Raw genomic sequence first — 53,227 nt, 5'->3', positions numbered from 1 at the left:
ATGATAAAGTATGGTGCAAATAAACGTAAAGATGAGCTTATAGAATCAGGTAAATCATTAATAGAATATATTGACAGCCATTCATTGGGTGAGGTTGCAGGAAATCTTTGGGATGGTATAGTAGACACCACAGAAGGTATTATAAAAAAACCAGTTGATTGGTATTCTCAGGATATACCCGCACAATCCTTGGAAAAATCATTACATAATATAGTAACGATGACGCCAGAAGATGTCGGTGGTAGTTTAGTTGACTCCAGCATAACATGGGGTACCGCTTATATTGGCGGTAAACTTATGCAATGGACGGGAGAAAAATGGATCCCTCTAAATAAGAATGAAGTAAAAGCTGGAAAGGGGGCGAGTGGACATTCAGCATTGACTCATTTTCCTGAAAATCCAAATGATTTAAGTAAAATATTAGGGGTAGAGCCTAAAGTTACAACTACACAACATGGAACCACTCGAATGGTTTGGGAACCAAATAGTAATACAAGAATTCGTTATGAAAGCCATCCTGGTGATAGTGGAACTTTCAATCCTCGCCATCATGGAGAGTATTATCATATAGAAATTAAGCCTGATAATTTAACTTGGAATCAAGCTAAGAGACAAAATGCGATTCAGAAAGTTAAACCTGAGGATTATCAAGTGGGCTATGGTACAGGTTTTCTTCCATGCGAAAAACATCCAGGACAATAAAATATGTTATTAAATGAACTAAATATATCAGATGGAAAGATAATAAATTTTAATTCAAGTTTACTTGAACTTAAGATCTTATTACAAGATTGGCAAGAACAAAGATGGTTGATCACTTTTAAAGATGTTCTATCAATTCAATCTATGAGTGTTGAATGTGAAGAACTTTCTCATGCGGAGATTCTTAAAGAAAATAATTTTAAAACATATACTTTAGAATATTTTTCTGATGAAAATTCAATTAATTATTTTTGTTATAATTTTTATGGTGCATGGTCTGATAGAGCATTATTAACTATAATTGCCACGAACAATTACAGTATAAGTAAATTAGATGACATTTAAATAAAATTAATTCTCATTTTAAGATAGGAGCTGATTTTTTAGTATAGTATAAAAATCTCTTTCTCCAACTTATGCTGTTCAATCTTAATAATAACAAGGCTGCCTGTATAAAACTTTATCTGCTCCAGCCACCTGTCTTCAATGGTAAGTTGCAGTTTGGAGTTGGGCTTTGTGCCTTGTGGCAGGTCGGTATAAAACCGCTAATTGAGTTGTGGAGCTGATGTTTTGCCTGTGGTTGATTTTAGCGTAGAATATATCTTAGCCATAGTTAACTTCTAATTAATTAGTTGTAGATATCAGACTGCAATTTCTTTAATCAATGACTATTTTTACTTTTCTTTTTTATCTAACCAGTTTTAACCAAACAACGTCTTAACCACCTAAAACTTCAACTTAAGTTATCCCAAATTAGAACACAATCTTGATAACTGTAATATAGAAATCAAGACTAGTGACATAATTTTAAACAGTATAGACTCCTCAATAATTTTTACAAAAAATAATGATGAAAATCACCAAATCAGTGCCCTCGCCCCTACCGCTGTTGCTGGAGGTAAAAATGCCGTTGAGAATAATTATTTAAGTGTCAAGGAAGCCTGGAGAAAAAAAGATTTATTATTAAAACTAAAAAATGAAAGTTTAACAGAACAAGAATTACTAGAATTAAAATCTCTTTATGAAATAGATAAAGCAAGAGATGAGGAGATTACACAAGCTTGCGCTGATTTAACAAACTATAACTGTTCTTATTTGCTTAACGAAGCAAGAAAAGAGCAAATAGAGTATGAGAAATGGCGAGGAGGTTCAGATAGATTTTATAGATATCTCCATTATTTACCAGATGATTATGAAAATATTAGTTCCGTTTTTGTAGGGAGAGAGCCTGAAGTCATTCAGTATGAACGTGCAATTAAAAATTTATTAAATCAGAATCCTAATATGTCTCGAGAAGATGCAGAATTAATTTTGTATGAAAAGGCTAAACGTGTTTATGATTCAATTAATAATCCTTTAGCTAAAACACAAGAAATAATAAATGGTCTTGCAGGGGCATATTGGGGAGTTTCTATTACAAATTCATCACAAAGGATAATCGAATTATATGAGTTAAAGAATATAAAGAATGTATCTGAAAATATTCCTAATATCAAAGGAACACAAGTAGGATTAAGAAACCCGGAACAAATAGATTCAATGAAATATGATATGATTAACGGAAAATATGATTTTAAAAAACCTGAAAATATCATAGCCGGATATGTTGATGCTAAAGAAAACTATTATATTACAGAAGGCCATCATAGAATGGCAGCTGCAATGGAAATTTATAAAAAAACTGGAGATGCCTCTTATATCAATAAATTATTATCAAATGGGAAATGGACAGAAACACAAAAACCTCCGATCGATTTATTTTATAAAATAGGGCATGAATAATGGATAAAACAACGGTAGCGGTATTTTTTTCTATTTATGGTGATAGTTTTGATTTAAATTATGTTACAAAAGTATTAGAGATAAATCCAACAGAAACAACTATTAAAGGTAATATTCCTGAAAACAAAACTCGTGCCAGTGTTGAAACAAGTTGGTCTATAGGTATTGAAGAAACAATATCATATGATATCAATGAACAACTAAGTACGCTGATCCATTTACTTAATAATAAAAAATCTGAGTTATTGATAATAAGAAAGAATTTCAATGTAAAAATTTCTTTTTTAATTCTAGTAAAGGTAAGAAATAATGAAACACCAGCAATGTATTTTGATGAAAATACATTGGAATTTATTAATTATATTAAAGCTACGATCGATATAGATCTTTATATTAGCTAAAATTAATAATCCCAGCCTAAAAACTGGGATTTTTATATCTGCAATCTATTTCGCAAGTTCAATAATCAACTTGCCCTGTTCAATCTTAATGATAACAAGGCAGCCTACATAAAAGTCTATCTGTTTAAGCCACCGACCTTTAATAGTAAGTTAAGGTCTGGGATTGGGTTTTATGCCTTGTGATACGTCAGTATAAAATTGCTCATTGGATTGAGATGCCGGTGCTTTGTCTGTGGTTGATTTTAGCGTAGAATATCTCTTAGCCATAGTTAACTTCTAATTAATTAGTTGTAGATAGCAGACTACAATTTCTTTAATCAACCAATTTCTTAACCACCTCAAACATCAATTTAAGTTATCCCAAAGTAGACCACAGCGTTGGTAGCTATAGCACAGAAATCAAGACTAATGACATAGCCTTATTACCAATGAATAACAACAATGAAGACTGTTAAATCTCAATAACTCATATAATATTAAACAGTATAGACTCCTCAATAATTTTTACAAAAGATAACGAAAAATATCAAAATGAAAAGCAACAAAAAGGATTTGATGAGTTAAAAGACATTTATAATAAAGATACAAAATGGTGGGAATCGTTACACTACTCGAATTTATGAAAGCCAAAATTTGTCAGATAAACTAATATATAATTATGCAGAGGAATTAGCTGGACAACCTTTGACGAAGATTAAAGATGGTATTTATACCGCACGTCTTCAAGATGGAACTCATATTACATTAAAACATGTACCGAATTCAAATACGGGCGTTTGTTGGACTATTGATATTAAAAATAACCCAACTTTGATAAATTTACATAGGGGATTAAGAACTGGGGCTGAAATTAAATTTAAATAGGAAAAAGTATGATAAACGAGAATGATTTTAGAACGGTTGTTGATTGATCAGAACTAAGAGCATTTAATGGGTTATGGAATTGTATTTCTCCAGAATTGGTTTTATCTTCAGAGTTTACTGGAAACGAGATTCCATTCCAAAAAAGAAAAGCGTTATTTTTTTATTTTGTTTATAGATTACTAAAAGAAGGTCGTCTTAATTTAGCAAAAAATGGACATCTTCTATCGGGTTCAATAGACGATCAAATAAAATTATTTTATGACGCTTTTCCAAAAACGGCGGATGGAATGTTTGATAAACAAAAATTAATGGATGATTATTGGTTTTTTGATGATTCTTGTCCGGCAGAAGCCGTCTGGGTTTTGGATGATGGTTCTTTAGAATGGACTTAGGTAGTGAGTTCACAATAAATTACCTTTTTATTAGGTAATCTACTTGTCAAGTTGGACAATTAATTTGCCGTTTTAACGGTGATAGTTATCGCTTGTCCGGTTTTAAATCCCATCGCCTCCAGCCAATTATCTTTTAAGTGTGAGGGTGTAGTTGGTGCGAGCCTGTGTGGATTCGAGTTTGTGGCGTACGTTGATGTAGCCAAAGGTGCAATGACGTTGCGAAGCTTCTCGCAGAGTTTTACTATAGAATGTGGGTTAATCATGATAACTATCTCTTAAGGAAATCATTATGATTATTGATTTTAAAATTAGAAAAACGAAAAATATTAGATGTGATAATGATGTTTTAAATTTTGATTATGTAAAAAAATTATCTAAAGATTTTCCAGCTATGAGTTTAGAAAAAAAATATCAAGATCGCGAACATGGTTATACTGATATTTTGTTAAAATTAATTGATGCATGTCATTTAGATATGAAAAATTATTATCTTGGATATTATAGTGAATTTGTACCATTACAGGACAATAGCAAAATATTAAAATATAAAGGTTATTGGTTTGTCAAAGATTCACAAAATGAAAAATACGCAAATTTATGGGGGAAACGTTATTCATTTTTGACTCATAAAAAAGAGTTCTTATTAGAAAAACAGGACAAATTGAAAATGAGTGGCATTGTTTTTTTAAATCTAAAAAATACTAATGAAATAGAAGAACTAATAAAAAGTGTTTCATATAATGTTGACAGAGGTTTCTTTTTTATAATACAAAAAAATTTTTTAGACGAATTTGAAGAAATTATTAAAAAATATGATTACTCTGATTACATCGACTTTGTTGTAAACAAACATGGATGTGTATTTATATTATTAGGAGATGAAGATAATAAATCTTCGGAAATAGTGGTTATTTCAAATGAAATAATAATCAATCGAATAATTCATAATATTGAAAATTTTTAAAAGCAATTTAGCCTAAAATAAATTTCAATAACTAATTTAATTTTAATAAGTTATTTTATCACAACTTTGACATTTTACATAAAGCGCTATTTCTTTGTTCAAGTTTACAATAGAATTTCTACTACTAACTTACCCTCCTTGATTTTAATGATAACAGATCAACCAACATAAAATTTGAGTTGCTTTAACCACCTATCTTTAATAATCACTTGTGCTCAGGTTTTGTGTCTTGTGGTACGTCGGTATAAAATTACTCTCTGGGTTGCGGTGTTGGTGCTGCGTCTGAGGTTAATTTTAGCTTAGAATAGGTCCTAACCATAGTTAACTTCTAATTAATTAGTTGTAGATATATAAAGACCACTAAATCTCAATAACTCACATAATGTTAAACAGCATAGACTCCTCAATATTTTTTACATAATAATGATGAAAAACAACAAATCAGTGCCCTCGCCCCTATTGCTCTTGCTGTCGGTAATGACGATACCTATGACATCAATTCCGCCGTCGCCGGTGGTAAAAATTCGCTTGAGAATAATTATTTAGGTTTAGCCTTTAGTAAGGCTGCAGAAGCACAATGTGATAAAGAAAATTTGGAGTGTCAATCTAAAGCTTTTAATGAAATGATTAAAGGTTATAATGAAATTATTGATAGGGGAGCAAAAGTTCAGGCAGCTGTTGTTGGTGGTGGTTTAACAGTCGGATGGTTAGTGCCTGAAGGAGCAGTTATTAGTGGCTTAATAAATGGAACTTTCGATGCATGGTCACAATATATAAAAATCCTAGATGGAAGTATTAATTGGAATAGGGTCACAATTCAAACTGGAACGGGTCTTTTGGGAACTATTGCTTGAAATTCAGTCGGTGGAGTCGCCTCAAACGCTGTAGAAGGTGAAGATCCATTAGATGGTGCCTAAGTTCTGCAATAACGACTGTTCCAGGTTATTTTTGTGAAAAATTTGTTCAAAGTTCATTAGGTAAATACTTTAATCCTGTATCCAAACAATATGAATGGATCCCAATAGGAAAATTGACGATTACTAAACCGGTTTCTAAGAGTTTGCCTCCAGCTTGGGGTGGAAGTCTCACTGATTCAATACTAAATAAATCTGCAAGTGATTTCTTTGATAATATGCGGAAGAAAAATAAAAATGAAAGCAAATAGAAAATATATGGCATTATTATTTTTAGTAATAGCAACACCTTTAATATTATTTTGTACTATTATTATATATGCTTTAATAGTATATATATTTTTTTATATTAAAAATGGTAATGTTATATTTGATATAAATGATTTATATTCAGGATTTAAGTTAATCCCCTTAGGTATCCCGGCTGGGATTGTCATCTGGTTTGCTGAATGTCGACGATACGGAATAAAGATCTTTGGCAAGTAAAGTTATATCTTTTTGTTTTACTCGATTCTGAGATCTCTATAGCAAAACTAAGGAAATTATTTATTAGTTATGCTATCTACTTCGCAAGTTTGCGAATTAACTTACCCTTTTTAGCGATAATGGTGACGAGTTGTCTAGAGGTGAATCCGAGTTCATTTAGCCTGTTGCCTTTAATCGTAAGCTAAAGTGAGGGTGTACCTTTACCAACGTTACGGCGATAGCAAATGGCGTAATAGTGTGGTTCATCTTTAATAGATCTGTTTTGGGCTTTGAATTTACTTGTATTTGTGACTAATATGGGGTTTAGAATAGACCTTAGTTAAAATAATTATCTTGGAAAAATGGCGGTACAATTATTGGTGCTGGTAAACCTGGATTTGAAGGGGGGACCAAAATACCTCCGACAAAATTAGAATTAGTTAGACCAGATAACTAAAAGGTAATTAATAGTATGTCTATAGAAGAAATAAATAAATTAGATATGGTTGGAATTCCTAAAAATAATAAAAATTTAGTTGAATTAGGATTAACTGATTATTTAACTTGGGATCCTCCTTACGAATCTCATCTATTTCAATTACAAGAAAAACTAAATGTTTATATCAATGTTATTGAAAGTAAAAATATATATAAATATTTCCCTGATGCTAAAGGAAGAGATAATTTTTTAATAAAAATATATTTTAAGTACCAAATACCAGATGAATGTATATGTTTTTTGGAAAAGATTAACGAAGTCATAAAACCAATTAATACTTCAATAGAGTATGAAATAGGTTGATTCTAAAGGTTATCCGGAATGTAGGTTGTTTATTTGTTAAAAGATAACAAGTTATTTTGTCCTCAATTTATCCTTTAAATCGAGCCATTATTTTTATTGATTCAGCCTACAAAGCAAGTCCTACTATCAACTTGCCCAGTTCCAGCCGCCTGCCCTTGATGGTCAGTTGTGGTTTGGGCTTTGTTCCTTGTGGCACATCGGTATAAACCGTTCGTTAGACTGTGAAGTAGGTGCTTTGTCTCTAGTTGATTTTAGCTTAGAATGGAATCCTAACCATAGTTAACTTCCATAAAACCCTATCCGCTCAAGCCACCAACCGCAAGACTCTTACTTTTAACGATTATGCTCAATTATTAGTGAAATTTGCTACAATGCAATTACTTTATGTTTTTTAGGAGGAAAAACGGATGAAGAAATTAATATTGATTATGTGCTTATTTCTTTTTGTTAATATGCCTTTCTTCGCTTATGGAAATCAAGAGTTGGATTATCAGAAAGAGTACAAAAAAGCAACAACCCAAAATGATGCAGAGGCGCAATTTCGTATAGGTTATATGTATGAAAAAGGCATTGAAGTTGAACAAAGTTATACCAAAGCTGTTCAATGGTATGAAAAAGCCGTAAAACAAAATAATGAAAATGCCTCAGTATACTTAGGTTCATTGTATTTAAATGGTTTAGGGGTAGATCAAGATTTAAATAAAGCCAAAAAACTGATTGAAAAAGGTGCATTGAACGGTAACAGCAGTGGCGAGTTTTATATGGGGCTTTTTTATGAAATAATGGCTCGAAATTCCCAAGTAAAAGGCATAGAAGCAAATTTAAATAATGACGAAATAAATAAGAATTATGTTATGGCTCGAAAGTGGTATGAGAAAGCCTTGAAACATGGTGAGCCTGCAGCAGCCGGAAATTTGGGCGTTTTCTATCAAGATGGAAAAGGTGTTAAACCAGACGAAGTCAAAGCCAGAAAATATTATGAACAAGGCGCAAAGGGAAATGCAATTGTGTCTAAAAATAATTTAGCTAATTTGTATTATCTGGGAAAAGGTGGTTTAAAACAAGATTATATAAAAGGTAGAAAATTAGATGAAGATGCGGCTAAGCAAGGGTACGTTTATTCGCAATTTAATTTAGGTTGGCTCTATTTTAACGGTAATGGCGTTAAACAAGATTATCAAGAAGCAAAAAAGTGGTTTGAGCTTGCTGCAGAGCAAAATAGTGGTGAAGCACAATATTATTTAGGTCTTATATATCAACAGGGGCTAGGGGTAGAAAAAGATATAAACACGGCTAAACATTACTTTAAGTTATCTTGCCAAAATATTGGTGATGAAGATGCTTGCCAATTACAATAATTTGCATCTTAAGTGATATAACCACCTTGATTATTTTGCTATCAAAAGTTATATAATTAAGGTGTGCTTCTTTTTTCTAAAAAGAATTTATGACCTGCCACAATTTAGCATTTTACGGCTTATTATTCGCATTAAATTAGGAATTATTGCATAATATATGGCGTATAAAATACCGAACTTAAGTTAGGAATAATTATGGAACTTCTTTGCCCCGCTGGCTCATTACCATCCCTAAAAGTGGCGATTGATAATGGAGCTGATGCTGTCTATATTGGTTTAAAAGATGATACCAATGCTCGCCATTTTGCTGGTTTAAATTTTAATGAAAAGCGACTTGTTGAAGCATCAGATTATGTTCACAAGCGCGGTAAAAAATTACATATAGCTATTAATACCTTTGCTCATCCTGAAAACTTTGAGAGATGGCAATATGCTGTTGATACTGCTGCTAACATTGGTGCTGATGCTTTAATCATTGCTGATTTAGCGATGCTTGATTATGCTGCTGAGAAGTATCCGAACCTTGAACGTCATGTCTCAGTGCAAGCCTCATCAACTAATGAGGAGTCAATTAAGTTTTATTATAATAACTTCCAGGTGCATCGTATTGTTTTACCTCGTGTGTTATCTATGCATCAAGTTAAACAGTTATCACAAGTATCACCCGTGCCTTTAGAGGTTTTTGCGTTTGGTAGTTTATGTATTATGGCGGAAGGTCGCTGTTATTTATCTTCATACCTAACAGGTGAATCGCCAAATACTGTTGGCGCTTGCTCTCCTGCAAAATTTGTCCGTTGGGAAGAGACCGATAAAGGGCTTGAATCAAGACTCAACAATGTTTTAATTGATTGTCATAAACAAGGTGAAAATGCTGGGTATCCTACACTTTGTAAGGGACGTTATTTTGTTGGAAATACACTTTATCATCCAATTGAAGAGCCAACCAGTTTAAATACAATTGAACTATTACCGGAGCTTTTTGCTGCAAATATCGCTTCCGTTAAAATTGAAGGAAGGCAACGCAGTCCAGCTTATGTAGAACAAGTCACAAAAGTATGGAGACAAGCTATTGATCGCTATAAAGCGAATCCACAAGCATTCCAAGCTGAAAAGAATTGGATGGATACCTTGGGCTCTGTTTCAGAAGGGACTCAAACAACTTTAGGTGCTTATCACCGTAAATGGCAATAATTGGTCAGCATTGATATTGAAATTTTAAAATAAAATAAACATATAATAATCTTAGTAGTTTTCAATATTAATGTGCTAGCCAATTGACTATTCAAGAATTTAAATATAGTGAGCAAAACTATGAAATATGCATTAGGACCAGTGCTTTATTATTGGCCTAAAATTGAAACTGAATCTTTTTATCAAGCCGCTAAAGATAGTGAAGCTGATATTATTTATATGGGCGAAACGGTATGCACCAAACGCCGTGAAATGAAAGTACCTAATTGGTTAGATTTAGCCAAAGAAATTGCTAAGTCTGGTAAACAAGTAGTACTCTCTACCCTTGCATTACTGGAAGCGCCATCAGAACTGAACGATTTAAGACAATTAGTAAATAATGGTGACTTTTTAGTTGAAGCTAATGATTTGGCTGCCATTAATATTGCCCACGATAATAAAGTACCTTTCGTCGCTGGCCCAGCGATTAACTGTTACAACGCATTTACGCTAAAATTATTACAAAAACAAGGTATGGTACGGTGGTGTATGCCCGTAGAACTATCTCGTGATTGGTTAAATAATGTTCTCAACCAATTTGATTCTTTAAAAATTGATCGTAAATTTGAGGTTGAAGTGTTTAGTTATGGTTATTTGCCATTAGCTTATTCTGCTCGTTGTTTTACAGCCAGATCAGAAGATAGACCAAAAGATAAATGTGAAACTTGCTGTATAAAATATCCTGTAGGACGAGAAGTCTTTTCTCAAGAACAACAAAAGGTGTTTGTACTAAATGGCATTCAAACTCAAAGTGGTTATTGTTACAATTTAGGTAATAATCTTAAAGATATGAAAGGGTTAGTCGATATTGTGCGTATTTCACCACTTGGTATTGAAACGCTTGATATAGTTAAACAATTTAAAGCCAATGAAGACGGCACAAACCCATTACATATTGAACATAAACGAGACTGTAATGGTTATTGGAATGGGATTGCTGGACTTGAACTTACACAATAAACTACCTGAAAAATTTAGAGCAGATTTCCCTGCTCTAAGTAACTCTGTTTATCTTGATTCGGCTGCTACTGCGTTAAAACCGCAAACTATGATTGATACAACGGTTGAATATTATGCACATAATACCGCAACCGCACAGCGCAGTTTACACCAAGATGCACTAAAAGTTACCACAGCTATTAGTGAAGCTCGGCAAAGTGTGGCTAAGTTTATTCATAGTCAATCAAGCCATCAAATTGTTTGGACTCGTGGAACCACCGAATCTATAAATATAATTGCGCAAAGTTATGCGAGACCTTTACTACAGGCCGATGATGAAATAATTGTCAGCGAATTAGAGCACCATAGCAACCTATTACCTTGGTTAATCGTAGCCAAACAAACTGGTGCAAAGGTAATTAAGTGGACTGCCGATGTTAATGAACTTTCATCATTACTATCACCCAAAACTAAAATTGTGGCCATAACCCAGATGTCTAATGTTACTGGCTTTTGCCCAGATTTAGTAAAAATTAGTCAATTAGTCCATCAGCATAATGCCATTTTAGTGGTAGATGGTGCACAAGGTGTTGTTCATCAGCCAATTGATGTTGAAAAGCTAGATATCGATTTTTACGCTTTTTCTGCCCATAAGTTATATGGCCCAACAGGGCTTGGCGTTCTATATGGAAAACAACATTTATTAGAACAGATGGACGTTTGGCAAGGTGGCGGTAAAATGTTGAAAAATACAACATTTTCAGATTTTGAAGTCGAAGATTTGCCTTATAAATTCGAAGCTGGTACCCAAAATATTGCAGGAATACTTGGTTTTAAAGCAACATTAGATTGGCTAAAAAAATGGGATGAAGCACAATTAAATTGTTATATAACACAATTGGCAAATTACGCTGAATCAAAATTAAGTGAATTGAACCATATCCAATTCTACAGTGTTAAGAATAGTCCAATAATTAGCTTTAATATGCATAACATTCATCATAATGATATCGCTATTTTATTAAGTGAACAAAACATAGCAATTCGAACAGGTGGATTATGTGCAAAGCCGTTGATGGATAAACTTGGCTGTCATGGGGTTATTCGCATTTCAATAATGCCATATAATAATCAGCAAGACATTGATAGTTTTGTTACAGCACTGAAAAATGCTATTGAGGTATTAACTTAGGATTTTAAGCTAATCGCTTATCTTTTATCTCTAATTACTAACTGGTTTTATTATGTTATCACCACTATTTGAACTATTTTCTAAGCAACATAATTGGCAAGATCGTTATCGGCAATTAATTGCTTTATCAAAGCAATTACCAGCGTTTCCTGATGACCAAAAAACTGAGTCTAATCAGATTGATGGCTGTGAAAACCGAGTATGGTTAACAGTCAAAAAACAACCTGATGATTCATTTATTTTTCAAGGTGACAGCGAAGGTCGAATTGTTAAAGGATTACTCGCCGTTTTAATTACGATTGCCAATAATAAAAATGCAGAACAAATTAAGGCTCTTGATTTTCACGCGATATTAAATCAGTTAAAAATTATTGATGAATTGAGTCAATCCAGGCAGCAAGGACTAGATAAAATAATTGAACGAATTAAATTGTTAACTAATGATGTAAAAAAAGGAGAATAAACTCTCCTTTTTTTAACTATTTATGATTAGCGTTGGGTGAATAATGTAACAACTTTCTTCACGCCAGCAACTTTACTTGCAACATTAGCGGCTTCTTGCCCTTCTTCACTGGTAACAATGCCAATTAAAAACACTTCACCATTTTCAGTCACCACTTTGATATTACGTGCTTTTGTTTTGGAATTTATGACAAGTTGCGATTTAACTTTTGTTGTTATCCACATATCATTACTGATAGTTCCAGCACCGACAGGCTCTCCTGAACGAATTTGGTTGTAAACTTTCTTCACACCTTCAACTTGATATGCAAGACGTTCAGCCTTTTCAATTTGTTCTGCATTCGCTTGGCCAGTTAAAATAATATTGCCATCATAGGTACTTGAGGAAATACGAGAGCCTATAAAGAAAGGACCATTTTCGCTTAGCTTATTATTCATTCTGGTATTGAGCGTTGTATCATCAACTTGCGTTCCAGTAGTACGTGGATCGGTTGCAACTTTTGCTGTAGCGCCAGCGCCGACACCAATAACAGCCGCTACACAACCTTGTAGCATTAAAGCACCCGATACTAATACAGCAACTAAGACAATTTTTTTCATTATTACTCCTTTTATTTACAGCTCAGTAAAATTCAAATACTGATAAATTCTTTTTATTATGCCTTGTAGATAATGATTTGCAAAATAATTTTATTATTCTGAAATGTAAAAGTTATTTGATTATTTTTAATTAACATATCTCAAGAAAGCAATTACTCTACTTGTTAAAACAAACATTTATTTTTCTATAAAATCTGCTATCTTTTTACACAGATTAATAATAAACATTAACAGAGTTAAGCTATGCATCAAGATTGTATCGATTGGTTATTTGGATTATCTGCACCAATGGTTGCATTAAATAAAGAAGAAGGCGCAAGTTATACCTCACCTTATTTTTATCCAGAACGAAATTATACTGATATGAAAAAAGATTGGGGCATTGACTCTCGAGAAAGCCTATTATCAATGATTTTTGATATGGTTGATGATGGTCATGCGCCGGCTTTATCTAAACACTATTTTATGTACCCAAGATTAACCGCTCCTCATTGGCTTAAATATATTGAAAAACACTGCGATTACGATAAAGTCTTAATTGAATATGTAGAAAAAACCTATTCCGAGTGTGGTGTTGGTGGCATACGTAGCTTTGATTATGCAAGAATGGGCTATCTATTACGCAATGGCACCAGCAATATGTTTATTACCGAAGATGAAGCACTATGGATTTTTTATAGAATAGCGCTACGTGCTCAACACTATTATTCATCTTGGCAAAGTTATTTTTCAGGATGGTTTATTGGGTATCAATATTGGGAATCATTATCCAATAAAGAAGATTTAGAGCAGCTACGTTGCGAATTATGTCGCTCATCGCGTAATTGGACTATGTCCAAGTTATATTCCAATGAAGACTCCCCCTATCATCACTTACCTTGGTATATCGAACTTGAAGAAATAGAAAAACCACAATCTTTAATGGAGTATGCTTGGTCATGAATAATAATTTTTGGCAATTATTGGGTATTGATAAAACCATTGATATAACAGAAATTCGTAATGCTTATCGAGCAAAACTTCCTCAATATCACCCCGAAACAGATCCAGTAGGCTTTAAAGCTTTACGGGAAGCTTATGAATTGGCGTTGCAATACGCAAAGTCACCAGAAGAAACAGATGAACAGTCCAATCAAGAGCAAGAGGAAGTAAGCATTACCGAAGAAGAACGCCAAGTCAAAGAGATCTGTGATAATTATCAAGCATTACTCGATGATCCTGCTCGCTGCAATGATGTTGATGAATGGCAAAAGTTTATTGCCTCCTTTTTTGATTACCCAATGTCTGTATTAGATATTGCTAAATGGAAAATGTTAGATATCAGTTATGATACATTAACCATATCACTTACTTGCTTAAAAATATTGGCAGAAAATTTACGTTGGCGCCAACAAGTGATGGATCACTATCCTGATAAGATTGAAATGTACGAGAATTTTTTCGATCACATTGAACGGGGTGATTTGTTTGACTATAACTGCCTGCCTAAAAATAATAAAGCAGTACAAAATGAAACTATCAATTATGTGCGTAATGCGCAATGGATTTTTTGGGATAAACCTTATAAGGAATTAAATAAGTATTTTTCTATTCATACTGTGATTTACTTACCCAATAACCAGGAATTGATGGAAGATTTAGCTCATTGGCATAGCTTTGCTAAAATGAAAAATAAAAGTTTATTAGAATATGCTTTAACTCGCATCGCTAATTCCAACCAAGATGAAGCTAATCAATGGAAAGTTGTTGCAGCAATACAATACTCTTTACTTGAAGATGAAGAAAATGCCTTTCAATTCTGGGTAGAGTTATATCATTTACCACAATATCAAGAGCAAGCTGCTATTTGGTTAATTAAGTGGTGTACCAAAAACCATCACAATTATTTACCTTTACTGCTCCTTGCACTTAATCAATCATATTGTTTACCTGCTGAAACTGATAATAAATATTTATATGCAATACCCCAACTCACTACAACTACAAACTCACGATTGTTCAAATTAAAAATAGAAGATTACCCAGAAGAAATTTCTAGTGTTATTAGATGGGCAACGGATATTAATTGGAATTATCGCCAAGTGTTATATACATTATTACATGATGATGGAACCAGTAGCTTTTATCGCTTATATCGTCATGCAATTATGTTACGACACGGTAATGAAACATTATTACATGCAATCTTAAATGATCACTTTGAAGATCAATTTGAACAATTTATCTTACAAAATCTACAACGCCAGGCTAAACAGCACCTTGAATGGCTAACAAAACTTTCACCAGTCCAAGAATTTAAAGCTTGGTTATATTATGATGATACTATTATTCCAACTCAGTTTGACCCTGACGAAAATGGTGAATATGTTTTATTTGGTCGTTTATGGCTAGATAGATTCGATGATATTCCAGACACAGCTAAACTAAATTTATATAGAAATATTAGCTATCGCAATATGGAGATGTTTGACTGGCCAATATATTTTCATTTCAGAGGGCGAGATAATTTACCCAAATTACCAGTCGAGTTAATTACTGATAATAAAGATGCATATTGGCAATGGTATCGTCATTGTCTATTGGTCGTGACTATTGGTAATTCGCCGTTTAAAGCTGCAAATTTCATTAGGAAAAATAATCAGTTATTTCATTTGCCTGATGATGATCAACTCACACCACTATTAAATACTTTTAAGTCTAATGAATGGCAAAATGAAGTTGAGTTATATAATCTGATCGATTGTAATAACAAGGTAACTAGTAGTATGTTATGTAATTACCCTAATGCCATTGAATATTTTATTGATATACCTGAGGATGTTAATTTTACCGATATCAAACAAAATATAGATCAATTATGGCAAGCTAAATTAGCTAACCACTCACCAGCATATTTAATGCTACTCCATACAATAATCTTAAATAAACTGAATCAAAAAGAGGAGTTACATCAGGTCTTACAAAAATTAGCTGGTGATGATGAAGCATTGCAACAATTAGCTAAAGCATTTGAGAACAAACTATCAATCTCCTCCTCATTTAGGAAAAAAAATCGTGATATTTATGAATCATTAAAACAATTGAAAGCCCTTAATGAAAATTTATCTGACGATAATATGATTTTCAATGATGATAAAATTAATAAATTGGAGAATATTAAAGGTGATACGGATAATGATTTAATATTACGTTTATGCTCGACACTGCTTCTAGCAAAAAATATTGAAAATCAAAAGAACCTTGAAGCAAAATCACTACCTAAAAATAAATCGAATCAAATATGGCGTTGGAATGGTCGAACCAATGGCAAAGGTTTTTATAATCAAATATGTTGCGTCACCGCGATATTAAGTTTTTTGATAATAAAGTTAAGTGGGGTGAAATCATCTCATCATATGATTTACTATATATTATTTGCATTAATTATAATTAATATTATTTTTGCAATTAGGCGACGTTCAAATGATGCATATAGTAGCGGAAAATATCGTCTATCTATTTTCTCTCCCTCAATTAATCAAACTAATCGCTATGGACCACCATTAGATAGCTAAGCAAAGATACGGCTTATACTATTTCCGTTGTGTACTATCCCCTTTGTATACTATCCCCTTTGAAAAGATATTTAATTATGACCAAAGGGGATTTTTTAAATCTATCTAATTATCGATTAAGATCGTTAAGATTCGATTCAATTTCGCTTCGAACCTGTTCTATCTCTTCAAGATTTTGCTGATTTAAGACTTCCATAAAAGCTTCGATATAAGAGCCAATGAGTAGTCGTTCATCACCCAATGATTGTGCCCATGCTCGCTCTAACCTTGCTAATAAAGTACGATTTAACATTTCATCACGAGGATGAATTTTAAGTGCCGCTAATCGGTCATGGCTTTCTTGTTTTTGTTTATCGGTTAATCCAATCGGACTGTGATCAATCACTTTACCATGCAATGCCCCTGTTTCAAGTAATACCACATCGACTTCAAGCAAACCATTTAAATCATAACTAAAGCGAACATCAATACCTTGTATTTTTTCCATAGGTGTGACTGGCACTTCAAATTCATCAATTAAAACGTTATTTTCAACCTTTGGATTCTCACCTTGATAAACAGAAAGCATAATACTTTTTTGTTGAGGGTATGAAGTGTAAAACGTTTTTACCTTTGAAGTTGGAACTATCGTATTACGCTCAATAATTGGCGAAAATAACCCTTTAATATTACCCGAAGAAATTTCAATACCAAGTGTATATGGGCAAACATCGGTTAGAATAACCTCTTCAACATCGGCATTTCGCAAACGACATGCCGCCTGAACAGCTGCACCTTGTGCAACAATAGCAGTTGGATTGATATGACGATAAGGCAGTTTACCAAATAACTTTGTCACTAATTCACGAACCACACCTAATTGCGATGAACCACCAACTAAAACAATATGTTCGAGTTCATTAGCCTTTAAGCGAGCATCACTTAATGCTTGTTCAACTGGCGCTCGTAATCGATTGAGTAATGGCAACCAAATTGACTTAGCTCTTACTTCATTTAATGAAAATTGCCATTGCTTATCTTGCCAAAACCATGTCAAATTATGCATTTGCTCACCACTTAGCTTACATTTTAATTGTTCAGCTAAATCCAATAAACGCGCATAATCATCGACAGGAATATCTTCTTGCTTAAGTTCCCATTCACTCAAACATGCTTTAACTATTTCATGGGTAAAATCTTCACCGCCTAAGTAGTTATCGCCTGCTGATGCATGAACCTCAATGATAGGCATTGCATATTCCAATACTGTCACATCAAATGTGCCACCACCTAAGTCAAAAACCAGCGTATTTCCTGATTGTTCTTCATGTAATCCATACGCCATTGAAGCAGCGGTGGGCTCATTGATTAGACGGACTGCGTTTAATCCTGCAAGCTCAGCAGCAAAGCGAGTTTGTTTACGCTGTTCGTCATTGAAATAAGCGGGAACGGAAATCACGACATCACGAATTTCATGTTTCAAGAAAGCTTCAGCATCCGCTTTTAATGATTTTAAAACTAATGCTGAAAGTTCTGTTGGGGTAAATTTTTGATCACCCAACTGAAAAACTTTACTTGAACCTAAAAACCGTTTGAATGCTGCTGCACTACGGCTAGGATGGGTAGTTAAACGAGATAAAGCAGCATGACCAACCAAAATGGAATTATCTTCATCAATGCTGACAGCTGAAGGAGTAACAACTTCACCTATTGAATTGGGAATGAGTGTCGGCTGACCGTTTTGCCAAACACAAATTAAACTATTGGTAGTACCTAAATCAATACCGATTGGAGGATGTATAACCACTTTATTCTCTTAGTATTTTCCAACATGTCAGATATTATATCCTTAATACTATTTGAGGTACAATTTTATCCAATGTGTTGAGTTAAACATTATTGAAAAAAGAGCAGTTTTACTGATTTTTTTTATCTATCTCAACAATTTGGCTGATTAATTTACCTGTTTTAAGCTGGGTTAAAATAAAGTCACCAATCGACACTTGTTCAACCGTTCTTATCACTTGTTGTTGCTGGTTCGTCGTTACTGAATAACCACGATCTAAAGTAGCAAGTGGACTAACACTATTAAGCTGAGATGTTTTTAATACAAATTCATGCTTAGCATCCGTTAACCTTTTTTGAACCAGATTAATCAGTTGCTGCTGTTTTCTCTCTAGGTTTTGACCATAATAGAGCACTTTATGTTGTGGTGAAACACGTAACAAATATTTATCCAACACATTATGACGATAGGATTGTTTAGATAAATAGTGCTGCATATTTTCAAATAAAGCGTGACGACTGGTTAATAGACGATTTAATTGCTTAGATAATTTAGTTTGAGGATGCTGTGATTGCAATCGTTGATAACGCTTATTTAATAATTCTCGTCGACGTACCAAATAGTAATCAATCGCCATACATAAGTATTGTTCTTGAACTTGTAAACTTTTAATCTGCTCTAGCTTATCCCGGCTAACCAACTCAGCTGCTGCCGATGGGGTAGCTGCGCGCACATCAGCAACAAAGTCAGCAATGGTGAAATCAACTTCATGACCAACAGCACTAATAATAGGTAATTGACTAGCAAAAATAGCTCTAGCTAAAAGCTCCTCATTAAATGACCAAAGATCTTCAAGCGATCCCCCTCCTCGCCCAACAATTAAAACATCACATTCTTGGCGAATATTCGCGATTTGAATCATTCTGGCAATTTGTGCCGCTGCTTCAGTACCTTGTACCGACGTTGGGTAAATAATCAAATTCAAACTTGGATCGCGCCGGTTTAATATCTGACAAATATCATGTAGAGCTGCACCTGTTGACGAAGTAATAATTCCAACCGTACGAATATTATCAGGTAACGACTTTTTATAAATCGGATCAAACAATCCTTCTTCTGACAGTTTTTGCTTTAGTTGCTCAAACTTTTGTTGTAACAAACCAGCACCAGCTGGTTGCAATTGATTAATAACCAATTGATAATCACCACGTGCTTCATAAAGAGTTACCGAGGCATTAACTAAAACTTGTTGACCATTTTGAGGGGTAAATCCCGTACGATAATTATTATTACGAAACATGGCACAACGCACTTGCGCAATATCATCTTTCAATGTGAAATACCAATGACCTGAAGCTGGGCGAGAAAAATTGGAAATTTCACCAACTAACCAAACTTGCCCAATAGCATCAGAAAGCAAATCTCTAACTATTTGATTAAGATCTTTTACCGATAAAATCGAACTATTGTGCATACTATTATCCTAACAAGTTTAATCTAAATCAAAGTCGGCCCAAATTGGCGCATGATCGGAAGGTTTTTCCATACCACGAATATCGTAATCAATACCGGTTTCACCACAATACTGCATAAGTTTTTCACTGGCTAAAATAAGATCGATTCTTAATCCGGTTTTTACACTAAAACCTCTGGAACGATAATCAAACCAAGAAAATCTCTGTGTATCTGGATTGGCATGACGGTAAGTATCAGTATAACCTGCTGCCATTAAATTATTTATCCATTCACGCTCTTCAGGTAAAAAAGAGCATTTACCCGCACTTAACCACCGTTTGCGGTTATTTTCATTAATCCCAATATCTAAATCAGTTGGACAAATATTCATATCACCCATAATGAGTGATAATTGGCTATTCAGCTGTCGATCCTGTATATATTCAATTAAATCTTGATAAAATTTACGCTTAGCTGGATATTTAATTTCATTATGCAAACTTTCACCTTGCGGGAAATAACCATTAATGACGGTTAAATTACCTTTGCTAGTAGGAAACTCAGCTACCATTAATCGACATTGTGCACCATCTTCATCGGTCGGAAACCCACACTCGACCGATAACGGTTTTTGCTTAGTCAATAAAGCTACACCGTAATAACCTTTTTGACCGTGATAATATAAATGGTAGCCAAATTGCTTAAGTTCCTCGATTGGAAATTGGTCATTATGAACTTTAGTCTCTTGTAAACCAATGATATCGGGCTGATGTCTTTCAATAATCGCAGCTAATTGATGGATTCTAATACGAATACTATTAATATTAAAAGATAAAACTTTAATCATAAATTTATTGTATTTGATTTAATTTTGCAATTGACCCATGCTACCAAAAATACGTTATACTGTTAAGCAATTACAGCGAAAGCTATAACCAGTGATTAAAGGATCAACAATATGTCTAAGGAATTACTTTCATTGCGTCATAAAATTGATGAAGTCGACAAATCAATTTTAGCTTTAATTAGTCAACGACTAGCATTAGTTGCTGAAGTTGGTGAGGTAAAAAGCGAGCATGGAATTCCGATTTATGATCCTAAACGTGAAGCCGATATGTTAGCTAAACGTAAACAAGAAGCTGAAAACTTAGGCATATCACCCGCCTTAATTGAAGATATTTTACGCCGATTAATGCGTGAGTCCTATATAAGTGAAAACGACAAAGGTTTTAAAAAAGTTTACAACGGCAAAGGCTCGATTGTCATCATTGGCGGTAATGGACAAATGGGTAGACTATTTGCCAAACTATTTACCCTATCAGGTTATGAAGTTAAAACCTTAGGTTCCAAAACCATGCATCAAGCAGCCGAAGTTGTCGCTGATGCCGCTGCCGTTATTGTTACAGTACCTATCAACAAAACATGCGAAATCATTGAACAATTACCACCGTTACCTAAAGATTGCATTTTAACCGATTTCACATCAATCAAAGTCAAACCTTTACAAGCCATGCTAGCCAAACACGCGGGGCCTGTGGTTGGATTGCATCCAATGTTTGGTCCTGACGTGCCAAATTTAGCCAAACAAGTCATTGTCTACTGCCAAGGTCGATATCCTGAGCAATATCAATGGTTAATTGAACAGATGCGAATTTGGGGAGCCAATTTGTGCGCGATTGATGCCAAAGAGCATGACAAATGTATGTCGTTTATTCAAGCATTACGCCATTTTACTTCGTTCTCATACGGTGTAAATTTACAACGAGAACACGCTGATTTAGAACAATTAATTACCTTATCATCACCTATTTATCGCTTGGAGTTAATGATGGTTGGTCGCTTATTTGCTCAAGATCCCGTTCTTTATGCCGATATCATCATGGCGTCAGATGAAAATATTGAGTTAATCAAACGCTATTATGAATGTTTTGGGCAAATGGTTAAATTAATTGAACAACGAGATAAAACTAAATTCATTGAAAATTTTAATGAAGTAACTAAATGGTTTGGCAGTTATGCTGAACGTTTTATAAAAGAGAGCCAAGTATTATTAAAATTTGCTAATGACAATCGAGAATAATTTTACTTCGCTTCCTTTTATAGGATAAAAAACGACTTATAAGAAAGGCAATTGGTCAAATAAAAAACTTTAGTATGAGGAAATAACATGTCTAATCGGAAATATTTTGGGACAGATGGTATTCGTGGAAAAGTTGGAGAATATCCTATCACGCCTGATTTCGCCCTCAAGTTAGGCTGGGCAGCAGGACGAGTACTGGCTAAAGATGGTGTTAAAAAAGTCCTCATCGGTAAAGATACTCGTATTTCAGGTTATATGCTTGAATCGGCTTTAGAAGCAGGATTTGCCTCCGCGGGCGTCGCTGCTGCTTTTACTGGACCAATGCCAACACCTGCCATTGCTTATCTAACTCGCACATTTCGGGCTGATGCGGGTGTAGTCATATCGGCCTCCCATAACCCATTTTATGATAACGGTATTAAATTTTTCTCAACTGAAGGGCGAAAACTCGATGACGCCATTGAATTAGAAATCGAAGCCGAGCTTGAAAAACAGATCGACTGTGTTGAATCAAAACAACTTGGCCGAGCAAGCCGAATAACCGATGCAGCTGGCCGATATATCGAATTTTGTAAAAGCACCTTTGATCACGACTTAAGTCTATCAGGACTAAAAGTTGTTGTGGATTGTGCCAATGGAGCCACTTACCACATTGCCCCAAAAGTACTTCGAGAACTTGGTGCTAAAGTAATAAAAATTGGTTGTGAACCGGATGGAGTCAATATTAATGAAAACTGTGGTGCTACTGATGTAAAAGCATTAACTAAAACTGTCCTTGAAGAAAAAGCTGACTTGGGCTTTGCTCTTGATGGTGATGGTGACCGCATCATTATGGTCGATCATAAAGGCAATAGAATTGATGGTGATTTAATTATTTACATTATTGCTCGTGAAGCCTTAAGGCAAGGTCAACTTAAAGGTGGCGTTGTTGGAACCTTGATGAGCAACATGGGACTTGAAATCGCCCTTAAAAATCTTGGCATCCCATTTGTACGAGCAAAAGTGGGGGACCGTTATGTGCTTGAAATGCTGGTTGAAAAAAATTGGCGATTAGGCGCAGAAAATTCAGGCCATGTCCTTTTACTTGATAAAACCACAACTGGCGATGGTATTGTTGCAGGCTTACAAGTTCTGGCAGCAATGATAAGAAATAACATGTCACTCGCTGAATTATGTCAAGGCATGACCATGCTACCACAAATATTAATTAACGTTCGTTATACAGGAAACCCATTAGCCAATGCTGCGGTCAAATCTGCAATTGAAGAGGCAGAAACGCAACTTGGCAATGAAGGTCGGGTATTGATACGCAAATCAGGCACCGAGCCGCTTATCCGCGTAATGGTAGAAGGTAGTAATCACTCTCAAGTGCAAAAACTAGCGGAACAAATTGCCAATGCAGTTAAAGCATCAAATTAGCCTGTTTTTTCATCATTAATTAAGCTATTGATGAACAATATTTCTAATAAAGTGAGCGGTAAAGCTGTTATTCTTTACACAAAATTAGTAAAAAGTGTCTAAATTCTTTATTTTTTTAATCAGTTGTTGACTTATTATAGGGAATTAGGTTTAAAATAATAGCTTCGGTTATTGCAGTGATTGTTTATACCTTTTAAGGCAAAAACAAACTGTAGTTTTTATTTTTAAAATAGGTAAGAGGGTTATATGGCAGTTTCCTCTCCAGCTTCACCGCAAGCTTATATAAAACACCATCTGGAGAACTTACAAGTTGGTTCTGGTTTTTGGACCTTTAATCTTGATTCCTTGTTCTTCTCAATTGTACTTGGTGTGCTTTTCTTATGGATTTTCCATCGTGTAGCAAGGAAAGCGACGAGTGGCGTACCAGGTAAACTTCAATGTGCGGTAGAGATGATCTTTGAATTTGTAAATAATACGGTCAAAGACATGTTCACAGGTCAAAATAAACTCATTGCCCCTTTAGCACTTACTGTGTTTATCTGGGTATTTTTAATGAACTTAATGGATCTAATTCCTGTTGATTTCCTACCTTATGCGGGACAATATTTAGGTCTATCTCATTTAAGAGTCGTACCGACAGCTGACGTGAGTATCACAATGTCAATGTCACTCGGTGTCTTTGCACTTATCATCATTTATTCAATCAAATATAAAGGGATTTCAGGGTTTATTAAAGAATACACCTTGCATCCATTTAATCATTGGGCATTTGCACCAATCAATTTAGTCCTTGAACTTGTTAGCTTATTAGCTAAACCTGTTTCTTTAGGATTACGACTCTTCGGTAACATGTATGCTGGTGAACTTATCTTCATCTTAATAGCAGCATTATTACCTTGGTGGTCACAATGGGTATTATCACTACCATGGGCTATCTTCCATATTTTGATAATCACCTTACAAGCATTTATTTTTATGGTGTTGACTATCGTCTATTTAGCGATGGCCTCAACAACAGAAGATCATTAATTTTAACTTTTTTTAGATAATAAACTGGAGTATATAATGGATAGTATGAGTATGTTATTTGTAGCCGCTGGCATAATGATGGGATTAGCTGCAATCGGTGGTGCAGTTGGTATCGGTCTATTAGGTGGTAAATTCTTAGAAGGTGCTGCTCGTCAACCAGAATTAATGCCTATGTTACGTACACAATTCTTTATCGTTATGGGCTTAGTTGATGCGATTCCTATGATTTGTGTGGGTATTGCGCTATATGTTATTTTTGCTGTTGCTGGTTAATAATAATTTAAGAGGAATTGTCTCATGAATATGAACGCAACTCTCCTCGGCCAAGCAATTACATTTGTATTGTTTGTTTGGTTCTGTATGAAGTTTGTTTGGCCTCCGGTTATCCGAGCGATTGAAAAACGCCAAAAAGAGATAGCGGAAGGATTAGCTTCAGCAGAAACAGCAAAAAAAGATTTGGAATTAGCCAAAGCAAATACATCTGACATAATGCAACAGGCTAAGGTTGAGGCTAATGCAATTATTGAGCAAGCGAATAAACGCAAAGCAGCCATTCTAGAAGAAGCTAAACAAGAAGCTACTCGTGAAAAAGAAAGGATTGTTGCTCAAGGACTTGCTGAAGTTGAGGCTGAGCGTAAACGCGCTCGTGAAGAGCTTAAACAACAAGTCGCTACACTCGCTATTGCCGGTGCAGAAAAAATTATTGAACGTTCTGTTAATGAAGCCGCTAACAGCGACATCATTGATAAACTCGTAGCTGAACTATAAGGAGAATAGAGCAATGGCTGACTTAATTACGATTGCTCGCCCTTATGCTAAAGCCGCTTTCGACTTTGCTGTTGAAAAAAATAGCATCGAATCATGGCACAAAATGTTAGTGTTAACTGCTGAAGTGAGCAAAGATGCTCAAATAAAAAGCATTTTAACATCTGACATGAAAACCGATTCAGTGGCTAACTTACTCATCAACATCTGTAAAGATGTGCTTGATGAGTTTAGCACTAATTTTATTAAAGTGATGGCTGAAAACAAACGCTTATCCCTTCTTCCTGAAGTGTTAACATTGTTTGAGCAATACTGTTTAGAAAGAGAAGCCCAAGCAGACGTTGATGTAATTTCTGCCAATGAGCTTACTAGTGAACAACTTGATAAAATTTCTGTCGCTGTCGAAAAACGTTTATCACGAAAAGTAAAACTAAAATGTCATATTGATAAATCGCTCATTTCTGGTTTTATTATTCGTACGGGCGATATGGTTATTGATAGTAGTATCAGAGGACGTCTAAATCGACTAAATGACGTTCTACAGTCTTAAGGGGACTGATAATGCAGCTAAATTCAACTGAAATAAGTGAACTAATTAAAGAGCGGATAGCTCAGTTCAATATTGTGAGTGATGCTCACAATGAAGGAACGATCATCTCAGTAAGTGATGGTATCCTTCGAATCCACGGATTAACTGATGTCATGCAAGGCGAAATGATTGCATTGCCAGGTAACCGATATGCAATGGCATTAAACCTTGAAAGAGATTCTGTTGGTGCGGTGGTCATGGGACCATACGAAGACTTATCTGAAGGGATGAAAGTACAATGTACTGGCCGTATTTTACAGGTACCAGTAGGTGATGGTTTATTAGGCCGTGTTATCAACACACTTGGTGAACCAATTGATGGTAAAGGTTCGATTCAACATGACGGCTTCTCACCTGTAGAAGTTGTTGCGCCAGGCGTTATCGATCGTCAATCTGTTGACCAAGCGTTACAAACTGGTTATAAAGCAGTTGACTCAATGATTCCAATTGGTCGTGGTCAACGTGAACTTATCATCGGTGACCGTCAAACCGGTAAAACCGCATTAGCCATCGACGCCATTATTAATCAACGTGATTCTGGTGTTAAATGTATCTATGTCGCAATCGGTCAAAAACAATCAACTATTGCTAACGTAGTGCGTAAACTTGAAGAGCACGGTGCACTTAAAAATACCATTGTGGTTGTTGCATCAGCATCTGAATCAGCAGCATTACAATACTTAGCACCTTACGCGGGTTGTGCTATGGGAGAATACTTCCGTGACCGCGGACAAGATGCACTAATTGTTTATGATGATTTATCGAAACAAGCCGTTGCTTATCGTCAAATTTCATTACTACTTCGTCGTCCACCTGGGCGTGAAGCTTATCCTGGTGACGTGTTCTATCTTCACTCACGTTTACTTGAACGTGCAGCTCGTGTTAACGAAGCTTATGTTGAAGAGTTCACTAAAGGCGAAGTAAAAGGTAAAACCGGTTCATTAACTGCGTTACCAATTATCGAAACTCAAGCGGGTGACGTTTCTGCATTCGTACCAACTAACGTAATTTCGATTACAGATGGTCAGATCTTCCTTGAAACCAGCTTATTCAACTCGGGTATCCGTCCTGCGGTAAACCCAGGTATTTCGGTTTCTCGTGTGGGTGGTGCTGCTCAAACTAAGATAATGAAAAAATTATCAGGCGGTATTCGTACAGCACTTGCACAATATCGTGAATTAGCCGCTTTCTCACAATTTGCATCTGACTTAGACGAAGCAACAAGAAACCAATTAAGCCACGGTGAAAAAGTAACTGAATTACTCAAACAAAAGCAATATTCACCAATGACTGTTGCAGAGCAATCAATTGTACTTTATGCCGCTGAGCGTGGTTATCTAGAAGATGTTGAACTTGCTAAAGTATTATCATTTGAAACAGCACTTCTATCTTATGCCCATAGTCAATATGCCGATTTTGTAAAACAGATCGACGAGACAGGCAATTACAACGATGAGATTGAAAGTAAGTTAAAAGCATTGCTTGAAAGCTTTAAATCAACTCAAACTTGGTAAGGGTGAGGTAACAAATGGCTAATGCAAAAGAGATTAGAACAAAAATTGCCAGTATCCAAAGTACGCAAAAGATCACCAAAGCGATGGAAATGGTAGCCAACTCTAAAATGCGTAAAACGCAGGACAGAATGGCTGCTAGTCGTCCATATGCTGAAATGATTCGCGAAGTAATTGGACATTTAGCGTTAGCTCAAATAGGCGCCAAACATCCCTATTTAGAAGAAAGAGATGTAAAGCGAGTTGGCTATCTTATCATATCAACCGATCGTGGTTTATGTGGTGGATTAAATATCAATCTTTTCAAAACTGTTATCGCTGATATGTCAGCATGGCAAGAGAAAGGTGTTGAAGCAGATGTGGCTTTAATTGGTTCACGTGGGGTATCGTTTTTCTCTTCAGTAAAAACGAATATTTTAACCCAAGTAACTAATTTAGGTGACGAACCCACTTTATCTGATTTAATTGGTCCGGTAAAAACAATGCTTGAGGCATATGACAACGGTAAAATTGATAAATTATATATAGTAACCAATAAATTTATTAATACCATGTCCCAAAAGCCGACAATACAGCAATTATTACCATTACCACATTCAGAAGATAAAGAGCTAAAAGCTTCATCATGGGATTATATTTATGAGCCAGATGCAAAATCATTATTAGATGTGATTTTACGTCGTTATATTGAATCACAAGTCTATCAAGCGGTGGTTGACAATTTAGCGAGTGAACAAGCAGCAAGAATGGTGGCCATGAAAGCAGCAACCGATAACGGTGCAAATTTAATTAATGAATTACAAATTGTGTATAACAAAGCACGTCAAGGTGCGATTACCAACGAATTAATTGATATTGTATCGGGTGCAGCTGCTGTTTCAGGTTAGTGCTAAATATTGGCTTATAGTTAAGAAAAAGACGTAGAGGAATAAAAATGGCTACTGGAAAGATTGTCCAGATCATCGGTGCGGTGGTTGATGTCGAATTCCCAGAAGATGCAGTACCAAAGGTATATGATGCATTAGAAGTGGAAACTGGCACTGAAAAATTAGTTCTGGAAGTTCAGCAACAATTAGGTGGTGGCGTTGTATGTTGTATTGCAATGGGCTCATCTGATGGTTTAAGACGTGGACTTAAAGTAGTAAATACAGGTCACGGCATAGAAGTTCCTGTGGGAACAAAAACACTTGGCCGAATTATGAACGTACTTGGTGATCCTGTTGATAAAGCAGGTCCTATTGGTGAAGAAGAGCGTTGGGCAATTCACCGTGCAGCACCAACATACGAAGAGTTGGCTAACTCAACAGAATTACTTGAAACCGGTATCAAAGTTATCGACTTAATTTGTCCATTTGCAAAAGGTGGTAAAGTTGGTCTATTTGGTGGTGCGGGTGTAGGTAAAACCGTTAACATGATGGAATTAATTCGTAACATCGCGATCGAGCACTCAGGTTACTCAGTATTTACTGGTGTGGGTGAACGTACTCGTGAAGGTAACGACTTCTATCATGAAATGAAAGAATCAAACGTACTTGATAAAGTATCGTTAGTTTATGGTCAGATGAATGAGCCACCAGGGAACCGTTTACGCGTAGCGTTAACTGGCTTAACCATGGCGGAAAAATTCCGTGACGAAGGTAAAGACGTACTATTATTTATCGATAATATTTACCGTTATACCTTAGCCGGTACCGAAGTATCTGCACTATTAGGTCGTATGCCATCTGCGGTAGGTTACCAACCGACATTAGCAGAAGAGATGGGGTTATTACAAGAACGTATCACCTCAACGAAAACCGGTTCAATTACCTCAATCCAAGCAGTATACGTACCAGCCGATGACTTAACTGACCCATCACCGGCAACAACCTTTGCTCACTTAGATGCAACAATCGTATTAAGTCGTCAAATCGCATCATTAGGTATTTACCCAGCGGTTGACCCACTTGACTCAACAAGTCGTCAATTAGATCCACTTGTTGTTGGTCAAGAACATTACGATTGTGCTCGTGGCGTACAGTCAATTCTTCAACGTTATCAAGAATTAAAAGATATCATTGCAATTCTTGGTATGGATGAATTATCGGAAGATGATAAATTAACTGTTGCTCGTGCACGTAAGATTCAACGTTTCTTATCTCAACCATTCTTCGTTGCGGAAGTGTTCACAGGTTCACCAGGTAAATACGTACCATTAAAAGACACCATCAGTGCATTTAAAGGTATTATGAACGGTGATTATGACCATATTCCTGAACAGGCATTTTATATGGTTGGTTCAATCGACGAAGCGATTGAGAAAGCAAAATCTCTCTAAGAGATTTATAGAACGGAGAGAGCATTATGGCACTAACTTCCTATCAATTAGAAGTTGTTAGTGCTGAATCTCACCTTTTTTCAGGTGATGTTCAGCGAATCAGAGTCACAGGGCGAGAAGGTGAACTCGGAATTTATCCCGGTCACACTCCGTTACTGACCACCATAAAGCCGGGAATGGTCGGGATTGTAAAAGCCAATGGTGAAGAAGAGTTTATCTATCTATCAGGTGGTATTTTAGAAGTACAACCAACTTTGGTCACAATCTTAGCTGATACCGCTATTCGTGGTGAAGACTTAGATGAAGCAAGGGCGCAAGAAGCAGTAAGACAAGCACAAGAACACATTAATCACCCAAGCGATGATATGTCTTTTGCTCAAGCATCTGCTGAACTGTCAAAAGCCTTAGCAAAAATACGTGTTATCGAATTAACGCGTCGTATGGGTCAATAAAATATACGTTGATCATTCAACAAAGCAATAAAGGTTACAAATTAATAAATTGTAGCCTTTTTTATTAGCGACTTAATCACATCATTTGATAACTAAAAAACACAACTTTCCCTTCAAAAACCCCGTTCCTCAACTTTTTTTGATGTAAAAAAACGGCTACTAAAAAAAGCCACAGTTTAAAGCAGAATTATTTATTTAAGACAACATTGCTAAGTAGAATTTTGAACCCAAAAACCCCACTCCTCAACTTTTTTTGGTGTAAAAAACGGCTAAAACGCCATAGCTTAAAGCCGAATTATTTATTTGAGACAACATTGCAAAGCAGAATTTAGCCTCCCAAAAACCCCACTCCTCAACTTTTTTTTAGATAAAAAACATAAAAAAACACCCTAGTTGGGGTGTATGATTTATCTTCGACATCAAGCTCTACGTAAAATATACAGACCTTATTTATAGCCTTTTTTCTATCAGCGGATTTGATAAATCCTATCCGATAGCGCCATCAGGCACAGTGTGCTCTGCTATTAATGCAATTCGCTAAAATAATTCTTCAACTCCTGAATAAACGCACTATCTACCATGGCAGGGTATTTATTTGCCTGCCATGATTGTAAAAATAATAGATGCTGAACCGTTAAGGGTTTATTCATATCGCGAAATTCGTTTAACTGTTCGTTTATCTCTTGGGATGTTGTGAGAAGGGATTGTGGTGTTTTCTGCTTCGGTATTTGGCAATGCTTTTGGTACCATAATTCATAACCACTTAAATCATAATCACCCAATAACTCATAACCCGTTAAATTAGGGCTGGCATTGGGATAGCGTTTAGTAATAGAACGGGTAGGAAATCCACCGCAAATAATAATTTCATCAATTTTTTTTATATACTTTGCCGTTACCTTTAAGTTAAAACCCAATAATTGCTGAACCACATATAATGATTGATTATAAAGCTTTAAAAAATTACCTTCAGCAATAAACTGAACCGGCCTTTTACTTAACGCGATTTTATCTTCAATATTCATTTTATATTACTCCTTTAATATCTATATTTTTAACCACCACACTCGGTGCCCAGCATTTTTGCCGCTTAGCCGCAAAATCGCTTTTTATGGCTAAACGACGTTGACTCCTTGAGTCAGCTTACTTTTAATGACTCAACACTATTTTTTATCACCCCCACCCTAAGGATTAAGGACGAAGGAATAAGAACTAAGGATAGGCACAAAGCCCGTAGTCGCCGTTGTAGTACCAAGTCACGCGCCCGTTGCTGGTGTTCACGACAAACTGGTTACTACCATGCGGGTCACTAGTCCAGTACCAACTGTAGGAGCCAACGCCAGAGTAACCGTCCATAGAGCCCCACTCCGTGAAAAAGCCAGAACCTATATGACGCATGTAAAGATTATTAGGAGAAGAAGGAGTGGCGCCGACGGAACCCTGACAGTAAGAACTTGAATTAGTACCACGACAAGATGCATTGGTTAAATCCTTTACGCGAGGTACTCGATAACCAATACGATTACACCAAGATAATGTATTAGAATAAGTGTCAGATATAGTACCTCGGTTGACGAACCACTGCTTCAAAGTAAAACCATATTTTACGACTGGAGCACCATTACTATCACGACCGACCAACTCGAATGTCTGAGGCAAAGTAGGTTTAGAAATAAGACCAGGATTGTCTGAACTATGCTGGGATGTGGTAGCGTAAGGACCAGTTAAAGTAACACGAACGCTTGTAGCAGTAGAATTAGACATTGTGACTGTGATACCTCCCTGAGAAACAGGAGACCAAGACAATGGCTGACTACTACCGGTAATGAGTAAATCAAAGTACAATCCATTAGCACCAGTTGTAGGAAAGTTTCTACCGTAAAGTGACGGGTCAGTTGACTGAGGGATAAAACCATTAGAGGGGTCCCACATTGAAGCTGGGCCAGCATAATTACCTGTACCGTAAGTCAAATTAGGTCTGGCAAATTTAACACAAACTGAGGAACCAGGCTTAGGATTGACGTAATAAGTCACATTACTTTCACGGAAAGTACTACGATTAGGAAAACCATAACGAGTAGATAATGTACCGTTAGTACTAGATAACTTAATCCTATAAGGTGCAGAACCATTACATGTCGTTAACACAGTATTACGTGATACAGGCCGATTGTTTCTATCGACGATAGATAAACTTAAAGAACCTGTAGCAGTAACGCCAGAATCTCCATCATCATCTCCCCAATAATTATAAGGAGGACCGATAAGAGAACTTAAAGCGACTGAATTAGTATCAGTAGGAACCAACATACCTATATCAGCAAAACTCTGACCCGCAGCCGGCAAGACGATAGGTCTTGAAGAAGATGAAGGATTGTTAGAAGGCGTGTAATTAGCTCCGTTAGATAGTGTAATCCCAAGCAGACCGTTTGTATTAACAACACGAGTACGACCACCATCGAAAGTCAAATACGGTGCACTACCCTGTATCGCATTCTTAGTTGTCTGTGAAGTTAATGCGTGGCCCGAAAAAGGAAGGAAAAACGCCACGAAAAAAACAATCTGCCGGGATAATTTAGAAAAATCGAAGGTGCGAAAAGAGGATCCGCTAAACGATCGAGAAAAGGATCGCGGAAGCGATTGCGCGAAAATTCGCAGAATTTCATTTGATTGCGTGGAAAAATAAGTTTCAGTGAAAAAATTAAACTGGGTGCTAGACTTAGACGAATTTAAAAGATAGGTTGGCCAGGTTGCCTGTTGCCTGTTGAAAATTATAATGCATTTTAGACTACCTTGTCAAGTAATTTTTTGATTTATTTGCGATTTTATACTTTTCTGTCAAATTTTAGCCTAGTAGCTAAAACCGTGTAAAAAGTATAGTGATTGGAAAAACACGATGCAACACTTTTTTTCGCTCATTTACGTTAACTTTTGTAAATAGGATCTAAAAAGGATCTAACCGGTATTTGATTAACTTATGTTTTAATTAAAGATATTGCAATTACAAATCTTTAAAATTAGAGCGATTGATCCTCAAAAATTTTATTTTAGAGCTTTGAATTAGAAATTCAGTGATTTTGATATTTTAATAATTTTTTAAGTAAAATTTAAAACCTCAAAAACCCCGCTCCTCAACTTTTTTTAATGGAAAAATACAGCTACTAAAAAGCGCCATAGTTAGAGCAGAATTATTTATTTGAGATAATATTTCAAAACAGAATTTAGACCCCAAAAACCCCACTCCTCAACTTTTTTTACAAAAGCGAGTTGGATGTTATAAGAATTATTACGATATAAAAAACACCGCCTATACGTAACTGGATTTATTAATAACAATCGGCGATAATCAATTTAATAATATTAAAACTAATGTAACCATGTTTACTATTTATCATTCTAATCAAGTCGATTTACTCAAATCATTAGTCAGCGAATTAATGCGCAGAGACCCATTAGAGCAAGTATTTACACCTGATATGGTCATTGTGCAAAGCCAAGGGATGGCGCAGTGGTTACAAATTGAATTGGCTAACGATCTTGGTATTGTGGCTAATGTTGATTTTCCCTTTCCGAGTCAATTTATTTGGCAGTTATACCAAGCCCTTCTGCCTGAGGCACCAATTGAAAATAGTTATAATGTCGAATCAATGACTTGGCGTTTATATTATCTATTGCCAAAAATTATTGAGCGGCCAGAATTTGAAACAATAAAATTTTATCTTAATATTGATAAAGAAGAACGAAAACAGTACCAATTAGCAACTCGCATAGCAAAATTATTTGACCAGTATTTAGTTTATCGCCCAGACTGGCTAGCCAAATGGGAAGCCAATCAAACAGTCACTGAATTGAACAACCATCCGGATGAGAAGTGGCAAGCGGAATTATGGCGTCAACTCATCTCGATTAGCCAACCCTATCATCGTGCTAACATTTATCAACAAATGTTAGAGATTATGTTAGATAGTGACTTTGATCGCGCCCGATTAAACAATTTACCTAAGCGGATTTATATTTTTGGCATCACCTCTTTGCCCCCAATTTATCTATCACTATTATCCGCACTTGGACAACATATAGATGTTCACCTCATGTTTAACAACCCTTGTAAATGGTATTGGGGAGATATTGTTGAAATATCGGATACACAAAACCCACTACTGACATCGTGGGGAAAATTGGGACGAGATAACCTATTTTTATTGCAAGAGTTTCAAAATAAGCAGGATATTGATCTCTTTGTCGACAATGAACGTAATTGCCTATTACATGCTATTCAGCAAGATATTTTAGAGCTCTACCGTGAAGCACCAGTAGATGAAATCGATAACCAAGATAGATCGATAACATTTCATGCTTGTCATAGCGAACAGCGGGAAGTCGAAGTACTTTATGATTATCTATTATCGGCATTTGATGCCGATCCTACACTGGAATTACGTGATTGTATTGTCATGGTTTCAGATATTGATAAGTATGTACCTTATATTCGATCCGTATTTGGAAATGCTGAAGGACAACGTCATTTACCATTTACCATTTCCGATCAAAAAGCGCGTAACATCGATCCAATTGTGCAAGGATTTTTTGCTATTTTAAACTTTACTGAAAGCCGCTTTACTGCCGAAGAGTTATTTAACCTGCTAGAAATCCCAGCAATTGCTGAAAAATTTACCATAAGTGAGCCACAACTAACTTTATTACATACTTGGATTATTGAGTCTGGTATTCGTTTTGGTCTCGAAAATGCTCACAGTTGGCTATTTGGTCTTGAGCGCTTACTACTTGGTTATACCATGAATAGTGAACAAGGTGGCTGGCAACAGATATTACCTTATGATGGGGCTACAGGATTAGATGCCGAATTAATCGGCCAATTAGCAGAATTTATAAAATCTGTACGTAAATGGCTAAATATTTTAAGTGAAGACAAACCGTTATCTGAATGGCAAAGTTGCTGTATTGAGCTTATCAATGACTTCTTTGTTAGCAATACCTCGCGTGAATCAATTTTACTCATGATCCAAGAAGAGTGGGAAAAACTGATCAGCAGTGGTTTAAATGCCAATTTTACCGACAATATTTCGATAACCGTCTTACATGATGCAATGCAAACCCGATTGGAACAAAGCCATTTAGCGCATCGATTCTTAGTTGGTAAAATAAACTTTTGTACTATGATGCCAATGCGTTCTATTCCGTTTAAATTGGTTTGCTTATTAGGTATGAACGATGGTGACTACCCAAGAACATCATTACCTTTAGATTTTGATTTAATTGCACAAAATCCAAGACGCGGCGATCGTAGTCGACGCATTGATGATCGTTATCTATTTTTAGAAGCTATTTTATCGGCACAAAATCAACTCTATATCAGTTATATTGGCCGTGATATGAAAGATGATAGCGAACGTTATCCATCGGTATTGGTTGATGAACTTTGGGATTATATTGTGCAGTATTATGCAACGGATGAAAATTCCACTAAAAAAAATCATCTAATAGATAAATTAAAAACATTGCATACCCGCACCCCATTTAATCCGCTAAATTTCTTAAATGAGCCCAGAAGTTATGCCGATGAGTGGTTACCAGCAGCGTTAAAAGCAGGGGAAAGCCAATCATTTATCAGTGATATCACCAATATGGTTGTTGATAACATCAATTTGGATGAACTAAAGCGATTTTATCAACACTCTATTCGATTTTTTTTACAAAAACGCTTTAATTTTTATATCAATTATTTAGATGACACATTACCCGATGCCGAAAACTTTAGCCTAGATAGCTTGAAACGCTATCAACTCAATTTACAGATTCTAAATGAGATGATCACTAAGGACTCAACTGATAATTTGTATCAACGCCTAACATTGACGGGTGAATTACCAGATGGAGCTTTTGGTGAGATTATTTATGATGAACAATGTGAATTATTACAGCCATTAGCCAACAAAATCATTAAAGAGCGAACCGATCTTTCAACGTCAGAGGTGAATTTAACCATTTCGATAGATAAACAACATTATCAATTACAAGGATGGTTAACTCATGTTCAACAAGATGGCATTTTAACTTGGCGACCGACTAATCTCTCTATCCGTGATGGTATATCATTATGGATTGACCATTTAATTTATTGTATTTTAAATACAGATAAAAGCCAAAGTCGATTATATGGGCGAGAAGACAACCAATGGCGTTTTTCACACATTGATGCTAACCAAGCTTTAGCAATATTAACTGATTTGGTTGACGGTTATATACAAGGTATTAATCAACCGATGTTGTTACCATTACAAAGCGCATGGAGTTGGTTAATTACCGCATATAATCCAAAAACAGCAGAAATTGAGCCGAGTGAAAAAGCCATCAGTAAATTATTAAATGCATGGCAAGGTGGACAATTTCACTCCGCTGAATGTGATAGTTATTACGCAAGATTATACCCTGAGTTGAACAATGAATTAATTGAGCAAATAACCCATCTTGCTCAGCGATTTTTATTACCGGTATTATTACATCAAGTCGAAGAATAGGAGGCATTATGTTTATTGATACACATTGCCATTTCAATTTTCCTGCTTTTGTTACCGATTTAGATAATTCAATCAACCACATTCGCCAAGCTCAGATTACTGGTTTAATTATTCCGGCCGTATGTGCTGATCATTTTAGCCAAATTTTGCAACTCAGCGGACAGTATCATGAACTTTATGCTGCACTTGGCCTACATCCTATATATCAACACTCCCCTACTGACCTTGAAATATTAGTAGATAAAGTTAGTACTCACTTAAAAAAAATAGTCGCTATTGGCGAAATCGGTTTGGATCGTTATGACAACTCGATTGCGTGGCAACAGCAACTTAATTTTTTCCGAGCGCAATTGAGTATAGCCAAGCGCTTTGATTTACCGGTTTTAATCCATTCCCGCAAAACACACGATGTTATCTATCATGAATTACATCAAGCCAATTTACCCTATCGTGGCGTGATCCACGGTTTTTCTGGAAGTTATCAACAAGCCATGCAATTTGTTAAATTAGGCTATTACATTGGTGTGGGTGGCGTAATAAGCTATGCGCGAGCCAATAAAACTCGTCAAACCATCGCCAAATTACCGCTCGAAAGTTTAGTGTTAGAAACCGATGCACCTGACATGCCGTTAAGTGGCCGGCAAGGACAAATCAATCGACCAGAAAATATTGTCGATATTTTTAAGATTCTTTGTCAATTACGTCCTGAAAATCCGATAGAAATACGCGACACAATTCTAACAAATACCTTGACGCTATTTAATAGAATCAATAAAATGGAAATACTAAATCAAACTTAACCATATAATTATTAAAAAATTATTCAGCCACAAGGTGGTGCTTATGTCTCGACGCTATAGTCAGTTATTTGTGCAATCCCTTATTTCACTTACTCGATTATTTCCATTATGGGCAGTGCTTTGCGCAATAATCGCCTATTTTTTACCTAACGCATTCCTTCCAATTCGCCCCCATACATCACAACTATTAATGTTTGTCATGTTTACCATGGGCGTAACGTTAAGTATTGATGATTTTAAACGCGTCGTTACCAAACCTAAAGCGGTAATAATTTGCACCCTACTGCATTATATTGTTATGCCACTAACCGCATTGATCTTATCTAAATTATTTACCATGCGACCTGAGTTATTAGTTGGCATGGTTTTAGTTGGTAGTGTTGCGAGTGGAACCGCCTCGAATGTAATGATTTATCTGGCTAAGGGTGATGTGGCTTTATCGGTCACCATCTCATCAGTATCAACACTTGTTGGTGTCGTGGTCACCCCGCTACTTACACTACTATTAGTCGGCACCACTGTTGAAGTACCAGTATGGGATATGTTAGTACATATTGTCCAAATCGTACTTGTTCCAATATTATTGGGATTAATTGTTCATCACTTTTTATATTCAGTAGTAAAAAAATGTGAGCGCTTCCTACCATTACTCTCAATGTTATGTATTTTATTAATTATTTGCATAGTGGTAGCGGGTAGTCATGCGCTCATTGGTCAAGTCGGTATCACGGTCATTTTTGCCGTAATCATCCATAATGGAATTGGTTTGTTAGGTGGTTATTGGGGAGGACGTTTATTTGGATTTGATGAATCGACCTGCCGAACCATGTCTTTAGAAGTGGGAATGCAAAACTCAGCATTAGCTGCAACACTGGGTACCACCTATTTTTCAGCTTTATCAGCACTGCCAGCTGCGGTATTTTCTGTTTGGCACAATATTTCTGGCTCACTCTTGGCGGGTTATTGGCAAGGCAAACCGGTTAAAGATAAGAAAAAAGCTAATAATTAATTATCATAAAATAGCATTCATGGGCTCTCTTACCCAATCATAAAGGTAAGAGAGCATAATCTTAGCGCTAAGCATATCATTCGTGCAATTTAATAACATTAGGCTGAATAAAATGAATCGCGAATTACCTCCTTTTGTCTATCGAATATTACCTTGGATTGCAGCCTTTGCTTTTTTTATGCAATCGCTTGATACCTCGATTTTAAATACTGCGCTGCCAACCATGGCTAAAGATCTCAATGAATCGCCATTAAATATGCAATCAGCGGTAATTTGTTACGCATTAACCTTGGCACTATTTATTCCGGTAAGTGGGTTTTTATCTGACAAATTTGGTACCAAAAACGTGTTTGTCATGGCGGTCGCACTCTTTACATTAGGATCATTGCTTTGTGCGCTATCTAATTCGTTAATATTCTTAGATATATCAAGAGTAATTCAAGGCATTGGTGGCTCAATGATGGTCCCCGTTTCCCGTTTGGTTTTAATTAAGGCATTTAAACGTAATGAGTTTTTATCCGCATTAAATACTGCCACCATTCCCGGATTAATTGGACCAGTACTCGGACCTGTTTTAGGTGGTTATTTGGTTGATATGGTAAGTTGGCATTGGGTCTTTTTGATTAATTTGCCCATTGGTATTTTAGGCGTACTTGTCAGCTTAAAATATATGCCGAACCTAAAAGGTGAACACATGCCTTTTGACGCATTTGGATTTATTTTTATTGTTATTACCTTCATCAGCGCGACGCTGAGTATTGAATGTTTAAATGAAGGCCAACAATATTATTTACCGCTATCGCTTGCTATTATTAGCATCGTATTTCTCTTTATTTATCGTAGCTACGCCAAAAAGAGACAAGCACCGCTGTTTCCACTCTCATTATTCAATATCCGTACATTCAAAATTGGCATTATCGGGAATTTAGTTTGTCGCTTAGGTATTTCAGGTGTACCTTTTCTTATTCCGTTATTTTTACAGGTTGGATTTGGCTATTCAGCCATGTTTGCCGGAATGATGTTAGTACCAATGGCGATCGCTTCAATTTTTACACGCTTTTTTATTACCAAATTATTAGCTCGATTAGGTTATCGTTTTGTGCTGGTTGCTAATACTATTTTGGCGGGAATATTGATTCTTTTACTGTCATTATTAAATCTAACCACACCACTAGTCATATTAGGTATTTTACTATTTTGTATTGGTGGCGTTAACTCAATGCAATTTACCTCAATGAATAGTATAACTTTAGCTAACCTACAAGGCGAAAACACTAGCAGTGGCAATAGTTTAATGGCGGTCAATCAACAATTAGCTATTAGTTTTGGTACTGGCTTTGGTGCGGTATTGGTTAGATTATTTAGCAACTCAACAACGACTATTCACGCATTTCAGCTATCCTTTGTTATACTAGGTGTGGTAACTATGCTATCAAGCATAATCTTTGCTCAATTAACAAAAGAAGATGGTCAAAATTTAACGGCTCGGCACTAAACAACAAGGAGATAACAATATGTTTCAGTATCAAATCATTCCCGTTACAGCTTTTCAAGAAAACTGTAGCATTATTTGGTGTGATGAAACAAATCAAGCCGCATTTATCGACCCAGGTGGTGAGCCAGAACTACTAAAAAAAGCAGTTGAAAAGCTTAATGTAGATATTAAACAAATACTGCTTACCCACGGTCATTTAGATCATGTTGGTGCAGCGGTGGAATTAGCTAAACACTATAACGTTAAAATTATTGGCCCTAGCCAAGAAGATGAATTTTTACTGTCAGGCTTACCACAACAATGCATACAATTTGGTTTTCCTCACATTGATAGCTTTTTACCCGATCGCTGGTTAACCGAAGGTGAACAAATAAAAGTAGGAAATGTCACTTTAGATGTTTTATTCTGCCCAGGTCATACTCCGGGCCATATCGTATTTATTAACAAACAAGATAAAATTGCGTTTGTGGGTGATGTGCTGTTCAAAAGCAGTATTGGACGAACCGACTTTCCTCGCGGAAATCATGCAGATCTGATCTCATCAATTACCCATAAACTCTTTCCATTAGGCGACGATTTTATCTTTGTACCTGGTCATGGCCCGATGTCGAGCTTTGGTAATGAACGAATGACTAACCCTTACTTAGTATAACGTCACTATTTATTTAAATAGATTAAAGAATAATGTAAACTTTTTTGAAACAAAAGAGTTTACATTATAAATTTTTGTATTATTATTGCACTACTGTTTATCTTTTAATGGTAGAAAATAATGAAACTCACAACATATTATCCAACTTATATCAATACACTATTTAACTTATCATCTTGGCAACGCAAACTGTGTGCAACTACAGGGGCGGCCCTACTGCTAGGGTTAGCAGCTAATATCAGTATTCCCACATACCCAGTACCATTCACACTTCAATCGTTAGCCGTATTGTTAATTGGCGCTTTTTTAGGTCGTAAACTAGGTGCATTAACCATACTTCAATATCTCTTTTTAGGTGCAATGGGATTACCACTATTCGCTAACGGTAGCGGTGGAATTATGGCATTAGCTTCACCGTCATCAGGTTATTTGTATGGTTATATATTTAGTGCTTATTTAGCCGGTTTTGCTGCAGAAAAAGGGTACGATCGTCACTTTATTTTAGGATTAATTGCCTTTGCTTGTGCACATCAACTCTTATTTGTATTTGGTGTCGTTTATCTAATGGGATATTTGCATATTTCACTTATCGAAGCATTAAAAGTCGGCTACTTACCTTTCGTTGGTGTTGATGCAGCTAAATTTATTATTGCAACTTGCGTAATGTTCTCATTATGGCGCCACCACGCACGCAAATAACCATGCAAATTGGCGATATTATTTTCCAAGCCCAGAATGAAGAAAGCGAATTCAATACCGCAGTGACGCATTCTGGTGCCGACACGGATGAAATAATCAAACAGATAAACCATGTTGGATTATATATTGGTAATAATATCGTCATAGAAGCCACTCAACAGCATGGAGTGATTCAACAACCCCTTAATGACTTTTTAGCGAGGGCTAAATATAATCTGGTCGCAACCATTTATGATGATTCAGTCATCAAAAATGCAATAACCCGAGTTAAAACGTGTTTAGGATTGCCCTATAACCATAGTTTCCGTGCTGAAGATGAAGGATTTTACTGTAGCGAATTAATTACTTATGCCTTTAAATACCCATCAGGTGAAGACTATTTTCAGCGCTATCCAATGAATTTCAAAGATTCTGCGACTGGCCAAATTATTCCTTATTGGATCAAATACTACCAAAAACAACCCATCCCGCAAGGCGAACTTGGCTCACACCCTCAGCAATTACTTAGACAAAAAGCCCTATTCAAAACAATCGTGAATCATCATAAATGCGTTAAAAATACAGTTAAAAAAATTTAACAGTTGACATGGGGCGATTAAATCTATAATATGCGCGCTACATTTCGGTTCCTCCATAGTTCAGTCGGTAGAACGGCGGACTGTTAATCCGTATGTCACAGGTTCAAGTCCTGTTGGAGGAGCCAACTTTTCACTTTATCTCATATCTATACATCTCTATTTGATTATAAATCAATATCTTGTATTTTTTTTAGTATTCCTCTTATCCATATACATCTATCAATTTTTCTATCAATTCAATATTTTTTCGGGTTTAAATGCGGGTCAGCAAAAATGCTCTTTTTTTTCATCACTAATCTATCGCCTCTAAAGCGTCAGAGCCTTCGGGTGTATAAAAATGGAATAAATAACTTTCATTAGTTCTTTTGGAGAAGTTACGAAACCTAATTAAAAGTATTAAAAATTTATTCATTATTTCCAATCTACATTGTTATTCTTTATCATGCTTTTATATTAAGATTAATCTATTGATTGGACTAATATCCAAGGATTGAATTATTATTTAGGTATAGTTGAAAGTTCCTTTAACTCGACTTCGTACAAATCATCAAAGTTGTATATTTTTTTAGATATTATTTTATTTCTTTCATATTGCGTAATGATTTTGTAGTCTTTACCGAACTCGTCGGGGTGGTAATATGTAGTTTCTATCAATTCCCCTTTTTCATTATATTTTTTCCATAACCCAACTTGGATTCCTGTACCATTATAACTTCCTTGACATCCTGATAATTTTAATTTTCCATTTGGAAAATACTCTATTATAGGTTTTTGACATGAAGCACTATCAGTTGATAAAGTTTTATTAAAATCATGTTCATTTTCGTCTGCAAAACTTGTATTGCATGAACATGAAATGAATACTATTGCAAATAGTAAATTTAAATTCTTTTTAAAATTGCTCATAATTAAAATTTTTTTAGTTTTTTTTCATCCAAATGATTGTATTTACTATTTAATGGATCGATTCAAAATTGCCATTTTTATTTATTTTAAATTTTAATAAATGTGATTCTATTTTAGGTACTGTGGTGTGTTTGATAATATTTCCTCTATCATCAATTAAAACCTCATTTTTAGAAAATTCTTGAATGAATATATTTCCATCTTTATCAATGGCAAAATCATTCCAGTAGGTGACTTCAAATGTGAATCTATTGTCTATTAATAAAGCATCAATCCTATTTCCTGCATGATCATAACTGTTTATTTGAAAAAATAAACAGGGATATTCTGACTCAACCCATCCTTCGTATATAATCCCTGTAACTCTTTGTAAACCAATTGAAACGTCTAACACAGGGTAATAATATTTTGATATTGAATAATAATCATGAAAATTTTTAGGCTTAATATTTTTTTCTAATTGGGTAAATTCTTTTTTTCCAAAAATTGAGCATTTATTTTATAAGTACCCGTATTTTCATCATAAGAATAAAATTTCTTTAACCCATCAGATGTAAAAGCAAAGTATGTTGAATGGCGGTATTTTTCGTACTGCCATTTGAACTACCGATGATAATTAGCATAAAAAACAGAAAAAGAAGGATATGTTTCTTCATTTTTAATCTCTTTTATAAACTTCAATCATTTTATTATCCATAAAGTCTGGTGATTGAAAATAATATTTTTTATCCTTAATAAACAGGGTAAAGATAAAATCGCCTTGTGTTTGTTCTTTTGCTAATCTTTGATAGGCGCAAATATTGTCATCGTCTTTTAGGAATAATGGTAAATCATAATCAAGCGTATTGAGTTTAATCTTAGTATCACTAATAGTAACAGTTAAATTAGTGGAAAAATAATGACCATTAAAATCTTTTAAGGTAGTTGGTTGATATTGCGAAATAGTGTTAATTGCTGTTTGATAATGTTGTTTGTAGCGTTCTTCTAACTCAGGATGTTGTTCGACTAATGCTTCGGTGACAAAGTCCCCTAGAAAGTATCGAGAATTTTTAGGATCTCGATAAGAATATAGTTGTGATTGTTCAGTGTGCTTATCGGTAAGTAAAAACCATGACTGCGAACCTAACAGGATATCATAAAGTTTATTATTTTTCGTTAATTCAGCTTTAATATAGATACCATCAGGGGTAAAACCATAGAAATGTTCAAAATTAACATCATCAGGTAAGTACTCTTCGTGCTTATTTTGAGTAATTTCGAGAATATTGTCTGCACTTAAATTCCAATCTAAACACATTTGATAATAAATTAGATTTCGAAATTTTAAATCATGACATGACTTAGAAATATTGGTAATCTCATCTTGCGCTTTACAAGAGAAAATTATTAATAAGCTTGTTATCAGTATTAAAAATTTATTCATTATTTTACTCTTAAACTGTTAAATTTTTTTATATAATTAATGCCAATAATTCATCATTTTTTTATATACATCTTTTCCTTCATTTGGATCTTTTGCACATAAATCTTCGTGACATTTTACATCATCAATTGTTAAATTATAGTGTTGTAAAAGAAATTTAACTAAACAAGATAATGACTTAGCTTACTCTTCTGTTACCTCCTGCCAATAGCCGTGAGGTAATATTGTTTACTTACCACCATTCATATTTATGAGGGTGATAAGCATAATAATCGTTTGTTTACTACACAATCTTTAATTCAATTCATCAATTTCTTTATCCACAAATTTGCGTTCGACAAGCTCACCGTCTTTATAGGTTTCTGTGTACAAAAGTTTGCCTTTTTTGCGAGTGGATAAGATGGGTTCATACAGTTCATTATATTGTTGTTCTAATTGATGACATTTCCAAATACCAGCAGGCAGGCCATTTTTGTATTCCGATTCGAGATAAATATAACCGATACCTAAAGGCGCATATTTACTGCCTGTTATCTCTATCCATACCCCCTCGCGAGTATGGTTTTGAACTAAACCTTCCTCTGTATCATTAAGATCTGTATTTTGAAAAGAACCATTAGTATCATAATAGCGGATGAATTTGCCTTGGGGTGTCAGTTGGTATGTTCTTTTTTCATTAGCAGCACTGTCTGTCTCATCACTACCAAAATCCCTAATAATTATTTTCCCATTATCATAATAGAAAAATCGATAGCTTCTACCCAGATCATTTCCATATTCGTAAGTGGCTGCTAATTTATCCACAATTTGATCAGAGCTGATAGAGATAATGGATTGAAAAATAAGGTGTCTTCCATACTCGCAATGGTTGCATTCTAACTCAAGGTTCTCGGTGGTGAGTAGAAACAGATCAAACTGAGGAAAGCCGGCTATTTTTTCCACATGAACTGTAATCTTCTGGTTTAAAATATCGTTGATATTAAATGGGATATCATAGGAATCCTGAACAATCTGCTTTAAATTTTCTTGGGTTAAAGTAATCTTATAGGATTGTTCTGATTGGGACTGCTTATCTAAATTTCCGGCTAATTCATCAAAAGCCTTTTCATTCCCCGAACGTTCACTTTCTGTTTCTGCATGTTGCCAATGTGTTGCAAAGGGATATAAAACATGTTTATCACCAATTGGCGGGCTGGCAAGCGGAGCTTGCATAATTTGGGTAATAAGATCGTCTTTTTTATTTTTATTAATCGGTTGGCTATTCGCCATTTGATTACTCATAAATAAGAGGGTTATACATACTATTATCAATCTCATTGCCAATATTCCTTGTACATTTTTTACTCCCCCGTACTTTAAAAAATGCTTGTATAGAATAACGGGTGCAGTATATGAGTGCGGTTTTCAGAATTTATGGAGAGTATATACCTGATTTCAGATAATAGTGAATTTATTTTAGGTGGATTTTTAATTGATAAGTTACTATGAATATTAACAATTTTTGCCAATATACTTTTTTATTATCACGCATATTATGCACGGCAATCCATAGTAAAAAAATCCTGAATAATTATATATCATTTAGTCGCAATAAATTGGTATATCATTATTCAGGATTTTTATGTTGATTTTCTATAAAACTATTTAAAACTAATTCTTTTTTAAAACTATAATTTTCTATTGCCTAATACGCCATATTTGAAGTAATCTTCCATACCTATATTATCCTCAGTATTATAATCAGCAGGTATAGGGCAGTCCAATATTTTGGTCTCAATTGGTAAAGGTTTTAATTTTATTTCCTTAGTGACTTCATAAATTTTTTCAATCTCAAAAAAAACATTTTCTTCATCAAATGTCCCCAAACAAATTCCATTTTTATTATTTTCTAATCGAACATCAATAGAATATACATATTTATTAGCAACGGGGAGCACATCTCTTAAAATGTCATTTTTATCATATAAGAGAATATAATAATTTTTATGATTATCTTTAATTTCAATGGGTCGAACATAATAAAACTCTGCATCAAGACCAAAAGTATCTGGAAGCATATAGTCTTCATTATTAAGCTTAAAAAGCTTGTCTAACTCTTTTGATTTAAAATAATCATTATTTCGATCATATTGTGCTTCATAGACAAATTTTGTATCTATATATTGATTTTCGTAGGCATTACAACCGAATGGTAAAAAAATTGCTAAAAATAAACTAATCAAATAGTTTTTAATTTTAGTGCGGTTTATTTTCATTTTCATCATCTTTATCTTTGGTATTATAGGAATTTAGTCTAATTTTTGCCGATATATTTTTTTATTACCACGCATTTTATGCACTGCAATCCATAGTATAAAAATCTAGAATGGTTAAATACCATTTATTATCTAATTGGGTTAGATAAAATATAATTCTTTGATGTCTTTGTTTATAAGTTACGATATATCATAATTATCTAATCTTCTTTCGAGTAACTGTTTCTTTATTTCGTTACTTAATAATTGTGGTTAATTAACCGCTTTATAAAAAGCAAAAAAATATCAAAAAAGTAATATGTGGTAAAAATTGCTTCATAGGGTTTTCTCTTTTGTATTTTTACGTTTTAAAAAAAACAGTATAAGTAAAACTGAAATATAAAGAATTAAAGGAATCTTATAAATCATATCAATGATATTTTGTCCTATCATTTCATTTTCATCAGGAAACAAAACATAATAACTATTGTGACTTAAATAATTAATATAATTATAATTTTCAGAAAGAGGATTCAATTTTAGCGCCAAAAAGACAGTAGGATCATCGTTGCAAATAAGAATTTGGGTAAAACCTTTAATTAATAGTAATAGTATTATTAAGATCTTTAATAATTTCATATTGTCATCCATTTATAATCTTATTGAACTGATTGAATTTCGACTTTAATTCGGGGATGTGCTTCATAGATATTAATTTTTCCCTATTCTTTTCTTCCAATAATATAATGATATTCAATATCTACCCAATTATTTTTTACAATATGTCTTTTTTCTACTTGATTAACTTTTGTAGTAAAACCATAAAATCTCTCACAAAAACCAATTTTACGAATTCTAAATCCGACTAAAGCAGATTTTTATACCAAATATCTCCCCCACAAAACGCCAAATCTTCACATTTCATAATAAAAGATTCATAATAAACTTCGCGTTTAATTGTCCATATTCGATATAAAATAGAATCGATAAGATTAAAGGAGATTGACCAATGCATGTGCACTTTATCATCCACGAAGATTTCGAAGCACCTGGCGCATATGAGCAATGGGCAAAAATGCATCAACACACCATTAGTTATTCTCGTGTTTATCTTGGTGAGCCGCTTCCCGATAAGATAGATAAGATTGATATGTTGATTATTATGGGTGGTCCTCAATCACCAGCAACGACTAAAAAAGAGTGTCCACATTTTGACTCATTAGCCGAGCAAGCCATCATATCTACGGCAATCAAATCACAAAAAATAGTCATCGGTGTCTGTCTTGGCTCGCAATTAATTGGTGAAGCCTTAGGTGCACATTTCGAGCATAGTCCGGAAAAAGAGATTGGCAAATTCCCAATTACGTTGACTGAAGCAGGCAAAAAAAATCCGCTTTTTGCGCATTTCGGTGATAGTTTGGCGGTCGGCCACTGGCACAATGATATGCCGGGTTTAACTCAAGATGCCAAAATCATTGCCTATAGTGAAGGCTGTCCACGGCAAATCATTGCCTATGGTCCATTCGTGTATGGTTTCCAATGTCATATGGAGCTAACCCATGACGTGGTTGAACAACTTATTGCTCACTCTGAAAACGACCTAAAACAAGCCGAGAAATACCGTTTTATTGATACTCCCCAGCAACTTCGTTTACATGACTATTCTGAAATGAATCAAAAGCTTTTTGGATTTCTAGACAAGTTAAGCCTTTTATCACAGACCCAAAAATAATAAATTTGATGATGATATAGAAACAATCCAAAGCTATATCATCAAAAAATCATAAGTAACGAAAATTAAACAAAAATTAGGATAGCCACCAGCTATCTAAGTAATAGTTTGTGAGATATATTGATAGTTCGTATACTCATAAAATAATGTAGTTAATAATTCCGATTAGATGAAAGGAGCGATTCCATGGCTTACACACTACCCCCTCTACCTTATGCTTATGATGCTTTAGAACCTTATATTGATACTGAAACAATGCATCTACACCATGATAAACATCATCAAACTTACGTAAACAATGCCAACGCATTATTAGAAACCCTACCTGCTGAATTAAACGATTTTTGTCCAGAAACATTATTAAAAAATTTAGACAAAGTACCAGCAGACAAATTGACTGGAATTAAAAACAATGTCGGTGGTCACGTTAATCACACCCTATTTTGGGAACTGCTAAAAATTGGAACCGAGCTTAAGGGCGAACTTAAAGCGGCAATAGAAAAAGATTTTGGTTCGGTTGATGCGTTTAAAGAAAAATTCTCAGCAGCGGCTGCAACCCGTTTTGGTTCAGGTTGGGCGTGGTTAGTATTGAAAAATGACAAACTTGAAGTCGTGTCAACCGCGAATCAAGATACCCCAATTATGGGCGAAAAATTTGCCGGCGTTTCAGGCACACCAATTCTAGCGCTTGATGTTTGGGAACATGCTTACTACTTAAAATACCAAAACCGCCGTGCGGATTACATTGGTGCATTTTGGAATGTCATCAATTGGGACAAAGTCGCTCAATTATATGCAGCAGCCAAAAAATAATCATCTCAAATAAACCTAAAAAATGACGCTTTATGCGTCATTTTTATTTTTTAGCATAGCGTTAAACGATCGCATTTACTCAAATGGCTAAAGCAAAGTCATTGCTAAGTTATACTTAAATCCGTTACAATGTACGATTAGTTAAAAACAGCAAAAATAGCAAAACATGTTTGAAATTAATCCTATCAAATCAAAAATAACCGAATTAACCGAACGAACGAATGTCATTCGGGGGTATCTTTGACTATGACCTCAAAAAAGAGCGTCTAGAGGAAGTCAATGCCGAACTAGAACAATCCGAAGTTTGGGCCGATCCAGAAAAGGCACAAGCATTAGGCAAAGAACGCGTCGCGCTAGAAGATATCATCAATACCATCAATACCTTAGAACAAGGTCTGGACGACGTCGAAGGTCTACTTGAACTTGCTATTGAAGCAGAAGATCAAGACACTTTTGACGAAGCCAATCAAGAAGTTGAACAACTCGAAAAAAAACTAGCCGGTCTTGAATTTCGCCGAATGTTTTCGGGTGATTATGACAGTGCTGACTGTTACTTAGATATCCAATCAGGCTCAGGGGGTACTGAAGCCCAAGATTGGGCGGAGATGTTACTGCGAATGTACTTACGCTGGGCTGAATCGAAAGGTTTTACAACCGAAGTGATGGAAGTATCAGACGGCGATGTAGCTGGCATAAAATCAGCCACAATCAAAGTAACCGGCGATTATGCTTATGGTTGGTTACGCACTGAAACCGGTGTGCACCGCTTAGTACGAAAAAGCCCATTTGACTCAGGAAACCGCCGTCATACCTCATTTGCATCGGTATTTGTCTATCCAGAAGTTGATGACAATATTGATATCGACATCAATCCAGCCGATCTACGCATTGACGTTTATCGGGCATCGGGCGCGGGTGGTCAGCATGTTAATAAAACCGAATCTGCTGTACGTATTACCCACGTACCAACGGGAATTGTGACACAATGTCAAAATAACCGCTCGCAACATAGCAATAAAGATCAGGCCATGAAACAGTTAAAAGCCAAACTGTATGAGCTTGAAATGCACAAAAAGAATGCCGAAAAACAACAAATGGAAGAAAACAAATCTGACATTGGTTGGGGCAGCCAAATTCGTTCGTATGTACTTGATGATTCACGAATCAAAGACTTACGCACCGGCGTTGAAACACGCAATACTCAAGCCGTATTAGACGGCGATTTAGATCAATTTATTGAAGAAAGCTTAAAAGCCGGTTTATAACTGGTGATAAATAAAAGGTAAAATTATGTCAACACAGCAAGAGCAACAAAACCATATTGAAGAGTTAAATAACGAGCTTACAATACGTCGTGAAAAGCTAGCTGCAATTCGCGAACAAGGCATTGCTTTCCCGAATGATTTCCGTCGTGACGCAATTTCAAGCGATCTTCATAAATTGTATGATGAAAAAACTAACGAAGAGTTAATTGAAAACAAAATTACTGTAACCGTTGCGGGTCGAATGATGATGCGCCGTATTATGGGTAAAGCCTCATTTGTATCATTACAAGATGTTGCAGGGCAAATCCAACTCTATGTCACTCGTGATGATCTACCCGAAAACTACTACAACGAACAATTCAAAAAATGGGATCTTGGTGACATCGTTGGGGCTAAAGGCTACTTATTCAAAACCAAAACAGGCGAACTATCAATCCACTGTGAAGAAATCCGCCTACTAACAAAAGCATTACGCCCATTACCCGATAAATTCCATGGCTTAGCAGATCAAGAAATGCGCTATCGTCAACGTTACCTTGATTTAATTACTAATCAACAATCACGTGACACCTTTATTGCGCGCTCAAAAGTGGTAACTGAAATTCGTAACTTTATGTTAGAAAACCACTTTATGGAAGTTGAAACCCCAATGATGCAAGTCATCCCAGGTGGTGCATCAGCCAAACCATTTATTACGCACCATAATGCGCTTGATCTAGACATGTATTTACGAATTGCGCCAGAACTTTACTTAAAACGTCTAGTAGTAGGTGGATTTGAGCGTGTATTTGAAATCAACCGCAATTTCCGAAACGAAGGGGTATCGCCAAGACATAATCCTGAATTCACCATGATGGAAATGTATATGGCTTATGCCGATTATAAAGATTTGATCGTATTAACTGAAGCGTTATTCCGTCGTTTAGCCATTGCCGTGACGGGGAATGCCGTAGTGCAATATGGCGAACATACTTTTGATTTCGGCAAACCATTTATCAAAATGACCATGCGTGAAGCAATCTGCCATTATCGCCCAGAAACCAATAATGCTGATTTAGATGATTTTGACAAAGCCTGTGCGATTGCAAAAGCAGTGGGAATCAAAGTTGAAAAAGGCTGGGGACTTGGTCGAGTGGTAACTGAAATATTTGAAGAAGTGGCTGAAGCAAACCTCATTCAACCAACATTTATCACCGAATACCCGGCAGAAGTCTCACCACTTGCTCGTCGAAACGATGAAAACCCATTTGTAACAGACCGCTTTGAATTCTTTATTGGTGGACGTGAAATTGGTAACGGCTTCTCAGAACTTAATGATGCCGAAGACCAAGCACAACGTTTTGCCGACCAAGTATCACAAAAAGACGCGGGTGATGATGAAGCAATGTTTTATGATGAAGATTACATCACCGCATTAGAACATGGCTTACCGCCAACAGCAGGGCTAGGAATTGGGATTGACCGAACCGTAATGCTATTTACCAATAGCCATACCATTCGGGACGTCATTTTATTCCCAACAATGCGTCCAGTTAAATAGTTTCGACAAAGTTAATCAAACTCACTTATTCACCAATAAGTGAGTTTTTTTATATCAAAAACCCCGCTCCTCAACTTTTTTTGCGATAAAACACCTCAAAAATAAACCCGCCGAGGCGGGTAATTCAAACGTCGCTTAGCCGCAAAATCGCTTTTTTTATGGCTAAACGACGTTGACTCTTCGAGTCAGCTTACTTTTAATCACCTAATACTATTTTTTATCACCCCCGCCCCCGCCCTAAGGATTAAGGACGAAGAAATAAAAACTAAGGATGGGAGCAAAGTCCGTAGCTGTCGTTGTAGCTCTGACTCACGTTACCGTTGTCTGTGTCCACGATAAACTGGTACCTACCATTCGGGTCACTAGTCCAGTACCAACGGCTGAGGAAGCCAACGCCTGAGTAAGTGTCCATACGACCCCACTCCGTGAAAAATCCAGAACCTATATGACGCATGTAAAGATTATTAGGAGAAGAAGGAGTGGCGCCGACTGAACCACTACACGAATCGCCTGAACCGATACCACGACAAGATGCATTGGTTAAATCCTTTACCTTAACAAGACGATAACCAATACTATTACACCAAGATAATGTATTAGAATAAGTGTCCCGCTTAGAACCACGGTTCACGAACCACTGCTTCAAAGTAAAACCATATTTGACAACTGGAGTACCATTACTATCACGACCGACCAACTCGAAAGTCTGAGGCAAAGTAGGGTTAGAAATAGGACTAGGACTGTCTGAATTATGCTGGGATTCGGTAGCGTAAGGACCAGTTAAAGTAACACGAACCCCTCCTGTAATAACTGGTGAATTTGTCATGGTAGCAGTAATACCACCATGAGACACTGGAGACCAAGACAACGAACCTCCACCACCAATGTCTAAATCAAAGTACAATCCATTAGCACCAGTTGTAGGAAAGTTTCTACCGTAAAGTGATGGCTCAGTTGACTGAGGGATAAAACCATTAGCAGGGTCCCACATTGAAGCTGGACCTGCATATTGACCAGTACCCAAATTCAAATTAGGTCTGGCAAAACAAACCACAGGCGCAGCCTTAGGATTGACGTAATAAGTCACATTACTGGCATTGAAAGTACTACGATTAGGAACGCCATAACGAGTAGATAATGTACCGTCAGTACTGGATAACATAACACGATAAGGTGCGTTACAAATCTCTGGCACTGTACTACGTGATACCGTTTGACCGCTTTTATCGACGATAGATAAACTTAACGTACCTGTAGCAGTAACGTCAGCATCACCATCATCATCACCCCAATAATTATTAGGAGGACCGATAAGAGAACTCAAAGCGACTGAATTTGTATCAGTAGGAACGAACATACGAATATCAGCAAAACTCTGACCCGCAACCGGCAAGACGATTGGGGTTGTAGATGAAGTATTATTAGAAGGCGTGTAATTAGCTCCGTTAGATAGTGTAATCCCAAGCAGACCATTAGTATCAACTGCACGAGTACGACCACCGTCGAAAGTCAGATAAGGTGCACTACCCTGTATCGCAT

At 35.6% G+C, this 53,227-nt stretch carries 49 protein-coding genes, 1 tRNA gene and 3 pseudogenes; 39 read left to right on the top strand and 14 right to left on the bottom strand.

Annotated features, from left to right (window positions below; genetic code table 11):
• From J3U23_RS11340 to J3U23_RS11325, 4 genes and pseudogenes are all read left to right on the top strand, one after another.
• Positions 1-702 (top strand): annotated as a pseudogene (locus tag J3U23_RS11340) (hypothetical protein); the annotation flags it as partial.
• A gap of 3 nt (positions 703-705) precedes the next feature.
• Complete coding sequence (locus J3U23_RS11335; RefSeq protein WP_267339271.1) at positions 706-1,047, top strand: hypothetical protein; 342 nt, start codon at positions 706-708, stop codon at positions 1,045-1,047.
• A gap of 750 nt (positions 1,048-1,797) precedes the next feature.
• Positions 1,798-2,484 carry a hypothetical protein gene (locus J3U23_RS11330; protein ID WP_267339270.1) on the top strand — a complete coding sequence of 229 codons (687 nt, stop codon included), beginning with the start codon at positions 1,798-1,800 and terminating at the stop codon, positions 2,482-2,484.
• Positions 2,484-2,885 carry a DUF4279 domain-containing protein gene (locus J3U23_RS11325; RefSeq protein ID WP_267339269.1) on the top strand — a complete coding sequence of 134 codons (402 nt, stop codon included), beginning with the start codon at positions 2,484-2,486 and terminating at the stop codon, positions 2,883-2,885. The genes J3U23_RS11330 and J3U23_RS11325 overlap by 1 nt, the downstream gene beginning before the upstream one ends.
• A gap of 45 nt (positions 2,886-2,930) precedes the next feature.
• On the opposite strand, the gene J3U23_RS12115 is transcribed toward J3U23_RS11325, so the two are convergent.
• Positions 2,931-3,029: a SymE family type I addiction module toxin gene (locus J3U23_RS12115; protein WP_416380485.1), complete on the bottom strand. Its 99-nt coding sequence runs from the start codon at positions 3,027-3,029 to the stop codon at positions 2,931-2,933.
• Between the two features lie 489 nt (positions 3,030-3,518).
• Between J3U23_RS12115 and J3U23_RS11320 the strand changes: the two genes are divergently transcribed.
• Together J3U23_RS11320 and J3U23_RS11315 are read left to right on the top strand one after the other, a co-directional pair.
• The gene (locus J3U23_RS11320) at positions 3,519-3,749 is read left to right on the top strand and encodes a hypothetical protein (protein ID WP_267339268.1); all 231 of its coding nucleotides are present in this window, start codon (positions 3,519-3,521) and stop codon (positions 3,747-3,749) included.
• Positions 3,750-3,844: 95 nt separating this feature from the next.
• Entirely contained in the window at positions 3,845-4,141 is a 297-nt protein-coding gene (locus J3U23_RS11315; RefSeq protein WP_267339267.1) for a DUF596 domain-containing protein, read from the top strand.
• 59 nt (positions 4,142-4,200) lie between these two features.
• On the opposite strand, the gene J3U23_RS12110 is transcribed toward J3U23_RS11315, so the two are convergent.
• A complete protein-coding gene (locus tag J3U23_RS12110) occupies positions 4,201-4,404 on the bottom strand; it encodes a SymE family type I addiction module toxin (protein ID WP_416380087.1) in 204 nt (67 codons plus the stop codon).
• A 26-nt stretch (positions 4,405-4,430) separates the two neighbouring features.
• Here J3U23_RS12110 and J3U23_RS11310 point away from each other — a divergent pair, with 26 nt between their 5' ends.
• The 9 genes and pseudogenes from J3U23_RS11310 to csdE all read left to right on the top strand — a co-directional run bounded on the left by J3U23_RS11310 (position 4,431) and on the right by csdE (position 12,468).
• Positions 4,431-5,105: a hypothetical protein gene (locus J3U23_RS11310; protein ID WP_267339266.1), complete on the top strand. Its 675-nt coding sequence runs from the start codon at positions 4,431-4,433 to the stop codon at positions 5,103-5,105.
• Between the two features lie 431 nt (positions 5,106-5,536).
• Positions 5,537-5,641 (top strand): annotated as a pseudogene (locus tag J3U23_RS12105) (hypothetical protein); the annotation flags it as partial.
• An 87-nt stretch (positions 5,642-5,728) separates the two neighbouring features.
• On the top strand, positions 5,729-5,959 hold the full coding sequence (locus J3U23_RS11305; protein ID WP_267339265.1) for a hypothetical protein: 231 nt from the start codon (positions 5,729-5,731) through the stop codon (positions 5,957-5,959).
• 997 nt (positions 5,960-6,956) lie between these two features.
• Positions 6,957-7,286 carry a DUF6572 domain-containing protein gene (locus tag J3U23_RS11300; RefSeq protein WP_267339264.1) on the top strand — a complete coding sequence of 110 codons (330 nt, stop codon included), beginning with the start codon at positions 6,957-6,959 and terminating at the stop codon, positions 7,284-7,286.
• Positions 7,287-7,693: 407 nt separating this feature from the next.
• The gene (locus J3U23_RS11295; protein WP_267339263.1) at positions 7,694-8,644 is read left to right on the top strand and encodes a tetratricopeptide repeat protein; all 951 of its coding nucleotides are present in this window, start codon (positions 7,694-7,696) and stop codon (positions 8,642-8,644) included.
• 195 nt (positions 8,645-8,839) lie between these two features.
• The gene (gene ubiU / locus J3U23_RS11290; protein WP_065563761.1) at positions 8,840-9,835 is read left to right on the top strand and encodes a ubiquinone anaerobic biosynthesis protein UbiU; all 996 of its coding nucleotides are present in this window, start codon (positions 8,840-8,842) and stop codon (positions 9,833-9,835) included.
• Between the two features lie 120 nt (positions 9,836-9,955).
• A complete protein-coding gene (locus tag J3U23_RS11285) occupies positions 9,956-10,834 on the top strand; it encodes a U32 family peptidase (RefSeq protein ID WP_065563762.1) in 879 nt (292 codons plus the stop codon).
• Positions 10,791-12,005, top strand: coding sequence for a cysteine desulfurase CsdA (gene csdA / locus J3U23_RS11280; RefSeq protein ID WP_218060059.1), 1,215 nt, complete (start codon positions 10,791-10,793; stop codon positions 12,003-12,005). The genes J3U23_RS11285 and csdA overlap by 44 nt, the downstream gene beginning before the upstream one ends.
• A gap of 52 nt (positions 12,006-12,057) precedes the next feature.
• Positions 12,058-12,468, top strand: coding sequence for a cysteine desulfurase sulfur acceptor subunit CsdE (gene csdE, locus J3U23_RS11275; protein WP_267339262.1), 411 nt, complete (start codon positions 12,058-12,060; stop codon positions 12,466-12,468).
• Between the two features lie 26 nt (positions 12,469-12,494).
• Here the strand turns inward: csdE and dolP are convergent, their stop codons facing one another.
• Positions 12,495-13,067: a division/outer membrane stress-associated lipid-binding lipoprotein gene (gene dolP / locus J3U23_RS11270; protein WP_267339261.1), complete on the bottom strand. Its 573-nt coding sequence runs from the start codon at positions 13,065-13,067 to the stop codon at positions 12,495-12,497.
• Positions 13,068-13,310: 243 nt separating this feature from the next.
• On the opposite strand from dolP, the gene J3U23_RS11265 reads away from it, so the two are divergent.
• Both J3U23_RS11265 and J3U23_RS11260 read left to right on the top strand, forming a co-directional pair.
• Complete coding sequence (locus J3U23_RS11265) at positions 13,311-14,009, top strand: DUF1266 domain-containing protein (RefSeq protein ID WP_065563765.1); 699 nt, start codon at positions 13,311-13,313, stop codon at positions 14,007-14,009.
• Positions 14,006-16,621, top strand: a complete 2,616-nt coding sequence (locus tag J3U23_RS11260) for a J domain-containing protein (RefSeq protein WP_267339260.1) — start codon at positions 14,006-14,008, stop codon at positions 16,619-16,621. The genes J3U23_RS11265 and J3U23_RS11260 overlap by 4 nt, the downstream gene beginning before the upstream one ends.
• A gap of 109 nt (positions 16,622-16,730) precedes the next feature.
• Here J3U23_RS11260 and J3U23_RS11255 read toward each other — a convergent pair whose 3' ends face one another.
• The 3 genes from J3U23_RS11255 to xthA form a co-directional block, all read right to left on the bottom strand.
• Positions 16,731-18,407, bottom strand: coding sequence for a molecular chaperone HscC (locus J3U23_RS11255; RefSeq protein WP_267339259.1), 1,677 nt, complete (start codon positions 18,405-18,407; stop codon positions 16,731-16,733).
• Positions 18,408-18,516: 109 nt separating this feature from the next.
• Positions 18,517-19,860 carry an exodeoxyribonuclease VII large subunit gene (gene xseA, locus J3U23_RS11250; RefSeq protein WP_267339258.1) on the bottom strand — a complete coding sequence of 448 codons (1,344 nt, stop codon included), beginning with the start codon at positions 19,858-19,860 and terminating at the stop codon, positions 18,517-18,519.
• Between the two features lie 18 nt (positions 19,861-19,878).
• Positions 19,879-20,685, bottom strand: a complete 807-nt coding sequence (gene xthA / locus J3U23_RS11245; protein ID WP_065563846.1) for an exodeoxyribonuclease III — start codon at positions 20,683-20,685, stop codon at positions 19,879-19,881.
• Positions 20,686-20,799: 114 nt separating this feature from the next.
• Between xthA and tyrA the strand changes: the two genes are divergently transcribed.
• The 10 genes from tyrA (at position 20,800) to J3U23_RS11195 (ending at position 30,003) form a co-directional block, all read left to right on the top strand.
• Complete coding sequence (gene tyrA, locus J3U23_RS11240; protein ID WP_065734995.1) at positions 20,800-21,921, top strand: bifunctional chorismate mutase/prephenate dehydrogenase; 1,122 nt, start codon at positions 20,800-20,802, stop codon at positions 21,919-21,921.
• Between the two features lie 87 nt (positions 21,922-22,008).
• Entirely contained in the window at positions 22,009-23,340 is a 1,332-nt protein-coding gene (gene glmM / locus J3U23_RS11235) for a phosphoglucosamine mutase (protein ID WP_267339257.1), read from the top strand.
• Between the two features lie 246 nt (positions 23,341-23,586).
• A complete protein-coding gene (gene atpB / locus J3U23_RS11230) occupies positions 23,587-24,369 on the top strand; it encodes a F0F1 ATP synthase subunit A (RefSeq protein ID WP_065734997.1) in 783 nt (260 codons plus the stop codon).
• Positions 24,370-24,405: 36 nt separating this feature from the next.
• Positions 24,406-24,642: a F0F1 ATP synthase subunit C gene (atpE, locus tag J3U23_RS11225; RefSeq protein ID WP_065563772.1), complete on the top strand. Its 237-nt coding sequence runs from the start codon at positions 24,406-24,408 to the stop codon at positions 24,640-24,642.
• A 24-nt stretch (positions 24,643-24,666) separates the two neighbouring features.
• Positions 24,667-25,137, top strand: a complete 471-nt coding sequence (atpF, locus tag J3U23_RS11220; RefSeq protein WP_065563773.1) for a F0F1 ATP synthase subunit B — start codon at positions 24,667-24,669, stop codon at positions 25,135-25,137.
• A gap of 13 nt (positions 25,138-25,150) precedes the next feature.
• A complete protein-coding gene (gene atpH / locus J3U23_RS11215) occupies positions 25,151-25,684 on the top strand; it encodes a F0F1 ATP synthase subunit delta (RefSeq protein ID WP_065563774.1) in 534 nt (177 codons plus the stop codon).
• 11 nt (positions 25,685-25,695) lie between these two features.
• Positions 25,696-27,237: a F0F1 ATP synthase subunit alpha gene (gene atpA / locus J3U23_RS11210; RefSeq protein WP_065563775.1), complete on the top strand. Its 1,542-nt coding sequence runs from the start codon at positions 25,696-25,698 to the stop codon at positions 27,235-27,237.
• Positions 27,238-27,251: 14 nt separating this feature from the next.
• Complete coding sequence (gene atpG, locus J3U23_RS11205) at positions 27,252-28,121, top strand: F0F1 ATP synthase subunit gamma (protein ID WP_065563776.1); 870 nt, start codon at positions 27,252-27,254, stop codon at positions 28,119-28,121.
• Positions 28,122-28,168: 47 nt separating this feature from the next.
• Complete coding sequence (gene atpD, locus J3U23_RS11200) at positions 28,169-29,551, top strand: F0F1 ATP synthase subunit beta (RefSeq protein ID WP_025314341.1); 1,383 nt, start codon at positions 28,169-28,171, stop codon at positions 29,549-29,551.
• Between the two features lie 26 nt (positions 29,552-29,577).
• Entirely contained in the window at positions 29,578-30,003 is a 426-nt protein-coding gene (locus tag J3U23_RS11195) for a F0F1 ATP synthase subunit epsilon (RefSeq protein ID WP_065734998.1), read from the top strand.
• Positions 30,004-30,527: 524 nt separating this feature from the next.
• On the opposite strand, the gene J3U23_RS11190 is transcribed toward J3U23_RS11195, so the two are convergent.
• Positions 30,528-31,028 carry a hypothetical protein gene (locus J3U23_RS11190; RefSeq protein WP_267332111.1) on the bottom strand — a complete coding sequence of 167 codons (501 nt, stop codon included), beginning with the start codon at positions 31,026-31,028 and terminating at the stop codon, positions 30,528-30,530.
• A 187-nt stretch (positions 31,029-31,215) separates the two neighbouring features.
• Positions 31,216-32,553 carry a hypothetical protein gene (locus tag J3U23_RS11185; RefSeq protein WP_267339256.1) on the bottom strand — a complete coding sequence of 446 codons (1,338 nt, stop codon included), beginning with the start codon at positions 32,551-32,553 and terminating at the stop codon, positions 31,216-31,218.
• A gap of 827 nt (positions 32,554-33,380) precedes the next feature.
• On the opposite strand from J3U23_RS11185, the gene recC reads away from it, so the two are divergent.
• The 8 genes from recC to J3U23_RS11145 all read left to right on the top strand — a co-directional run bounded on the left by recC (position 33,381) and on the right by J3U23_RS11145 (position 41,900).
• Complete coding sequence (recC, locus tag J3U23_RS11180; protein WP_267339255.1) at positions 33,381-36,542, top strand: exodeoxyribonuclease V subunit gamma; 3,162 nt, start codon at positions 33,381-33,383, stop codon at positions 36,540-36,542.
• Between the two features lie 8 nt (positions 36,543-36,550).
• Entirely contained in the window at positions 36,551-37,342 is a 792-nt protein-coding gene (locus J3U23_RS11175) for a TatD family hydrolase (protein ID WP_267339254.1), read from the top strand.
• 43 nt (positions 37,343-37,385) lie between these two features.
• Positions 37,386-38,351, top strand: coding sequence for a ketopantoate/pantoate/pantothenate transporter PanS (panS, locus tag J3U23_RS11170; protein ID WP_065733586.1), 966 nt, complete (start codon positions 37,386-37,388; stop codon positions 38,349-38,351).
• A gap of 112 nt (positions 38,352-38,463) precedes the next feature.
• Positions 38,464-39,846 carry an MFS transporter gene (locus tag J3U23_RS11165; protein ID WP_220225337.1) on the top strand — a complete coding sequence of 461 codons (1,383 nt, stop codon included), beginning with the start codon at positions 38,464-38,466 and terminating at the stop codon, positions 39,844-39,846.
• Positions 39,847-39,865: 19 nt separating this feature from the next.
• The gene (locus tag J3U23_RS11160) at positions 39,866-40,498 is read left to right on the top strand and encodes an MBL fold metallo-hydrolase (RefSeq protein ID WP_065563784.1); all 633 of its coding nucleotides are present in this window, start codon (positions 39,866-39,868) and stop codon (positions 40,496-40,498) included.
• A gap of 120 nt (positions 40,499-40,618) precedes the next feature.
• Entirely contained in the window at positions 40,619-41,197 is a 579-nt protein-coding gene (locus tag J3U23_RS11155; protein WP_267330528.1) for a biotin transporter BioY, read from the top strand.
• Entirely contained in the window at positions 41,173-41,775 is a 603-nt protein-coding gene (locus J3U23_RS11150; protein ID WP_267339253.1) for a YiiX/YebB-like N1pC/P60 family cysteine hydrolase, read from the top strand. The genes J3U23_RS11155 and J3U23_RS11150 overlap by 25 nt, the downstream gene beginning before the upstream one ends.
• Positions 41,776-41,824: 49 nt before the next feature.
• Positions 41,825-41,900: transfer RNA gene (locus J3U23_RS11145), tRNA-Asn, on the top strand.
• Positions 41,901-42,273: 373 nt separating this feature from the next.
• On the opposite strand, the gene J3U23_RS11140 is transcribed toward J3U23_RS11145, so the two are convergent.
• The 5 genes from J3U23_RS11140 to J3U23_RS11120 form a co-directional block, all read right to left on the bottom strand.
• On the bottom strand, positions 42,274-42,681 hold the full coding sequence (locus tag J3U23_RS11140; protein ID WP_267330527.1) for a hypothetical protein: 408 nt from the start codon (positions 42,679-42,681) through the stop codon (positions 42,274-42,276).
• 49 nt (positions 42,682-42,730) lie between these two features.
• A complete protein-coding gene (locus J3U23_RS11135) occupies positions 42,731-43,075 on the bottom strand; it encodes a hypothetical protein (RefSeq protein ID WP_267330526.1) in 345 nt (114 codons plus the stop codon).
• A 264-nt stretch (positions 43,076-43,339) separates the two neighbouring features.
• Positions 43,340-44,104, bottom strand: a complete 765-nt coding sequence (locus J3U23_RS11130) for a hypothetical protein (RefSeq protein WP_267339252.1) — start codon at positions 44,102-44,104, stop codon at positions 43,340-43,342.
• A gap of 294 nt (positions 44,105-44,398) precedes the next feature.
• On the bottom strand, positions 44,399-45,373 hold the full coding sequence (locus J3U23_RS11125; protein WP_267339251.1) for a hypothetical protein: 975 nt from the start codon (positions 45,371-45,373) through the stop codon (positions 44,399-44,401).
• Between the two features lie 398 nt (positions 45,374-45,771).
• A complete protein-coding gene (locus J3U23_RS11120) occupies positions 45,772-46,368 on the bottom strand; it encodes a hypothetical protein (RefSeq protein ID WP_267339250.1) in 597 nt (198 codons plus the stop codon).
• Between the two features lie 979 nt (positions 46,369-47,347).
• Here J3U23_RS11120 and J3U23_RS11115 point away from each other — a divergent pair.
• The 4 genes from J3U23_RS11115 (at position 47,348) to lysS (ending at position 51,688) form a co-directional block, all read left to right on the top strand.
• Positions 47,348-48,070, top strand: coding sequence for a type 1 glutamine amidotransferase (locus tag J3U23_RS11115; protein ID WP_267339249.1), 723 nt, complete (start codon positions 47,348-47,350; stop codon positions 48,068-48,070).
• Positions 48,071-48,256: 186 nt separating this feature from the next.
• On the top strand, positions 48,257-48,883 hold the full coding sequence (locus tag J3U23_RS11110) for a Fe-Mn family superoxide dismutase (protein ID WP_065563798.1): 627 nt from the start codon (positions 48,257-48,259) through the stop codon (positions 48,881-48,883).
• Between the two features lie 166 nt (positions 48,884-49,049).
• A protein-coding gene (gene prfB, locus J3U23_RS11105) for a peptide chain release factor 2 (protein ID WP_324169944.1) occupies positions 49,050-50,148 on the top strand; the annotation gives its coding sequence in 2 pieces (ribosomal slippage) (positions 49,050-49,124 and positions 49,126-50,148; 1,098 coding nt in all).
• 25 nt (positions 50,149-50,173) lie between these two features.
• Complete coding sequence (lysS, locus tag J3U23_RS11100) at positions 50,174-51,688, top strand: lysine--tRNA ligase (protein WP_267330522.1); 1,515 nt, start codon at positions 50,174-50,176, stop codon at positions 51,686-51,688.
• A 265-nt stretch (positions 51,689-51,953) separates the two neighbouring features.
• Here the strand turns inward: lysS and J3U23_RS11095 are convergent.
• Positions 51,954-53,227, bottom strand: a pseudogene (locus tag J3U23_RS11095) (hypothetical protein); the annotation flags it as partial.

This window comes from Gilliamella sp. B3367 (genome assembly GCF_026536825.1).
GTDB classification, from domain to species: domain Bacteria; phylum Pseudomonadota; class Gammaproteobacteria; order Enterobacterales; family Orbaceae; genus Gilliamella; species Gilliamella apicola_E.
The sequence above is the reverse complement of the archived record's forward strand: the minus strand, read 5'-3'. Positions and strand labels throughout refer to the sequence as shown.

Coding starts and splice junctions, on each gene's coding strand:
- J3U23_RS11335 (WP_267339271.1), top strand. CDS start 706: ATGTTATTAAATGAACTAAATATATCAGATGGAAAGATAATAAATTTT.
- J3U23_RS11325 (WP_267339269.1), top strand. CDS start 2,484: ATGGATAAAACAACGGTAGCGGTATTTTTTTCTATTTATGGTGATAGT.
- J3U23_RS12110 (WP_416380087.1), bottom strand. CDS start 4,404: ATGATTAACCCACATTCTATAGTAAAACTCTGCGAGAAGCTTCGCAAC.
- J3U23_RS11310 (WP_267339266.1), top strand. CDS start 4,431: ATGATTATTGATTTTAAAATTAGAAAAACGAAAAATATTAGATGTGAT.
- J3U23_RS11305 (WP_267339265.1), top strand. CDS start 5,729: ATGATTAAAGGTTATAATGAAATTATTGATAGGGGAGCAAAAGTTCAG.
- J3U23_RS11300 (WP_267339264.1), top strand. CDS start 6,957: ATGTCTATAGAAGAAATAAATAAATTAGATATGGTTGGAATTCCTAAA.
- J3U23_RS11295 (WP_267339263.1), top strand. CDS start 7,694: ATGAAGAAATTAATATTGATTATGTGCTTATTTCTTTTTGTTAATATG.
- ubiU (WP_065563761.1), top strand. CDS start 8,840: ATGGAACTTCTTTGCCCCGCTGGCTCATTACCATCCCTAAAAGTGGCG.
- J3U23_RS11285 (WP_065563762.1), top strand. CDS start 9,956: ATGAAATATGCATTAGGACCAGTGCTTTATTATTGGCCTAAAATTGAA.
- csdA (WP_218060059.1), top strand. CDS start 10,791: ATGGTTATTGGAATGGGATTGCTGGACTTGAACTTACACAATAAACTA.
- csdE (WP_267339262.1), top strand. CDS start 12,058: ATGTTATCACCACTATTTGAACTATTTTCTAAGCAACATAATTGGCAA.
- dolP (WP_267339261.1), bottom strand. CDS start 13,067: ATGAAAAAAATTGTCTTAGTTGCTGTATTAGTATCGGGTGCTTTAATG.
- J3U23_RS11265 (WP_065563765.1), top strand. CDS start 13,311: ATGCATCAAGATTGTATCGATTGGTTATTTGGATTATCTGCACCAATG.
- J3U23_RS11260 (WP_267339260.1), top strand. CDS start 14,006: ATGAATAATAATTTTTGGCAATTATTGGGTATTGATAAAACCATTGAT.
- xseA (WP_267339258.1), bottom strand. CDS start 19,860: ATGCACAATAGTTCGATTTTATCGGTAAAAGATCTTAATCAAATAGTT.
- tyrA (WP_065734995.1), top strand. CDS start 20,800: ATGTCTAAGGAATTACTTTCATTGCGTCATAAAATTGATGAAGTCGAC.
- glmM (WP_267339257.1), top strand. CDS start 22,009: ATGTCTAATCGGAAATATTTTGGGACAGATGGTATTCGTGGAAAAGTT.
- atpB (WP_065734997.1), top strand. CDS start 23,587: ATGGCAGTTTCCTCTCCAGCTTCACCGCAAGCTTATATAAAACACCAT.
- atpE (WP_065563772.1), top strand. CDS start 24,406: ATGGATAGTATGAGTATGTTATTTGTAGCCGCTGGCATAATGATGGGA.
- atpF (WP_065563773.1), top strand. CDS start 24,667: ATGAATATGAACGCAACTCTCCTCGGCCAAGCAATTACATTTGTATTG.
- atpH (WP_065563774.1), top strand. CDS start 25,151: ATGGCTGACTTAATTACGATTGCTCGCCCTTATGCTAAAGCCGCTTTC.
- atpA (WP_065563775.1), top strand. CDS start 25,696: ATGCAGCTAAATTCAACTGAAATAAGTGAACTAATTAAAGAGCGGATA.
- atpG (WP_065563776.1), top strand. CDS start 27,252: ATGGCTAATGCAAAAGAGATTAGAACAAAAATTGCCAGTATCCAAAGT.
- atpD (WP_025314341.1), top strand. CDS start 28,169: ATGGCTACTGGAAAGATTGTCCAGATCATCGGTGCGGTGGTTGATGTC.
- J3U23_RS11195 (WP_065734998.1), top strand. CDS start 29,578: ATGGCACTAACTTCCTATCAATTAGAAGTTGTTAGTGCTGAATCTCAC.
- J3U23_RS11190 (WP_267332111.1), bottom strand. CDS start 31,028: ATGAATATTGAAGATAAAATCGCGTTAAGTAAAAGGCCGGTTCAGTTT.
- recC (WP_267339255.1), top strand. CDS start 33,381: ATGTTTACTATTTATCATTCTAATCAAGTCGATTTACTCAAATCATTA.
- J3U23_RS11175 (WP_267339254.1), top strand. CDS start 36,551: ATGTTTATTGATACACATTGCCATTTCAATTTTCCTGCTTTTGTTACC.
- panS (WP_065733586.1), top strand. CDS start 37,386: ATGTCTCGACGCTATAGTCAGTTATTTGTGCAATCCCTTATTTCACTT.
- J3U23_RS11165 (WP_220225337.1), top strand. CDS start 38,464: ATGAATCGCGAATTACCTCCTTTTGTCTATCGAATATTACCTTGGATT.
- J3U23_RS11160 (WP_065563784.1), top strand. CDS start 39,866: ATGTTTCAGTATCAAATCATTCCCGTTACAGCTTTTCAAGAAAACTGT.
- J3U23_RS11155 (WP_267330528.1), top strand. CDS start 40,619: ATGAAACTCACAACATATTATCCAACTTATATCAATACACTATTTAAC.
- J3U23_RS11150 (WP_267339253.1), top strand. CDS start 41,173: ATGGCGCCACCACGCACGCAAATAACCATGCAAATTGGCGATATTATT.
- J3U23_RS11140 (WP_267330527.1), bottom strand. CDS start 42,681: ATGAGCAATTTTAAAAAGAATTTAAATTTACTATTTGCAATAGTATTC.
- J3U23_RS11130 (WP_267339252.1), bottom strand. CDS start 44,104: ATGAATAAATTTTTAATACTGATAACAAGCTTATTAATAATTTTCTCT.
- J3U23_RS11125 (WP_267339251.1), bottom strand. CDS start 45,373: ATGGCGAATAGCCAACCGATTAATAAAAATAAAAAAGACGATCTTATT.
- J3U23_RS11120 (WP_267339250.1), bottom strand. CDS start 46,368: ATGATGAAAATGAAAATAAACCGCACTAAAATTAAAAACTATTTGATT.
- J3U23_RS11115 (WP_267339249.1), top strand. CDS start 47,348: ATGCATGTGCACTTTATCATCCACGAAGATTTCGAAGCACCTGGCGCA.
- J3U23_RS11110 (WP_065563798.1), top strand. CDS start 48,257: ATGGCTTACACACTACCCCCTCTACCTTATGCTTATGATGCTTTAGAA.
- lysS (WP_267330522.1), top strand. CDS start 50,174: ATGTCAACACAGCAAGAGCAACAAAACCATATTGAAGAGTTAAATAAC.